Origin of the sequence: Thioalkalivibrio sp. ALE12 (assembly GCF_000381105.1) — a bacterium.
Classification (GTDB): domain Bacteria; phylum Pseudomonadota; class Gammaproteobacteria; order Ectothiorhodospirales; family Ectothiorhodospiraceae; genus Thioalkalivibrio.
In genome coordinates, this window is sequence record NZ_KB905906.1 from 301728 (window position 1) to 357518 (window position 55791).

Below are 55791 nucleotides of genomic sequence, written 5' to 3' on the forward strand. Positions count from 1 at the left end.
TTCACTCACCGCGCCTTGTTCGCACGCAAAAGCGACTCGAGCGCGAGCGTGTACATTCATCAGTGTTTCCCTAGGACGCTCTCTCGCCCCATGGAACCCCGATTTCGCGAAACCGACTTCCTGCGTGGCGTGGCGCAGATTGCCCAGCTCCCGGCCGACACCGGCGTCGAGATCGCCTTTGCCGGGCGCTCCAACGCCGGCAAGTCCAGCGCCCTGAACGCCTTGTGTGGACGCAAGGCGCTCGCGCGGGTCGGCCGTACCCCGGGGCGCACACAGGAGATCAATCTTTTCCGTCTGCCGCCGGCCGAGCACTGGCGGCTGGTCGACCTGCCGGGCTACGGCTACGCGAAGGTCTCGGCCGGCAAGCGCGCGGAATGGGACCAGCTCCTTGGTGGCTACCTGCAAAAACGCCAGTGCCTGATCGGTCTGGTCCTGATCATGGACATCCGCCGGCCGCTGACCGAGCTGGATCGCCAGCTACTGGACTGGGTGCCTCTGGAGCGCTGCCGCTTGCACTGCCTGCTGACCAAGGCGGACAAACTCTCGCGCCAGGAGGCCGACCGCCAGTTGCGCAAGGCGCATGGTGAGCTGGAGGCCATGGGCGTCGAGGCGACGTTGCAGACCTTCTCCTCGCTGAAGAACCAGGGTGTCGATGACCTGCGCGGCCTGCTGGGTGGCTGGCTGGCCGAGCATGATCCGGAGTCGGCTCCCGCGACCGGCTGAGGCCCGTCTCTGCCCGACGGTCGAGCGGATACACGAAACGCAGACAAAAAGAAGCCCCGGCCTTGGGGTGGGACCGGGGCTAATTTCGGCCTCTACAGGGGGGAGAGAGGCCTATTGCCCGCTCAGGGAGAGAAGCGGGCCGCGCTGGGCTAGAGCGCTCAGTAAGTGAGAAAGCACTGCGCGGGCAAAGTTCCTGCCGCGTGCCTCTCGATTGCGAATTTTTTCACAGAATCCATCGTTGCCGTCCGGGGTGTGGCTCAGTTGGCTGTCCCGGTGGCCTCCGCATGGGTTCGCAGGCCCTCCACCAGTTCGGCGGCGGGTGTCCCGTGCGGGTAGATCTGCAGCAAGTCGCCTTCCGGGCCGACCAGGTAGGTGGACGAGCTGTGATCGACCACGTAGCCCATGGCCGAGTCGATCTCGGTGCGTTCGTAGAATACGCCGTAGCGTTCCGTGATCGGCTGCAGCTCTTCGTGGGACCCGGTCGCCGCCTGGATGGCCGGGTGGAAGTGCCCCACATAGGTCTCCAGGCGCTCGCGGTCATCACGTTCCGGGTCGACGCTTACCAGTACCGCCGCGACCTCGCCCTCCAGCTCGGGCGGCAGGCGGTCCAGCGCGGCGCTGATCCAGCCCAGGCTGGTCGGGCAGGCATCCGGGCAGGCGGTGTAGCCGAAGTAGACCCAGACGTATTGCCCTTCCAGGTCCGCCAGCCGGAACCGCTCGCCCGTGGTGGAAACGGGCAGTTCGATCGGCCCGCCGGATACCGCATCGGCCACCGGCAGGCGTTCGTGGTCGGCCCCCTGGGACACGGGGGGTGGTGCCGGGCGGAGCATCACGAAGACGAGCAGGGCGCCAGCCGCCAGCACGGCCAGCGCCCAGAGCAGGCTGCTCAGCGGGATACGCTGCATGTCGGTTCTCCTCAGGGGTTGTCGCTGTGGCTGCGACGGGTGACAAAACGAAACTGGACCCGGGCTGCATCCGCATCGCCCGCGGGCATCACGGTGGCGGCCCAGGTCATGGCCTCGGTGGTGCAGATAGGCAGTGTCGTCTCGCCGACGTAGCGCCCGTCGCCGGTATGTTCCAGCCGCGGGCGCTGGAAGCCCATGTACATCTCCACCCCGGCCAGATCCAGCTCCAGGGCCTCGGGTTCGCCGAGGTTGCCCCGGGCCGCCGGGTCCAGCTCCAGGGTCAGCTCAAGTGGTTGCAGCATCGGCACGGGGCGTGGCGTGATCGCCAGGGCCAGCGTACCGCCCGCCGGATGGTCGGCGCTGCAGGGCCCCGCGTTCAGGTCGCAGTCCTCCGGCTGGACGATGGTGATCCCGCCGGAACCGCCGGTGTCCAGGTAGCGTTCGGCCAGCACCCAGGCGGTCGCCAGCAACAGGACCGCGACCAGCCATGGGGCGAGCCGGTTGAACCCCTTGGCCAGTGAATCCGACATCTAGTGTGCGTCGTCCCAGTTGGCGCCGGTGCCGACATCTACCACCAGCTCCACGTCGAGCTCGGCGGCCCCGCTCATGGCCTGGCGCACGAGCGTGGTCAGGTCCTCCACGGCCGCATCGGCCACCTCGAACACCAGTTCGTCGTGGACCTGCATGATCATGCGTGCCTCGATTTTCGCCGAGGCGAGGTCATCGGCGACCCGTACCATCGCGCGCTTGATGATGTCGGCGGCGGTACCCTGCATCGGGGCGTTGATGGCGACACGCTCGGACTGCTGGCGTCGCGCCCCGTTGCGGCTGTTGATCTCCGGCAGGTACAGGCGGCGGCCGAACAGGGTCTCGACATAGCCGTTCTCGCGCCCGGAGGCGCGCGCGCGTTCCATGTAGTCGTGCACGCCGGGATAGCGATTGAAGTAGCGGTCGATGTACTCGCGCGCCTCGCCCTGCTCGATGCCGAGGTTGCGCGCCAGCCCCCAGGCGGACATGCCGTAGATCAGGCCGAAGTTGATCGCCTTGGCCGCGCGGCGCTGCTCGCCGGAGACCTGCTCCGGGTCCGCCCCGAAGACCTCGGCGGCGGTCGCGCGGTGGATGTCCTGGCCCTCGCCGAAGGCCTTCAGCAGGCCCGCGTCCTGCGACAGGTGGGCCATGATGCGCAGCTCGATCTGCGAGTAGTCCGCCGCCAGCAACTGGTGGCCCTCATCCGCGATGAATGCGCGGCGGATGCGCCGGCCGGCCTCGGTGCGCACCGGGATGTTCTGCAGGTTCGGCTCCGAGGACGACAGCCGCCCGGTGGCTGCCCCCGCCTGGTGGTAGGAGGTGTGCACCCGTCCGGTCTCCGGGTGGATGCGCCGGGGCAGGGTCTCGGTGTAGGTGCTGCGCAGCTTGGACAGGCCGCGGTGCTCGAGGATCAGGCGCGGCAGGGCGTAGTCGTCCGCCATCTGCTCCAGCACGTCCTCGGCGGTGGAGGGCTGGCCCTTGGGCGTGCGCCGCAGCACCGGCAGGCCCAGGCGCTCGAACAGGATCTCCTGGATCTGCTTGGGCGAGCCGAGGTTGAACTCGCCGCCGGCCTCCTCGAAGGCCTCGCGCTCGATGCGCTCCATCTCGGCCAGCAGCTCCTGGCTCTGCTCGCCGAGCAGATCCGGGTCCACCTTTACGCCCACGCGTTCGATATCCGCCAGCACCGGGACCAGCGGCATCTCGATCTCGCGGTAGACGAACGCGGGGCCTTCCGCCTCTTGCAGGCGCGGCTGGAACACCGCATCCAGCTGAAGGCAGATGTCGGCATCCTCGCCGGCGTAATCGGTGGCGATGCCGATATCCACCTCGGCGAACGGGATCTGCTTCGCGCCCTTGCCGGCCACGTCCTCGTAGTGCGTGGTCTGGTAGTCCAGGTGGCGCTCGGCCAGGGAGTCGAGGTCGTGGCGGTTGGCCCCGGCGTCCAGGCAGAACGACTCCAGCAGGGTGTCGTCGACAATGCCGCGCAGGGTGATGCCGTGATTGCCCAGCACGTTGCGGTCGTACTTCAGGTGATGGCCCAGCTTGCCGTGGCGCTCCGACTCCAGCCACGGCTTCAGGCGCTCGAGGGTCTCCGTGCGCGGCAGCTGCGGGTCGGCATCCGGCCCGGTGTGGGCCAGCGGCAGGTAGTAGGCGGTGCCTGGCTCGAAGGCGAAGGACATGCCGACGATCTCGGCGCGCATCGCGTCCAGGCTCGTCGTCTCGGTGTCGAAGGCGACGCGCTCGGCCTTGTCCAGGCGCTCCAGCAGCTCGGCCAGTTCGACCTCCTCGCGCAACGTGCGGTAGTCGGCCTTCGCCAGCGGCGAGCCCGGATTGCCGCTAGCGGCCTCGTCCTCGCCGCCCTCCAGCTCCGCGCGCCAGCGGGTAAAGCCATAGCGGCGCACCATCTCCAGCAGGCGCTCGTGGTCCGGCTCGCGGATGTTGAGGTCGTTGGGGCCGACGTCCAGCTCGACATCGCGCTTGACCGTGATCAGTTCGCGCGAGGTGGGCAGGCGCTCGGCCGCGGCGCGCAGGTTCTCGCCGATCTTGCCGCCGATGCCGTCGGCCTGTTCCAGAATGGTGTCGAGATCGCCGTACTTCGCGATCCACTTGGCCGCGGTCTTGGGGCCGACCTTGTCCACGCCCGGGATGTTGTCGACGCTGTCGCCCATCAGCGCGAGGTAGTCGACGATCTGCTCCGGGGCCACGCCGAATTTCTCCTGCACGCCCTCGGGGTCCAGCGTGACCCCGCTCATGGTGTTGACCAGCGTGATGCGGTCATTCACCAGTTGCGCGAGATCCTTGTCGCCGGTGGAGATCACCACGTCGTGCCCGGCTGCGGCGGCCTGGTCGGCCAGGGTCGCGATCACGTCGTCGGCCTCCACGCCCTCGACGCACAAAAGCGGCAGGCCCATCGCCCGCACCAGTTCGTGCAACGGTTCGATCTGGGCGGCCAGCTCGTCCGGCATCGGCGGGCGGGTGGCCTTGTATTCCGGATAGATGTCGTCGCGGAAGGTCTTGCCCTTGGCGTCGAACACCACCGCCATGTGTTCCGGGCCGTAGTCCGCGCGCAGCTTGCGCAGCATGTTGGCCACACCAATCATCGCCCCGGTCGGGGCGCCATCCGGCGCGGTCAGCGGCGGCAGCGCATGGAAGGCGCGGAACAGGTACGACGAGCCGTCGACCAGGACAAGAGGCGCTTGCGACATGAAGGTGGAATCCGGACAGGGAACGCGCGCCATTCTACAGGCCCGGCCCGGGCCGCGACCATTTGTGCGCGCCCGGGGGCGCCGGTACGCTGAAGCCTTCACCCTTGGGAACCCGCTGCATGAACAACCGCGAACGTGCCGAACACCCGGGCCTGCGCCCGATCGATGACTCCGCCCTGACCCGCGAGAGCTGGAAGATCTTCCAGATCATGGCGGAGTTCGTGGAGGGCTTCGAACGCCTGGCGCATATCAAGCCCTCGGTGAGCATCTTCGGCTCCGCCCGCTTCCCGCCGGAGCATCGCTACTACCAGCTGGGCGAGGCAACCGCGCGGCAGCTCTCGGACGCCGGTTTCGCGGTGGTCAGCGGCGGCGGTCCGGGCATCATGGAGGCGGCCAACAAGGGGGCGTTCGCCGGGCGCTCGCCGAGCATCGGCCTGAATATCCAGTTGCCGCACGAGCAGAGTGCGAACGATTACCAGGACGTGGGCCTGGGGTTTCGTCACTTCTTTTCGCGCAAGGTGATGTTCGTCAAGTACGCCTCGGCCTACGTGGTGCTGCCCGGGGGCTTCGGGACGCTGGACGAACTGGCGGAGATCCTGACCCTGGTGCAGACCGGCAAAACCCGGCGCATCCCGGTCGTGCTGGTGGGCAGCGAATTCTGGAAGGGCCTGCTCGACTGGTTCCGGGATACGCTCGTGGAGCAGGGCACCATTGACGAGGAAGACCTCCAGCTATACTCGCTGGTAGATTCACCGGAAGACGTGGTGGACGTGATCTTCGAGTACTACGAGGCGCGCAGCTTCGAGCCGTCCGCGGAAGAAAAGAAACGACTGATGGAACTGTGATGATGACCTCGATGCGTGCGAGCCTGCCCCTGTCGCTGCTGGCGGCCCTGCTGCTGGTTTCCGGCACGGCGCTGGCGCAGGAAGACCGCGAGTGGGGGGATGCCCCGCCGCCGCCGGAGCTTGAAGAGGGCGCGGATCCGCCGCCCCCGGTGCTGGATGAACGCGCCCGCGAACAGCGCTCGCTCGAGGACGCCGACATCATCATCATCGAGCGCGACGGCGAGACCCGGCGCGAATACCGCATGGGTGGCGAGCTGGTGATGGTCGAGGTCACGCCCGCCGTGGGCCCGACCTACTACCTGATCGACACCACGGGCGACGGCACGCTGGACGGTCGTCGCAACGAGCTGGATCCCAATTTCGTACCCCCCTCCTGGGTGATTTTCCGATGGTAGAGAACGAATCCGAGACCCGGGCCTGCGCCGATTCGACCGGCCTGGCCCTGACCCATGGCCCGAGCGGCCTCGAACTGGATGGCCGGCCGGTGCAGTGTCTGCGCCTGGCAGCCGCCGTGGCCCCGGCGCTCGAATCCGCGCTCGGCGAGGTACCTGGCGGCTGCGGTCGCGTGATCGGCCGGGGTGCGGATCCCGATTCTGGTGAGGTCCTGCTGGTGCTGGAGCGCGGTCAGGCGCCGCAGGGCGCGGTTGCGGCCGAGGGGCCCGGCAGTCTGGAGGCCCTGGGCGAGCGCGCCGCCGACTGGCAGGGGCGTCACACGGCCGGGGCCTTGCCCGGCGGCGAGGGCTACCGGCGCGGGGTGCTGCAGCAGCAGATGCGCGAGCGCGCCGATGCGATGGCGTCCACGCTGGATGCCGAGTCCCGGGCGATCCTGGACGCCGAGCTGCACCACCAGGGGCTCTACCGTTTCGAGGACCTGCCGCTGGCGGGAAGCTACTGGCAGTCCGTGCGCATCTACCCGGAAGGTGCCGGTCTTGCCGATCTGGTGATCCCGCCCGCGCCGGTACCGGCCTTCTGGCAGCTCGCGCGCATCGCCCTGGCGCTCGCCGTGGACGCCTCCGGACAGCCGGATGCCGATCGGTACCGGGCCGTGCTGGCCGGGTTCAATGCCCGGCGGCCACTGACTGCAATCGAACGCGGGGCGGCGCCCACGATGCTCCGCCTGGCTGCGCTGGATGACTGGCTGTCCGCGCTGGAGTCGGGAACGGCCGCGGCGGCCGAGCGGGATCGCCTCGCGACCCTGCAGGCCGATGCGGCGCGGCTGCAGGGCGTCTGGGTTCGCGCGGCCGCCTGATCCCGGCTGGCCCGTGCCGGTGGCGCGGGAGCTTCCGGGCTTGTGGTGGTCCGAACGTACACGGGAGGCAGGGTGGTGGTGCCGCGCCATCCCGCCCAAGGAGGAAGACCCATGTTCCGAACCACGCTCTGGCTGGCCTTGTCGCTGGCTGTCCTTCTCGCCCCGGCGCTTGCGAGTGCCGACGTCTACCGCTGGACCGACGATCAGGGCAATGTCCATTTTGGCGACCGCCCGCCCGAGGGGCGCGCCAGCGAGCCCGTGGACGTGCGCGAGCCCATGCGCGCGGTCCCGCTGGAAGGTGCGCGGGAGATTCTCGAACGGCCCGTGCGGCCCCGCGGTCAGCCGGAGGCGGAGGGTGTGTACACGCGGGTCGCAATTGCCCGTCCGGAGGACGGTTCGGGGGTGCGCGCGAACGACGGCAATGTGAGCGCCGAGCTGGATCTCGAGCCAGCGCTGGATGCCGACGCGGGCCATCGCGTGATCTGGGTGCTGAACGGCGCGGAGGCGGGCGAGAGTCAGTCGCCCACGGCGACCTTCGAGGGGCTGAACCGCGGCGAGCATACGCTGCAGGCCCGGATCGTGGACGCATCCGGCGAGGAGCTGGGGGCGAGCGCGACCATCGAGTTCAACGTGCTGCGGATGGCCATTCCGCGCGAGCAGCAACAGCAGCAGCGGCCGCAGCAATTCCCGCCCGGGGGTGCGCCGCAGGCGCCCAGGGCCCCGCAGGCACCCAGGGCGCCCTAGGGAGACGCTGATTGAATCGCACGTCCGCGTTGGTGCCCCCTGTTTTCCGAGACAAGGCGCGTCGTGCAGCGGGTAGTGGTTCTACCCGCAAGCGGCGCAACGCAGGATCGGGGAACAGGGGGCACCAACCCCGCAAGCTATTGAAAGAAGGGGCTCGGCCGCTTTTGCGTGGGAGCGGCGTTGCGGTTCCCTTGTGCAGAGTGACTGCACGGCAGTCACCGCGCCTTGTTCGCACGCAAAAGCGACTCGAGCGCGAACGCGCGATTCAATCAGCGTCTCCCTGGCCGGTGACGCCGGCTCCGAATTGACAACTTCGATCTCTGCACTTCAATAGTGCACACAACGCCCCATGATGGTGCTATGATTGCACCATCATGGGGCGTTTTGGGTTCTGGGGGGTGGCGATTCGGCTGCGTTTTGTGACCGTGCCCCCGGCTTCGGCGCCCCGCCGGGCGATTCCCGCTTGGCGCGATTCCTGCTTGAGGCCTCTTGATGACCACGCCCGCTTCCAATTCCGGCCCGGCCACCCCGCCCTGGTGGGACGACCTCTCCACGGCCGTGCTGGTGACCGATGCCGAGCTTTGCCTGCTGAGCATGAACAGCGCCGCCGAGGTGCTGCTCGGTCTCAGTCGCGAACGCATCGTCGGGCATGGTCTGGGCCAGTGGCTCAAGCTGGACCGGAATCTGTCCAGCCGCCTGCGCTCGGCGCTGACGCTGGATCAGCCGATCACCCTGCGCGCGCGCCAGATGGAGCCGCTGCGGGCCGAAAGTTTCCTCGCCGACGTGGTCATCACCCCGCTCCATGGCGAGGGCGACAAGCCGGGGCAGTTGCTGTTCGAGCTGAATGCGATCGATCGCCACGAGCGCATCAGCCGCGAGGAGCAGTTGCAGAAGCAGCAGGCGATCACCCGCGCGGTGACCCGGGGGCTGGCCCACGAGATCAAGAACCCGCTAGGGGGGCTACGGGGGGCGGCGCAATTGCTTGCCAGCGAGCTGGACGACTCGGGCCTGAAGGAATACACCCAGATCATCATTCGCGAGGCCGACCGGCTGCGCAGCCTGGTTGATCGCATGCTGGGGCCGAACAACCTGCCGCGACGCGAGCCCGTCAACCTGCACGAGGTGCTGGAGCACGTGCGGGGCCTGGTCAGTGTGCAGCTGCCGCTGGGTCTGAAGATCCGCGGCGACTATGACCCCAGCATCCCGGACGTGCAGGCCGATCGCGACATGCTGGTGCAGGCGATCCTGAATCTGGTGCAGAACGCGGTGCATGCGCTGGAGGACGGGGGCGAGATCACCCTGAGCTCGCGCATCCTGCGCCAGTACACCATCTCCGGCCATCGCCACCGCCTGGTCGCCAAGCTGAGCGTGCGCGACAACGGGCCCGGTATCCCGGAGGAGATCCGCGAACGCATCTTCTTCCCCATGGTGACCGGCCGCGCCGCCGGGACCGGGCTCGGGTTGCCCATTGCCCAGAGCCTGGTCCAGCTGCACGACGGTCTGATCGAATGCCATTCGCGCCCGGGGGCGACCACGTTCGACATCCTGCTGCCCCTTGAACCCCCGAAGGCCCGGGAGGCCAGGAAGTGATGGAGCCCACTGTCTGGATTATTGACGACGACGACTCGATTCGCTGGGTGCTGGAACGCGCCCTCCAGCGTCACGCGATCGCGGTGCGCGGCTTCGAGACCGCGGACGCCGCCTGGGCGGCGCTCGACCGGGACCCGGTGCCGGACACCATCGTCGCCGATATCCGCATGCCGGGACTGAATGGCCTGGACTTCCTCGCGCGCATGCAGACGCGCCCCGATCCGCCGCCGGTGATCATCATGACAGCCTTCTCCGATCTGGAGAGCGCCGTGGGCGCCTACCAGACCGGGGCCTTCGAGTACCTGCCCAAGCCGTTCGATGTGGACGAGGCCGTGGCCCTGGTGCAGCGGGCACTGGAGGCGCGGCGCGCCGGGCAGGACAACGGCACCGCTGGCCCCGAGATCGAGGAGACCCCGATCATCGGCGAGGCCCCGGCGATGCAGGAGATGTTCCGCGCCATCGGCCGCCTGTCGCGCAGCAACATCACCGTGCTGATCAACGGGGAGTCGGGCACCGGCAAGGAACTGGTCGCCCGTGCCCTGCACCAGCACAGCCCGCGCGCCGATCAGCCGCTGATTGCCCTGAATACCGCGGCCATCCCCAAGGATCTGCTGGAGAGTGAACTCTTCGGCCACGAACGTGGTGCGTTTACTGGCGCCAACCAGAGCCGCAAGGGCCGTTTCGAACAGGCCGATGGCGGCACGTTGTTCCTCGACGAGATCGGCGACATGCCGTTCGACCTGCAGACCCGACTGCTGCGCGTGCTGTCCGATGGCACCTTCTACCGCGTGGGTGGCCATACGCCGATCCGGGTGGACGTGCGCATCATCGCCGCGACCCACCAGGACCTAGAGGAACGCGTGCGCGCGGGGCTGTTCCGCGAGGATCTGTTCCACCGTCTGAACGTGATCCGGATCCATGTGCCGTCCCTGCGCGAGCGCCCGGAGGACATCCCGCTGCTGGTGCAGCATTTCATGGCCGAGGTGGCGCAGGAACTGGGGGTCGAAGCCAAGACCATGCGCCCCGAGGTGGTGGCGGAGCTGCAGCGCCTGCCCTGGCCGGGCAACGTGCGTCAGCTGGAGAACACCTGCCGCTGGCTGACCGTGATGGCGTCGGGCCGCGAGGTCCACCTGGACGACCTCCCGGCCGAGCTGCACCAGCCCGCCGAGACCCGGGCCGAGCCGGACGGTGGTCCGGCCGGCGTGGTCGCCGGCCCGCGGGACTGGACGGCCGAACTGGCCCAGGTGGCCCGCCAGCACTGGCAGCGTGGAGACCAGGACCTGCTGGGTTCGGTGCTGCCGCAACTGGAGCGCACGGTGATCCGCGAGGCCCTGAACGCCACCGGCGGCCACCGCCAGCAGGCGGCGGCCCTGCTCGGCTGGGGGCGCAACACCCTCACCCGCAAGATCCACGAACTCGGCCTCGACGACGACTAGGCTGATTTCACCACGAAGCCCACGAAGGCACGAAGAACGGCCAGGTCAAAAGCGGTTCACAGGAAGAAGGGAAGATGGGAAGGGTTTTTGGGTAAAGGCCGCTGGCCCGTGTCCTGGGGCCTGCCCGGCGGGTTGATCAGTCCCGGGGCACCATTCCCGCATTCTTCCGTCCTTCCCATCTTCCTGTTAATGCTCTATCGCTTTTGACCTGGCCGTTCTTCGTGCCTTCGTGTGCTTCGTGGTGAAACAGGCCTTCAGGTGGTGGGGTCCTGCGGGGCGGGCGGGGCGCAGGCGGAGACGGCGCCGTTGAGTTGCAGGGTGCCGGTCAGGTCGCGTACGTGGGTGTAGCCGTGGCGGTCCATGTAGTCGCTGATGCCGTGGAGGATCCTGGGCAGGCACAGCGGGTCGTAGAACAGCCCGGTGCCCACGCCGACGGTGCTGGCCCCGGCGATCAGGAATTCCAGCGCGTCGGTGGCGTTCATCACGCCGCCCTGTCCGATGATCGGCACGTTGTGGGGCGCGGCCACCTGATAGACCTGCTGGACCTTCAGCAGCGCGATCGGCTTGATCGCGGGCCCCGAGAGTCCGCCCTGGTTGTTGCCAATCACTGCGCGCCGGTTCTCGACGTCCACCGCCATGCCCATCAGCGTGTTGATCACCGCAAAAGCATCGGTGCCGGCCTCGATGCAGCGGCGGGCGTTTTCGGCGATGTCGGTCTGGTTGGGCGAAAGCTTGGTGATCAGCGGCTTGGAGGTGACCTTGCGGCAGGCCTCGACCACGCGCGCGGACATGTCCGGGTCGTTGCCGAAGGCGACGCCGCCTTCCTTTACATTGGGGCAGGAGATGTTGATCTCGATGGCGTCGATGGGCGAGTCGTCGAAGCGGCGGGTGACCTCGATGTACTCCTCGATGGTGGAGCCGGAGACATTGGCAAAGAAGCGGGTCTCCTCGAAGTCCAGCTGCGGCAGGGTGTGGTCCACCACGTGGTCCACGCCCGGGTTCTGCAGGCCGATGGCGTTGAGCATGCCGTCCGGGGTCTCGTAGACCCGGTGCGGCGCGTTGCCCAGACGGGCCTGGCCGGTGGTGCCCTTCAGGCAGATCGCACCGGCGTCGCGATTGGAGAAGCCGGCCACGCGGGTGTACTCCTCGCCGAAGCCGACGCAGCCGGACAGCAGCACCAGCGGCGTGTTCAAATGCAGCCCGCAGAACTCCAGGGCCAGCCGCGGATCGGTGCGCGAATCACTCATGCTTCACATCGTCCTCTTTCAACCGGAGATCCCGCCGAACACCGGCAACATCATTCGTCTGGCAGCCAATACCGGCGCTGCGCTGCACCTGATCCATCCGCTCGGCTTCGAGCTGGACAGTGCGCGGGCGCGCCGCGCCGGGCTCGATTATCACGAGCTGGCCCGGGTGCAAGAGTATGACAGCCTCGAACAGTGGCGGGAATCGGTGCGGCCCGACCGGGTCTTCGCCATCACCACGCGCGGCCACGCCCGCTATGATGCGCCGGCCTTCCGCGCTGGCGATGCCCTGTTGTTTGGCCCCGAGACCCGCGGTCTTCCCCACTCGGTGCTCGAAGCCCTGCCTCCCGGGCAGCGCTTGCGCCTGCCCATGCAGCCCGGCAGCCGCAGCCTGAATCTCTCCAACGCAGTCGCCGTGGTCGTCTACGAGGCTTGGCGCCAGCTCGGGTTTTCCGGCGGAGACTAGGAGTCTGTCGGATCTGGGCGATCTGCTGCGCCCCCCGGCAGGGCCTCGCCATTTGCACTACCCTCGGAAGAAAGCCCGCGAGCGGCCCGTCTCCCTGTGACGGCCCTGTCCACATTGATCCGCACGAGGTTCCCGATGGTTTCTGTACTGCGTCCTCTCCTGTTCCTGGCGGCTGCCAGCCTGTTCGTAGCGCCGCTGGCGGCCGATGAACCCACCGGTTCCGACAACTGGTGGTGGGATGACGACTGGTGGGAAGACGGCGTGATGTATTCCGATCTGGAGAACCACGAGGTCACCATTGAACGCATCGAATACCAGCGCGACGGCATCGACATCCCGGCGATGGTGGCAAGACCGGCCGATGGCGAGGCCTATCCGGCGATCCTCTGGACCCACGGCCGGCGCGGCCTGGACGACCTGGCCGAACTGCACGTGAAGCGCCTGGCCGCCCGCGGCTTCGTGGTGCTGGCGCCGGACCTGTACACCGGCCGCTTCATGGAGAGCCACCCGCTGGATCATGACTACGAGCTGGAAGGCGATCTGAACAGCGGGCTGGATGTCCTGCTGGCGCGTGACGACATCGCGGGCGACCGTGCCTGCCTGGTCTCCATCACTCGTGGCGGCTACAAGACCCTGAAGGTCGCCGTCACCTTCGAGCGCCAGGTCGAGGATGTCGCCTGCTGGGCCGGCTACTACCCGCACCTGCAGGACCCGAATCTGGGCGAGCCGCACCAGGTGTACCGCTACGCCAACGAGGTCAATCAGCTCGAGATCCCGATGATGATCCTGATCGGCGACGAGGAGCAGTACCAGCGCCACCGTACCGCGCGCATGGCCGCGGATGGACTGGAGAGCCGCGGCGGTGATGTCACCTGGATCGAATATCCCGGTGTGGGTCGCGGCTTCGACTTCCGCAACGGCAATAACCGCACCTTCGCCGATGACCTCGCCTCGCGCGACGCGATGATTCGGGTCACGCACTTCGTCAATCAGCACCTGCGCGACTGAGTTCTGCCTTGCCCCCTGCCAGGGGGCACAACTGACGCTTATGCAGGTAGGCCCGCCGGGCTGTGCGCCATTAAATAAGTTTCTGATAATACAATTAAACAATTCCGTACACAGGGTGCGGAATTTGCTATCTTCGGGCTTTGTTGCATCGAGATGCCCCGGTCGCTATGCGGCCGGTTCACCGATGGTTCGCACGCAAGTCGCAAAAGGAGGACGAAGATGGCCAAGGTTCTGATCGCCCAGGGTGGAGGCCCGACGGCGGTAATCAATCAATCCATGGTGGGTGCGGTCCTCGAGGCCCGGAAATTCACCGACGTCGAACTGGTCTACGGGGCCTTCCACGGGGTCCGCGGGATCATCGACGAGGAATTCCTGGACCTGACCCAGGAGACCACCCACAACCTGGAGATGGTCGCGCAGACGCCCTCGTCCGCCCTGGGGTCCACGCGCGACAAGCCGGACCTTGACTACTGCAAGGAGATCTTCAAGGTCCTGAAGGCCCACGAGATCACCTACTTCTTCTATATCGGCGGCAACGACTCCTCCGACACGGTCCGCATCGTCAGCGAGGAGGCGCGCAAGGCCAACTATCCGATGCGCTGCGTGCACATCCCGAAGACGATCGACAACGACCTGGTGGAGAACGACCACACGCCGGGTTTCCCGTCGGCGGCACGGTTCGTGGCGCAGGCCTTTATTGGTGCCAACCTCGACAACTACGCCCTGCCGGGGATCTATCTGGCGGTGGTCATGGGGCGTCATGCCGGTTTTCTCACCGCGGCCTCCGCGCTCGGCAAGAAATTCCCGGATGACGGGCCGCACCTGATCTACGTGCCGGAGCGGGTGTTCGAGGTCGACCAGTTCCTGAAGGATGTGAAGGCCACCATGGATCGCCACGGCCGCTGCGTGATTGCTGTGAGCGAAGGCATCCACGATGCCAACGATGAACCCATCGCGACCAAGCTGGCGAAGGATGTCGAGAAGGATGCCCACGGTAACGTCCAGCTCTCCGGTACCGGGGCGCTGGCGGACATGCTGTGTGGCGAGATCCGCGACAAGCTGGGGGTGAAGCGGGTGCGTGGCGACACCTTCGGCTATCTGCAGCGGGCCTTCATTGGCTGCGTGTCGGATGTCGATCAGCGCGAGGCCCGCGAGGTGGGCGAGAAGGCCGTGCAGTTCGCGATGTGGGAAGGTCGCGACGGTTCGGTGGCGATCAAGCGCACCGGCTTTTACTCGGTGGACTACGAGTATGTGCCGCTGGAGGCGGTCGCCGGCAAGACCAAGGTGATGCCGGACGAGTTCATCGATGCCTCGGGCACCGATGTGACCGATGCCTTCCGCATGTACCTGCGGCCCCTGCTGGGTTCCGGTATGCCGGATGCCTACCGGCTGCGGCAGAACAAGGTGACCAAAGTCCTGGGGCGCTAGTCGCGGCCCGCTCGGCAGCAAAGGGGGCTGGCCGGTTGGCTGGTCCCCGAATCGAAAAGGCCCGCCCGGTGCTCCGGGCGGGCCTTTTTACCTCGTGGGAGGCACTTTCCGGGCCTTCCGCGAGATCGTCAGCCCAGAGCCTTGAAGATCTGGTCGCGGATGTCTTCCACCGACCCCGTCCCCTTGATGTGGACGTACTGCGGCGCCGACGGGTCATCGCTGTCCGCCCACTTCGAGTAGAACTCGACCAGCGGCTGGGTCTGGCTGTGATAGGCCTCCAGGCGCTTGCGCACCGTCTCTTCGTTGTCGTCCTCGCGCTGGATCAGGTCCTCGCCGGTGACGTCGTCCTTGCCCTCGACCTTCGGCGGGTTGAACTCGACGTGGTAGGTGCGACCGGAGCCCGGGTGCACCCGCCGCCCGCTCATGCGCCGGATCACCTCTTCGTCCGGGACATCCACCTCCACGACAAAGTCGAGCGGCACGTTCTGTTCCTTCAGGGCCTCGGCCTGCGGGATGGTGCGCGGAAAGCCGTCGAACAGGAAGCCGGTGTCGCAGCAATCGGGCTGCTCCACGCGTTCCTTCACCAGACCCAGGATGATGTCGTCGGAGACCAGGCCGCCTGCATCCATGACCTCCTTGGCCTTCAGACCCAGTGGGGTGCCTGCGTTCACCGCCGCGCGCAGCATGTCGCCGGTAGAGATCTGCGGGATGTTGTACTTCTCGCAGATGTACTGGGCTTGCGTGCCCTTGCCGGCGCCGGGCGCCCCCAACAGAATCAGTCGCATGCTCTCGCTCCTCTGAGGAGTGGGTGGTTGTGCTATGGTCGCGGCAGACACTCCCGAGCCGCGCAAGTTACAGTACAGGCAATGTGGTTGTAGGTACAAGTCCGCCCGCGCCGCCCTGGCATCGCCCCCCTGCAAGGAGTCACTGACCGTCATGCAAGCCGGCCCCCGCGAGATCACCACGCCGTTTCGGCCCATCCCCCTGGACATCCCGGAGGGCATGAAACCCAACGAATTCTTCAACAGCACCGAAAACCTGGCGGACCTGGTCCACAACAACGGGTTGCTGGTGAATCCGGAAAACCTGCTGCTCTATCGCAAGGCGCTGGGGCATAGCAACGAGTTCGACTGTTCCATCATCTACAACACCTCGCAGACCATCCTCGACCCGATGGGGCGCCCGGTGCGGCGCACCCAGGTGCCGGAGCCGGTGCGGCATGTCTGGAACCGGATGAACGGGGTGATCATCGAGTACATGCTGGAGCAGTACCCGGACCCGGCCGAGGCCCTGGTGCTGGCGGGCGAGGCCAGCCTGGACGCGACCTGGCCGCTGACCGCGCCGGGGGTGCCCAGCATCCGCATGCTGCACAACCATTTCATCGTCTTCCCGAAGTCGAAACTGGCCGATGCGCCGCTGGCGGATCCGGGCAACCCCAATCTGACCGATGGCGGTCAGCACAGCCTGTTTCAGGCGTACATGCGCGAGGTCTACCGGGCCTTCTTTACGCGGGCCCTGGACCTGCAGATCCTGCGCCCGGCGTCCGATCACGAGGCGCGCCTCGGGTTGACCGGCTACCCGCATGGGCTGCCGAGCTGGGAGATCCAGGGCGGGGTCGAGGCGCTGAAGGACATCCGCTTCTGGCGCGAATACGACGCCGTCCTGCAGGGCTTCCTGGACTTCTATCGCACCTTCTTCTCGCAGGTCTCCACCCGCAATGCCCCGATGCCCGAGGGCGTGCATTTTCCCGATGCGGTGGAGGAGGTCCTGCTGTTCAACAATGACTTCCTGAAGACCGCCAAGAAGGTACGCGACCGTTGCTTTACCGATGCCAAGTACGCGCATGCCATTCGCTGGCAGCCGGCCTTCAAGCAGCTGATCTACCGCAATGACGAGGGCCGCCTGATCGTGACGATCAGCCAGAACTCGATCGGCAACGCGATCACCGAACTGCTGGGGGTGGTGGTCAACCGGGTGCCGGACGCGGAGGCCTACGAGCGCGTCGAACCGGCTCTGGTCGAGAAGCTGCTGGAGGTGCGTCGCCGCCTGGTAGAGGTCGATCTGGGGGAAGGCATCGCGACGGAGGGCTGGCCTGCCACCTGAGCGGTCTGTTTGAAACAGGGCCCGTAGTGGGGGTGGACGGGGGGCGGCCAGGCCGCCCCCGACCGGGGTCAGGCGACCGACTGGTAGTAGATGTTCTGCGGGTGGTTGGCCTGTGCGAAGAAGAACCAGCGCTCGGCCACCAGTCCCAGGTACTGGATGACAAACGCGGCGATCAGCACATTGACCGGGTCGACCCGGGTGACCAGGGCGATCAGGAGCAGGAGCGCCGGGATCGCGAACGCCCCCAGCAGGAAGATCCACTTCATCCCGCGCAGGAACGTCGCGGACATGTGGTGAAAGAACTCCCGGGTGTTGAACGAACCGCCCATGAAGCCCTGGGACTTCTGCTGGATCTTCGGGTGCTTCACGCCGATCGCGGTCTGCACCGTGGATTTCGACTTGATACGGGCGTTGCGCACCAGCGATGCGATGCGGGTGGCCAGGCCCAGCAGCGTCAGCACGATCGCCACCGTCGCCAGGAACGCGACCAGCGGGACACCGGCCCAGGCCGCATAGGCAGCCGCCAGCGTGAAGCCGTTGGCAGCGCCCAGCACGGTGTAGTTCACCACGGTCAGCGGGGAGTGCCATTCCTGCAGGAACTTGATGCAGGCGTAGATCATCGCGGTCGTGACATACAGAACGATCGCCAGCAGCGCGCCGATGGCACCGAGCACGACGGTCGGCAGGATGGGGACGTCCCCGGCCAGCGTGCCCAGAGGCGGGTTGAACCCGAACGCGTGGGCCGCGCCGTACAGGAAGACCACGCCCATGAACGCCGGGAGCACGATTACCTCGCGCGACAGCCACGAGGTGCGCCACTTGGTGGCGGTGCGCCAGGCGCGTTCCGGGCGCCCCAGGTGGAAGAACGAGGCGACCAGCCCGAGGACCAGAAAGACCAGGGCGAGTGCGGAGCCCAGCGCCAGGAAGTCCGAACCGGGCGGCGGCAGCACGCCCAGAAGACTGAGAGACTCGGCACCGAACAGACCGAGAAACAGGCCCTGGCCGGCGCCGATCAGGGTGGTGAGAAAGATAACCGAGAAGGCTGGATGCATAGTGTCTTCGTCCCTGTTTACCAGCTGGTGACGTCGTCGAGCGAGGGTTCTTCCTGCCCGGGCTTCGGCAGCTGACTGTCGATCTTCAGCGGGTTGTCGGCGCGCTCCACCTCGTCCTCGCGGATGGTCAGCTGAGTCTTGCGTCGTGGCAGGTAGTGATTGGCCGGTTTGGTGCCCCATTCCGGCATCAGCTGATAGCCGCCTGCTTCGCGGATCGCCTTCGAGACGACCGATTCGGGATCATGAATGTCCCCGTAGAGTCGTGCGTTGGTCGGGCAGGCCCGTACGCAGGCCGGCTTGCGATCCCACTCCGGCAGCTCCTCGTTGTAGATGCGGTCCACGCACAGGGTGCACTTGGTCATCACCTTGCTTTCGGTGTCCACCTCGCGCACCCCGTAGGGGCAGGCCCAGGAGCAGTACTTGCAGCCGATGCACTTGTCGTAATCGACCAGCACGATGCCGTCCGACTCGCGCTTGTAGGAGGCCCCCGTCGGGCAGACCGGCACGCAGGGAGGCTCTTCGCAGTGCAGGCAGGACTTGGGAAAGTGGACCGTCTCGGTATTCGGGTATTCACCGACCTCGAAACTCTGCACGCGGTTGAAGAAGGTACCGGTGGGGTCCGCGTCGTAGGGGTTCTGGTCGACCAGCGGGCCGGCATCGCCCGAGGTGTTCCATTCCTTGCAGCTGGTGACGCAGGCGTGGCAGCCCACGCAGACGTTGAGATCGATGACAAGTGCGAGTTGGGTCATTTCTTACCTCCTATTCCCGCAAAGAAGTTCACCACACGGGCCCGCTTGGACTGGCCGGGGTAGGGGTGCAGGGCCTTGAACTGGGGCGATGTCTCCTGCGGCGCCCCTTCTTCGGCCTTGTAGATGCGCACGCGCACGTCGTACCAGGCGGCTTGCCCGGTGACGGGGTCGGAGTTGGAGATCGGGCCTTCATCGCCCGGGAGCTCCTCGGAGATCAGGTGATTCAGCAGGAAACCCTTGCGCGACTCGTTGGCCTCGGGTGTCAGGTTCCAGGCCCCCGCGGCCTTGCCGATCGCGTTCCAGGTCCAGACCGTTCCGGGTTCGACCGCCTCGGAGTACTTGGCCATGCAGCGTACCCGGCCCCACTGGCTTTCCACCCAGATCCAGTCCTCGTCGTTGATCCCGGCGGCGCGCGCGGTGCGCGAATTCACGTAGAGCAGGTTGTGCGCGTGGATCTGTCGCAGCCAGGCGTTCTGGGAGTCCCAGGAGTGGTACATCGCCATGGGACGCTGGGTGATCGCGGCCAGGGGGTAGGTGTGCTTGTTGGTGGTCTGGTACTCCAGCGGGTCGTAGTAGAACGGCAGTGGGTCGAAGAAGGTCTCCACGCGTTTGGCCAGATGCGCCGGGGCCTTGCGCGATGGGCCCTTGCCCTGGGCGGCGGCGCGGAACTTCATCAGCACCTCGGAATAGAGGTGGATCAGGATCGGCTCGCCAAAGCGCGTGATGCGGTTGCGCTGCGACCACTCGAGATAACCCTTGTTCCAGTTGCGCATGTACTGGTAGCTGCGCGGCAGCTCGTACTGGAATACGCAGTTGTTCTGGGCGTACATCTCCCACTGGTTGGGGTTGGGTTCGCCGCGCAGGGATTTCTCCCCGCCCTTGCCGCGCCAGCCGGCCAGGAAGCCGATACCGGAGCCCGGTTCGGTCTCGTAGTTGACGACGAAGTCGGGGTAGTCGCGGAATTTGCGCTCCCCGTTCTCGTTCACGAACGCCGGCAGTTTCAGGCGCGAGCCGAGCTCGATCAGGACTTCCTGGAACGGCTTGCACTCGCCCTTGGGCGGCACCACCGGGATGCGCACCGAGTCCACCGGGCCGTCGAACTCGGAGATCGGGCGGTCCAGCATGGACATCACGTCGTGGCGTTCCAGATAGGTGGTATCCGGAAGGATCAGATCCGCGAACGCGGTCATCTCGGACTGGAACGCGTCCGCGACGACCAGGAACGGGATCTTGTAGTCCCCGTTGTCATCCTTGTCGTTCAGCATCTTGCGGACCTCTTCCGTGTTCATGGTCGAGTTCCACGCCATGTTGGCCATGAAGATCAGCAAGGTGTCGATCGGGTAGGGGTCCCCGCGCCAGGCGTTGGTGATGGCGTTGTGCATCATGCCGTGCACGGCCAGCGGGTATTCCCAGGAGAAGGCCTTGTCGAGGCGTACCGGCTCGCCCTTGTCGTCCACGAACAGGTCGTCCGGGTCCGCGGGCCAGCCGAGCACCATGCCGTCCAGCGGCTTGCCCGGCTGCACGCCCTCCGGCCCCTTGGGCGTGCGGGCGCAGGGTGGAATCGGACGCGGGAACGGCGCCTTGTGGCGGAAGCCGCCGGGGCGGTCGATGGTGCCCAGCAGCGACATCAGAATCGACAGCGAACGGATGGTGTGGAAGCCGTTGGAGTGCGCGGCCAGTCCGCGCATCGCATGGAACGACACCGGGTTCCCGGTGACGGATTCGTGTTCCACGCCCCAGGAGTCGGTCCAGGCAATGGGGAGTTCGATGCGCTGGTCGCGCGCGGTAACGCCCATTTCGTGGGCCAGCCGGCGAATGTCCTCGGCATCGATCCCGGTGATCCGGGCGGCCCATTCCGGCGTGTATTCGGCGACCCGGTCCTGCAGCAGCTGGAAGGCGGGCTTGGCCGGGGTGCCGTCATCCAGGGTGAACTCGCCGAGCAGGAAGGGATCGGCATCCGGCGTGTGGGTCGGCACCGCGCGTCCGGTCTTGCGGTCCCACCACAGTTGGTTCTGCGCGTCGTAGCAGCCCTCCTCGGGCGGATCCTCGGTGCGCAGGAACATGCCGAAGTCGTCTTGCTCCTCGTTCATGTTCACCAGCTGGCCGGCATTGCTGTAGCGGACCAGGAAGTCGCGGTCGTACAGGCCCTTGTTGATGATCTCGTGGATCAGTGCCAGCAGCAGGGCACCGTCGGTCCCGGGGCGGATCGGCACCCATTCGTCGGCGATGGCCGAGTAGCCGGTGCGCACCGGGTTGATGGAGATGAAGCGCCCGCCCTGGCGCTTGAACTTGGAGATCGCCACCTTCAGCGGGTTGGAGTGGTGGTCCTCCGCGGTGCCGATCATCACGAACAGCTTCGAGCGTTCCAGGTCGGGGCCGCCAAACTCCCAGAACGAGCCGCCGATGGTGTAGATCATGCCGGCGGCCATGTTCACCGAGCAGAAGCCGCCGTGGGCCGCGTAGTTGGGGGTGCCGAACTGCTTGGCGAACAGCCCGGTCAGGGCCTGCATCTGGTCGCGCCCGGTAAACAGGGCAAAGCGTTTCGGGTCGGTCTCGCGGATGTGCCCGAGGCGTTCGGCGAGGATCTCGAAGGTCTCTTCCCAGGAGATCGGCTCGAACTCGCCATCCCCGCGCTCGGCGCCGGCCTTGCGCCGCAGGGGCTGGGTCAGCCGCGCGGGCGAGTGCTGTTTCATGATCCCGGAGGCGCCCTTGGCGCAGATCACGCCTTCGTTGATCGGGTGCTCCGGGTTGCCATCGATGTAGCGCACCTCCCCGTCGCGCAGGTGCACCCGGATGCCGCAGCGGCAGGCGCACATGTAACAGGTGGTGTTCTTGATTTCCTGCGACGGGGTCTGTGCCATAAATCGTCAACGCCTTGTAAGTTAGACAATCGCGATATACTGCAATACCCCTTACTTCGATCGGGGTTACCCCCACTATGCAGTTCCGGGGTATCCACCACAAGGGAGTCAAAGATGGATTCTTCGCGCCCGTTCGGATGCCCCGAATCGGGCCCGGACGCAGGGCGGGGCGCGGCAGTGTTATCGTTCCGGCACCGGAATTTCACAACAGAGGCCTGCCAACCCATGAAGGTATGCATTGTTTCCGACAGTCACGACCGCGGCCCGATGCTGGCCCGCGCGATCGAGGCCGGCATTGCCGAGGGCGCCGAGGCGGTCATCCACTGTGGTGACGTGATCGGCGGCAACACGCTGCGGGCGTCACTGAAGCTGGGTGTGCCGATCCACGCGGTGCACGGCAACAACCTGGGGGACCCGGTCGCGATCTCGCGCATCGCGCACCAGTCCGATGGCCTCCTGCACTACTACGGGCTGGACGCCACCATCACCCTCGGTGGCCGGCGCATCTTCGTCACGCACTACCCCCATTACGCCCATGCGATGGCCTGCACCGGGGACTATGACCTCGTCTGCTGTGGCCACAGCCACGAGACCGAGATCCGCCAGCAGCCGCACGTGAAGGATGGCGCCACCTGGCTCGTGAATCCGGGCACCGTGGCCGGGCTTGGGGCGCCGCGGGCGACCTGGGCGCTGGGCGATCTCGAGACCATGGACTTCGCGATCCGGGCGACACCCGAGGAGAGCGCGGCCTGATCCGACTCGGTCATACGGCCCGCATTCGGCAGCGGGGTGGCGTTTCGGCGCGGGATGATCGACCCGCTTGTCAGCGCCTTCGTCTCAGGGCATCGTCTAGGAGAGGGCGCGTCATTCGTGTCCCTCTGGATTCCACCGTGGATGGAGAAACGCGATGACCGCAGAATTCCCGCACAAGCCCCTTCCGTCGCAAAAGGCGGCCCCCGGAATCGGGCTCCAGCAGGTGTCGGAGGAAGACCCCCAGGTCACCCTGGCTTCCTCGGCGCTGTGCGTAATGACCGATTTCCGCCGGGTGCCGGTTGCGACGATCGGTCCCGAGGCGACGCTCAACCAGGCGACCGAGCAGATGATCGCCCGGGGTGTCCGGCTGCTGATCGTAGTGGACTCGGAGCGCGTGCTGGGTCTGATCACGGCCCGCGACACTCAGGGGGAGCGCCCGGTCCAGATGGTGAACGAGCGCGGCATGCGGTACGACGACCTTCGGGTGCGTGACCTGATGGTGCCGCTGGATGACGTGGACCTGCTGGACATGCAGCGCGTGATGCAGGCGGACGTGGCGGATATCGTCGCCACGCTGAAGGACTGGGGGCGCCAGCATGCGCTGGTCGGTCAGCGGGATCCCCAGACGGGTGAGACTCGCATAAGGGGGATATTCTCGGCGACCCAGATCGGGCGTCAGCTGGGGATTCAGGTGCAGACCTTCGACGTCGCCCGCACCTTCGCGCAGATCCAGGCGACCTTGTCCAAGACCTATTAGCCGGAGCCGACATCCGGCCACCCGCGCGAGTGTGCGGGTGGTCGGATGCCTGAACCGCGTTTCTGCTACCGGTTCAGCCCCTGGTAGTACTCCATCAGGATCTTGGCCACTTCCGGGCGGGAGAACTCGACCGGCGGTGCCTCGCCTCGGCCCAGCATCTCGCGAACCTTGGTGCCGGACAGGAGCACGAAATCCTCCTTCGTGTGGTCGGGTGCATCGCACATCATCACCACCCGGTCTAGCTTCTTCGAGTAGGCCGTGTGGTCGGCCCGGAAGATCTCGATCTCCAGCGCGCCCGCGGGTACCTCGGTGTCGAAGATCGTCTGGGCATCGAACGGCCCGTAGTAGTCCCCCACCCCGGCGTGATCACGCCCGATGATGAAGTGGGTCGCGCCCATGTTCTGGCGGAACAGCGCATGGAGCACGGCCTCGCGCGGACCGGCATAGAGCATGTCGAAGCCGTATCCGGTGATCATCACCGTGTTCGGCGGGAAGTAGAGCTCGGCCATCTTGCGAATGGCGGCGTCGCGCACCGGGGCCGGGATGTCGCCGGGCTTGAGCTTGCCCAGCAGCATGTGGATCACCACGCCGTCCGCATCCAGTTGCTCCATGGCCATGCGGCACAGCTCTTCGTGGGCGCGGTGCATCGGGTTGCGGGTCTGAAACGCGACCACCCGGTTCCAGCCGCGTTCCGCGATCTCGTTGCGGATCTCGACGGCGGTGCGGAAGGTGTCGGGGAAATCATCCTGGAAGTACGAGAAGTGGAGCACCTGGATGGGCCCCGATACGCAGACGCGGCCCACGCTGTTGAAGGCGGCGACCCCGGGGTGTTCCATGTCGGTCGTGCCGTAGACCTTTTCGGTCATGGTCGCCATCTGCTCGGGCGTGAATTCCTCGATCGCCTCGACCTCCTGGATGGCGAGGACCGGGTTCCCCTCCATGTTCGGGTCGCGCAGGGCAATCCGCTTGGCCCCGCGAATGGCGTCCGCATCCTCCAGCAGGTTGACCACGGGCACCGGGAAAAACAGGCCGCTGGTGGTTCGCATGTTCTCCGCGCAGCTCATGGCGTCGGCGACATTCATGAACCCGGTCAGCGGCGTGAAATAGCCGCCGCCCATCATGACGGCGTTGCCGGCGGCGCCGGAGCTGATGACCACGGAGGGCAGGGTCTCGGCCTCCTGCAGCAGGGCGTGGTGTTGATCGGGGTCGTAGACGAACAGGGGCTTCAGGGTGTCTGCACCGTGCGGTTTGATCATGGGGCTTTCTCTCCTGCCGACGCTGGATGTGAACTGCATGGATGGGGTGGTCTGTGCCACACGTAAGTCGTGTTCGGGGCGCATGCGCCCACCCGGTTGACGGGGCGGGCGCGCTGCTGGTCGACCCCGAACGTAGCACAAGATAGTCCATAAAGGTTCGGGTTTCTTGACCGCCCCCGCAGCCGCACATCCGGATCTGTCCGCCCGTCAGGGCCGTCAGCCCTGCCCCGGGAGCGCCTCGATCAGCGGCCGTTCTCCCTTTGTCTCACCCGGCCCGGGCGTTCGTTCCGGTGCCATCGCTGGCGCCCCGGACCCGCGTGCTGCGGGCAGCGGGCGGTGTGCCGCCCCTGGCCGGTCTGGCGGCTTGCGATGGCGTCGACCCGGGCCGCTAGATAAGCGTTTCCATAAATAAGCATATGACCTCATTCATCGGGCTTATGCGCGGGGAAGCAAGTTTGATTTGAAGCAAAAGATCGAGTTGGCACAGACTCGGTGTGCCCATTGGACACTCTGAGGAGGCCTGACGCCGTGATCACTAGCAATCCCTTTGCCGAACTGGCTGCGTTTATTCCACCAGCCGCAATGCAGGCGTATGTCGTGCTCATGGTCATTCTGGTGGCCGCCGGCACGATCCTCGACATGATGCACAAGAGGAGTGCCCAGTACTTCTTCGAGAACGCCAAGAAAGCCGAGAAGAACGCGACCCGCAGCGTGAGCGGCGGCGAAAAATTCTCCCAGGCCATGCAGACCCTGGGGAAAGAGGTCATCACCTCCGGTGAATTCAAGAACCCGAAACGACGCGCGTCCCATCTGTTCACCATGTGGGGCTTTATCCTGTTCGTGGTCTCCTCCGCGGTCCTGATCTTTGGCTACGCCAGCGAGCCCGCCGCGGGCGTGTGGCCGGTCCTGTGGCATCTGGGCGCCCTGTCGCTGGCCTTCGGCGGCTACTGGTTCTGGTTCTTCATTCGCGTCGACGTCTACTCCGAGGGTCGTCGCTGGTACCAGCTGGTCCGGGCCGATCTGTTCATCGTGTCGCTGCTGGCGATGTCGACCTTCGCCATCCTGTGGTCGCTGACCCAGGGCACCGGCGCCCTCGGGTGGCTGTTCTTCGCGCTCTTCCTCGCGGCGACCACGACCCTGTTCGCGACCGTCTACTGGTCCAAGTTCGCGCACATGTTCTTCAAGCCTGCCGCGGCCTACCAGAAGCGCATTACCCGTGCCGATGGCTCCGCCGAGAACCTCCCGACCCTCACGCGCGACGATCCCGAGCAGCAGCAGCGCCATTCCATGGAACTGCTGCGCGATGCGCCGATGGAGATGGGGAAGGGTATCCAGCGTGAAGCGCCGCACCACTACTAGCCATTAACCCGAACACCAGCATCGATCGAGGACAACCATGCCAACTTTCGTATACATGACCCGTTGCGATGGCTGTGGGTACTGCGTGGACATCTGCCCGTCAGACATCATGCATATCGACGAAACCACCCGTCGCGCCTACAACATCGAGCCCAACATGTGCTGGGAATGCTTTTCCTGCGTGAAGGCCTGCCCGCACCATGCGATTGACGTGCGCGGCTACGCGGACTTCGCGCCACTGGGGCACAGCGTGCGCGTCGATCGCGACGAAGAGCGCGGCACCATTGCCTGGAAGATCAAGTTCCGCGACGGTCGGGAGAAGGACTTCCTGTCGCCGATTACCACCAAGCCCTGGGGCAAGCACATCCCGCAGCTGGCAGACGTCCCCGCACCCGACAAGTCCATGCGCGACAGCCAGCTGTTGTTCAACGAGCCCAAGTACATCCGGATGGATGAGGGGGATCTGCACACGCTTGAGGCCGCCGGTCTCAAACTGAAAGAAGGGGTGTACTACTGATGGCCTACAAGACAATCGTCGAAGACAACATCGACATCCTGGTCTGTGGCGCCGGGCTCGGCGGCACGGGTGCCGCCTGGGAGGCTCGCTTCTGGGGTCAGGACAAGAAGGTCGTGATTGCCGAAAAGGCCAACATCGACCGTTCCGGCGCGGTGGCCCAGGGCCTGTACGCGATCAACTGCTACATGGGCACCCGCTGGGGCGAGAACAACCCCGAGGACCATGTGCGCTACGCCCGTATCGACCTGATGGGCATGGTGCGCGAGGACCTGCTGTTCGACATGGCGCGCCACGTGGACTCCACCGTGCACCAGTTCGAGGAGTGGGGCCTGCCCCTGATGCGCGACCCGAAGACGGGCGCCTATCAGCGAGAAGGTCGCTGGCAGATCATGATCCACGGCGAGTCCTACAAGCCGATCGTGGCCGAGGCCGCCAAGAAGTCCGCGGACACGATCTACAACCGGATCTGCGTGACCCATCTGCTGATGGACGAGTCCAAGGAGAACCGGGTCGCCGGCGCCGTGGGCTTCAATGTGCGCACCGGCAACTACCACGTCTTCAAGTCGAAGTCGGTGATCGTGGCCGCCGGTGGCGCCTCGATGATCTTCAAGCCGCGTTCGGTCGGTGAAGGTGCGGGTCGCGTCTGGTATGCCCCGTGGTCTTCCGGCTCGGCCTATGGCCTGCTGATCAACGCCGGTGCCAAGATGACCCAGATGGAGAACCGCATCGTGCTGGCCCGCTTCAAGGATGGCTACGGTCCGGTGGGTGCGTACTTCCTGCATCTGAAGACCCGTACGCAGAACTGCAACGGGGAAGAGTACGAATCCAAGTGGTGGCCGCAGCTGCAGGAGATGGTCGGCAAGGAATACCTGGATCCGGAGGTCTCTCACCGGACGCATCGCCCGATCCCGACCTGCCTGCGCAACCATGCGTTCCTGAACGAGGTGAACGCGGGCCGTGGCCCGATCCACATGGTCACCATGGAGGCCTTCCAGGACCCGCACCTTGAAGAGGTGGGCTGGGAAAACTTCCTGGGCATGACCGTCGGCCAGGCCGTCCTGTGGGCCGCCACCGACGTGGACCCCAAGAACGAGAACCCCGAGCTGACCACCTCGGAGCCCTACGTGATGGGCTCGCACGCCACGGGTTGTGGCGCCTGGTGCTCTGGTCCGGAGGATGTTTCCCCGCCCGAGTACTTCTGGGGCTACAACCGCATGACCAGTGTCGAGGGCCTGTTCGGTGCCGGCGATGCCGTGGGCGGTACGCCGCACGCGTTCTCCTCCGGTTCCTTCACCGAGGGCCGTCTGGCCGCGAAGGCCGCCTGCAAGTACATCGACGATGGCAAGGCCGACGGCATCCGTGTCTCCGATTCGCAGATCAACAAGCTGAAAGAGGAGATCTATAAGCCGCTGGAGCACTACAAGGTCTACAGCAACGAGGTCGTGGCCGGTTCGGTCAATCCGAACTTCATCAACCCGCGCCAGGGTCTTGACCGCCTGCAGAAGCTGATGGATGAATACTGTGGCGGCGTAACGGTCAGCTACATGACCAACGAGAAGCTGCTCAATATCGGCCTGAAGAAGATGCACATCCTCGAAGAGGACCTCGAGAAGCTGGCGGCGGAGGACATCCATGAGCTGCTGCGTGCCTGGGAACTGAAGCACCGCGTGCGCACCGCCGAGAGCGTCTTCCACCACACCCTGTTCCGCAAGGAAACCCGCTGGCCGGGCTACTACTACCGCGGCGACTACATGAAGCTCGACGACAAGAACTGGCACCACCTGACGGTTTCGCGTCGTGACCCGAAGACGGGCGAGTACACCATGGAGAAGGCGCCCTGCTACCACCTGGTCGACAAGGACGAGGCGCCGGCCAAGGAGGCCGAGAAGGAGGAAGCCTAGGGTACCGCGGTGGCGGGGCCGCAGCCGGCCCCGCCACCATGCTCGGCAGCCGCGATGACCCACGCGTTCGCGCGTCGGTCATCCCTTTCAACCGCCACACCTGAGGGTTTTCACTATGACCAGTGCAGCTGAAGCACAGACGTTGCCGGAGACCTCGATGAACATCATCGAGCACTCCGACCAGGAGATCCTCGAGATTGCCCACCCCATCTGGAGCGATCTGATCAAGCACTCCAACAAGGGGCAGTACGGCAAGTTCGTCCGCCGGTTCTCCTACCACCTGCTGTTTGGCCTCAACGAGGTCGAGGTGGGCAAGCAGTTCGCCCAGAGCGAGTTGACCCGCAATCTCAGCGAGGACTGGGACTTCCTGGGCATTATTCGCCGTGGCGAGCACGTCACCGTCCTGTATCGCGTGCGTAGCACGAAGAAGGAGGGCGAGTGGCTGGGCCGGATGGTCCTCGGCTACGAGGAAGGCGAGGTACGCATCTTTGGTGCGTCCATTTTCTGACAACGCGGGACTGTTCATGACCGAAGTAATCAAGGACAACAAGTACGTCGAGCTGAACTACCAGGTGATCGACCAGAAAACCGGCCAGGTGCTGACCGAGGTCGAGTTCCCGCTGGGTTATGTCCACGGCGTCAACGAGGTCCTGTCGCCCCAGGTCATGGGCGAACTGGAAGGCCGCGCCCAGGGCGAAACCATCGAAGTGCCGATCGACTGCAACGCCCTCTATGGCCCGCGCGACGAGTCGCTCGTGATCACGGACGCGATCGAAAACGTGCCGGAGGAGTACCGCGAGGTGGGGACCGCCATCCTGATGGAGAACGACCGCGGCCAGACCAAGAGCTTCTTGGTGACACGGCTCGACGACAAAACCATCACTATCGACGGCAACAATCCACTGTGCGGCCGTCAGGTAATCTTCAAGCTGAACATCCTGCTGGTACGCGATGCCACCGACGAGGAAATCGCACACGGTGGCAAGGTGGAGTCGGGCCCGGAGATCGACAGCGGGCGCGCGGTCCCTATCGAGTGATGGAGCAGGCGTTCGGCGCGTGAGTATGTCGGGGCAGGGCGACGCCAGTTCTCCGCCCCTCTTTTTTCATCGAAGCGAGGTGAATGCACCATGAGTCAGCAATCCGACAAGAAGCACCCGGAAGTGCCGGACGGCAAGTCACGCTTTCTGGTAACCCGGCAGATGAAGCCCAACGAAAAGGGCTTCGTCGGCTACGAGACCATCTGGGAACCCTTCCAGAAGGAAGCCGAGTACCAGACCCCCAAACGTCCGTGACGCGGCCAGCCGCCGAACCCCCCGGATTTGGCGGCTGTTTTTATCCAGCCGGTCCACAGGGCGGCACCTCGCCGATGGTGATGGGGCGATGGTGATCGGCCGGTCAACGGGCGTTCGCCGGATCACGAAAGTTGATTGACCGGGCTCGCGGCTAGCCTTCTATCAATCCTGCGGCACGGAAGCCGAGGTCTCAGCAAAGGAATGCGTTCATGAAGCGTGCATCTCTCGCGGGCGTCCTGCCTGCCTTCGCCCTGGCGCTTGCCACGGGCTGCAGTTCTTCCTATCCCGATCAGGCCGAGTTCGACTTTGGCGAGCTGCCCATCGCCGATCAGGCCCAGGCGCGCGGGCTTCTCGAGGAGGTCGAGGCCGGCTGGTCGCTGACCGTATCCGTCGAGGCCGCCGTAGCCGACCTGGAGCCGGCCGCGGTCCACCTTGAGGCGCTCTCCGAACAGCTGGCCGCAGAGACGGTCTCCGATCTGACCCTGATGGTGGAAGGCGAGCCGGCCGACCAGTTGCAGGCGGCCTATGCCACCTTCACCGACAAGCGCCGCGCCGTCCATGACAACTTCGAGCGCGAGCAGGCAGAAGCGCGCGCGGAACTGGAACAGGCGCGCGAGGAGCTGGCGGCCGAACGCAGCGAGCTGGAGGAGAACCTCGCGGCCATCGACGCCTTCGTCGAAGAGGAGCGCGAGGCGGTGGAAGCGGTCGAGGCCGAGATCGAGGCCCTGGAAGCGAAGCAGGCCGAGATTGCCGACTCCGTCCTCGCCGCACTGAACGAGGCCATCATGGAGCACGAGCTGCCGGTGCGCCCGGTGGCGCGGTTCGACGGCTATTCGTGGCGCTCCTGGGAGGTGGACGCCAGTCGCTCCTGCCCCAGTGCCGACAGCCCTTTACAGATCGATGCGCGTGCTACCCACGGGGTGTGCGTGATGGTGTCCGGCCGCCCGTATCGCGGCGGCGAAGCCGTGAACGCGCAACTGGACCCGATCCTGGCCTCCGGTCTGCTCGACTACTACGAACTGGACGAAACGATTGGCGTGACGGGCGGGTTCCGGCGGCGCGCACCCGAGGGCACCCTGCGGGCCGACCTGGCCGATGCCCGCAAGGTCCTGGACGATCGTTTGATCGTGGCGGAAAACCGCTTTGGTACCCGGCGCGACCTCGGCCGCGAGGAGACCCTCCTGAACCGCCGCGCCACGTCGCTGGATCGTCAGCAGCAGCAACTGGAAAACCAGAGCGTGCGCAGCTTCGAGTATTCGGACGAGCGCTCGGCGCTGCGGTCCGCCGAACAGGCCTACGGTCAGGCGTTGCTGGCGCAGACGGTGGCGGCGCATGTGCAGCCGGTGGGCGACATGACCGCCGATCACGTATTTCCGCTCGGGTCGCGCGATAGTACCGCCATCCTCGTCATCCAGACCCGCGAGCGCGGCCTGCGCAGGGGCATGGATACGGTCCTCACGCTGTTCCGGCTGGAGCTCGACGATACCTATGCCGACTATGACCGTGTGCCGATACACGGCGAGCGCGACAACATGGCCTTTGCCCGCTTCCGCGGCGAGGCGACCCGGGACGAGGCAAACCGGCGCGTCTATCTGGCCCTGGCGCGCGAGCTGACCCGCTAGCTTCGTGTCGGTGAATCCGCGTTTCCCCGGGTCCAGACTCGGGCACGACCTGTTACCTGCAATAACTCAGGAGGAGTGCAATGATGATCAAGAAAGGACTGGCTGCGGCGGGCGTCGCGTTTGTACTGGCGGGGTGTTCTGGTGGTGGCCCGTCGACCGCCGACATCGAGGCGGTGATGGCCCAGATGGTCGCGGCCAGCGGCCTCGGCGCACAGGGCGTCTCGGTCGATATCCACAGCAGCGACTGCAGCGAGGTGGACGGGGGCGTCTTTGACTGTCAGGTGGATGCCACGGTGTCCGCTGGCGGGTACTCGGAGGATCTCACCGATCGCCTTCGGCTGGTCGAGGGTTCCAGTGGCTGGGAACCCGCCTTCTAAGCGCGCCCGACGAAAGGCCTCCCACAAAACTAAAAGCCCCGCCGGGGCGTAGTCCGGCGGGGCTCGTAAAACGGGGACGGCGGTCCTGGCCGCCGGCCCCGGTGTTGCCCGGTCAGAAGTCGTAACGCATCCCGATCGAGAGGGCGGTAGCGGTCTCGCCACCCACACCCGGCTGGCTGACGCTCTTGGCGGCATTCCACGGCGCCAGGGCCGAGTTGTCGTCGTTGTCGACCATTGCGATGTTGCCGTAGAAGCGCAGGTCGCTGTCGAGGCGGTATTCCAGGCCCAGGGCGTACATCGTTGCGTCAGCATCCGCCAGATCGGAATCCAGCTGGAAGACGTGACCGTTCAGGTACATGCTCGGGGTCAGGCGGAACTGGCCGCCGAGGCCGTAGATATCCGCATCGTCACCACTGGTGGTTTCCGAGTTCTGGTAGAAGGCGCCCATGCGAAAGGCCGGGGTGATGCGATAGCCGACGGCCAGGCGCCAGGCATCCGGGTTCACATCGCCATCTTCCTGCTTCTCGTAGGCCAGAGCGCCGGTCAGGTCGCCCATACTCAGGTTCAGAGATGTGGAGTAGGCCTTGTTCGGGGCCCCGTCGGCGGTGGTGGCGCCGTCCGTCTCGTTCGAGTACTGGATGTTCCAGGTTAGGCCGCCGAAGCTCGGGGTCTGGTAGTGGATGCTGTTGTTGAAACGCTCGTCGAAGCGGCCGGTCTGCGCGGCGGAACGGGTCAGGTTGCGCATGTCGCCGATCTGGTCGCCAAAGAAGTTGGCCGGGCCGCGGGCGCGCTTGAACGGGGTGTCGAACTTGCCGATACGCAGCATGCCCCACTCGGAGCCCTTCAGGCCCACAAAGGTGTCGCGGGTCGCGAAGTTTGTGCCGTTGGTGTCGAAGTCGATCTGTTGTTCGATCTGGAACATCCCGACCAGCTGCTCGCGGAACTCGCGCTCGCCCTTGAAGCCCAGACGGCTGGAATTGCTCGAGACATTGAACTCGTTGTAGTCGGCGCCGTCGTCGAGGACATCGGCGGACAGGTGGGCGCGGCCGTACAGCGTCCAGTCGGCAGTGGCCAGGGCCGGTACGACCAGACCGGCCGCAATCAGGCTGGTCAGCAGTTGCTTGCGATTCATGGGTTTCTCCCCTATTGGAATGTGCAGGTTGGCGAGACGCGAAGCCGTCCCGACAGGGCGCAAGCATGGGGAGGGCGAGTGACGTGTCCGTTACGGGGCGGTGAAGATCGCGTTAAAACGCGACACTGTTGCGCAAATGAAACACCTGGGCCGGGAACCTGCCAGCGAGGGGCGAGTCCTCTGAAGAGCGGGCAGGCTCGACGCCCGCCATGATGCAGTACCGAATGGGAGGGACCGAGGTGGTGCGACGGCCGGATCCGACGTTCTCTGGACGCGTACGCTGGCCGCTATTCGCCGGTCTTCTGGTGGCGGCCACGGCACAGGCCGACGACGAAGCACTGGTCCTGGATCCCGTCGAAGTCACCGTCACCGCACCCAGGCTGGCCACGCCGCTGGCGGACCTGCCGGCCGCGGTATCGCGCGTGGACGAGCGCCAGGCGACCGAGGGGCGGCAGGGCCTGCAGCTGGACGAGGCGCTCAATCGTGTGCCGGGGCTGTTCGCCCAGAACCGCTACAACTTTGCGCAGGACGCGCGCATCTCCATCCGCGGCTTCGGCTCGCGGGCGCCGTTCGGGGTGCGCGGGCTACGCATCCTGCAGGACGGCATCCCCGAGACCACCCCCGACGGCCAGTCACAGGTGGACGCGATCGACCTGCTGAACCTGCGCGACATCGAGGTGCTGCGCGGACCCAGCGCCGCGCTGTACGGCAATGCCTCCGGAGGCGTGATCTCGGCGCGCACCCGCGACGGCCGCGACCCGCGTGGCTTTGGTGGCGGGGTGCTGCTGGGCAGCTACGGTTATCGCCGCGCCGAGGCCATCGCCGAACAGGACCACGGGACCCATCGCTACTCCCTGACCGCCCACGATTTCGCGATCGACGGCCACCGCGACCAGTCCACCGCCGAGAAGCGCTACCTGCGCCTGCACACCGCCTCGGAGCTGGAGGCCGGCACGCTGAACTTCCACCTGCGCTACCTCGATGCCCCACGCACCGACGACCCCGGCGGACTCACCCGCGAGGAGATGCGTCAGAACCGCCGCGCGGCAGCCCCGCTAGCCATGGCCCTCGACAGCACACAGGAGGCCGAGCAGCTGACCACGGGATTGCAGTGGGAACAGTCGCTCGGCCTCGGCGAGCTGCGCCTGGGCGGGTTCTGGACCCAACGCGATTACGCGCAGCAACTGCCATTCCCCGGCGACTCACGGGTGGCCTACGAGCGCGATTTCTACGGACTCAACGCCCAGTACGAGCAGGACATCGGCCCGACCCGGGTACTGACCGGGATCGACCTGGAAGAGCAGCGTGACGACCGCACCCGGCGCTGTACGTCGGGGACTTTCGCACCTGGGCTGGACTGTGACGAAGACGAAGTCGTTGGGGATCTGGCCCTAGACCAGCTAGAGCGCGCCCGCTCGCGAGGAGTGTTTATACAAACCGACACCGCGCTGGGGTCCAACTGGAACATGGTGGTCGGCGCCCGTCATGACCGTATCAGGATGTCGATCCGGGACGACTTCTTCGACCAACTCGACGACCCGGACAGCGCTACAGACGACTCCGGGCGCCGCAGCTTCCGGGAAACGAGCGGGATGGCGGGGTTGATCTGGCACTTCCAGCCGGAGTACCGGGCCTTCGTGAATGTGGCCACCAACTTCGAGACGCCGACCTTCACCGAATTCGCCAACCCCGATGGCGGTGGCTTTGATCCCGACGTAGAGCCGCAGCGGGCGCGCAGCATCGAGGTCGGAATCCGCCGCGAGAGCCAGCATCTTTCGTGGGAGGCATCGGCCTACGCGACTCGGGTGCGTGACGAGCTTTCCCCTTATCAGATAGAGGGGCAAGGCGACCGTACGTTCTATACCAACGCGGGGCGCACTGCCCGCGATGGGCTGGAACTTGCGGTGGAGTGGCATGCGGCGCCTCAGTGGACCCTCAGCGGGGCATATTCCCTGAGCGATTTCCGATTTCGCGAGTTCGACGATGTGGAAGGGGTGCGTCACGATGGCAACCGCCTGCCCGGGCTGCCGCGCGAGCAGCTGTTCCTGGAGGCCGACTGGCGCCAGGGGCCCTTCTTTTTTACCGTCGATGCGCTGTACACGGGCGCGCGCTATGTGAACGACGCCAATGACGAACGCGTGGGCGGACAGACCACGCTGAACCTGCGCGCGGGCCGCCACTGGCAGGATGGCAACGCCCATGTCGAGGCCTTCGTGGCCGCGAACAACCTGCTGGACGCGGACAGCGTCGACAACATCCGCATTAATGCCAACCAGGGACGCTACTACGAGCCGGCCCCGGGCCTGACCCTGATGGCGGGGATGCGCATGACCTTCGGGCGCTAACGCGCGCCACCATGCCGGACCCTGAGCCGTCATTGCGAGGAGGCGAAGCCGACGAAGCAATCTCTCTCCGAATACACCGCGTTGCCAGAGTTCGGAGATTACTCGCTGCGCTCGCCCTTCGGGCCGGCCTGCGGCCGTTCAACGCGCTTCGCGCCTTTGTGCCACGTCGGCTTCGCCTCCTCGCAATGACGGTGCCGTGAAGATGGACCGTAGCCGCTACGTCGCACGCTGCACTGAGCGCCGCGCGAACCGCATCAAGGAAGGGTGTCCGACTAATCGCGCCGCCCGGGCCCCTCCCGGGGTTCTTTCGGCTCGATCTCGTCGAGCCGGCCCTGTTCGATCTTGCGCAGGGTCTCGGGGTCGGTGGGGTCGTCGTCCTCCCAGTCGTGCCGGCGGTAGACCGGGAGCGGGTCGCGGCGATAGAGGAACCAGCCGCAGACCGCACCGACAACCGCACCGAACAGGTGCGCCTCGAACGAGACTCTGGGGCCGCTGGGGAAGACGCCCCAGATCATGCTGCCGTAGAGAAACAGGATGATGATGGCCACCGCGATGGACAGCGCATCGCGGCGGCGAATCCCGATCACCACGGCGAAGAACATCAGCCCGTGGGTCAGGCCCGAGGCGCCAATGTGCAGCCCCTCGCGCGCGAACAGCCAGACGCCCAGTCCGCCCATCAGCCAGATCAGCGGGACCGCAACGCGGGTGGCGCGCGGAAAGCCGTAGAGCGTGAGCATGCCGAGCACCCACAGGGTCGGCACATTGGCGAGCAGGTGGCCCCAGGAGCCGTGGATCAGCGGCGAGGTGATGATACCCAGCGCCCCGACCGCGTCGCGCGGCAGGATGCCCAGCCGCGACCAGTCCCCGCCGACCAGGTCGTGCAGGGCATGGATCACGATCAGGAGGGCGGCCCCCAGCATGGGCCAGAGCAGCGCGCGCCGAATCCGCTCGCGCTCGGCCCGGGGGTCGGCCGGGGGTGCCGGCCGGCGAAGGTTCATCATCCGCCTAGCCTGCCACGCCTGGACAAGAGGTCCAATCTCTCCAATCCCCCGGCGTCGTTACGGGCACCGTCATTGCGAGGCCCCGCAGGGGCCGCGGCAACCTCCTGAAGCTTGCGCAGTGTCGGGGTCCGAGGGTTTCGGAGGGGGATTGCTTCGTCGCTGCACTCCTCGCAATGACGGTGGCGGTGCTAGTGCCCGCCCGGCCCCAGGTCGGCGCCCTTGTCGTGCTGCGCGAGCTTGTCGTGCAGTTCACCACTTTCACCTCGCGGGGCCTTCACCTCGACCTCCATGCCGTTGCGGCGGAACTTGCCGACGACCTTGTCGATGGCGGCCACCGCCGAGCTGTCCCACAGCGAGGCGCGGGTCAGGTCGATCTCGATGTGATGGATGCCCTCGCGGTAGTCGAAGCTGTCGATGAACTTGTCCACGGCGACGAAGAACAGCTGGCCGCGCACGGTGTAGATCCGGGTCCGGCCGTCCTCGGAGAGCGCACTGGTGACTTCGACCGCCTTGACCATCTTGCGCGCGAAGAAGATCGCCGAGAGCAGCACGCCGGCGAACACGCCCAGCGACAGGTCGTGGGTGATCACGGTGGTGCCAACGGTCACGATCAGCACGGTGGCGTCGGTGCGCGGCAGCTTGTGCAGGGTGGTCAGCGAGCCCCAGTCGAAGGTGGCGATGGAGACCATGATCATCACCGCGACCAGCGCGGCCATTGGGATGATCGAGACCAGGTCGCCGAGGAACACGATGAACAGCAGCAGGAAGATCCCCGCCGACAAGGTCGACAGACGACCGAGACCCCCGGACTTGATGTTGATCACCGACTGGCCAATCATCGCGCAGCCCGCCATGCCGCCGAAAAAGCCGGTGACGACATTGGCGATGCCCTGGCCCTGGGCCTCGCGGTTCTTGCCAGAGGGCGTGTCGGTCAGATCGTCGAGGATGGAGGCGGTCAGCAGCGACTCCAGCAGGCCGACGATCGCCAGCGCGAACGCGGTCGGGAAGATGATCTGCAGCGTCTCCCAGTTCAGCGGGATGTCGGGGAACAGGAACACCGGCAGGCCGTCCGGAAGCTCGCCCATGTCGCCGACCTCCAGCGTCGGCAGCCCCATGAAATAGACCACGACGCTGAGCACCACGATCGCGACGAGCGGCGGCGGCAGCAGCTTCGGATAGCCCGGGATCATCGGCAGGCCATAGAGGATGATCAGGCCGGCCGTGACCAGCGCCCACATGGTGGTGTCGCCATCCACCAGGTAGGGCACCTGGGACAGGAAGATCAGGATCGCCAGCGCATTCACGAAGCCGACCAGCACCGTGCGCGGGATGAACATCATGTAGCGCGCGAGCTTGGCCCAGGCGAACAGGATCTGGATGATGCCGGTCAGGATGGTCGCGGCCAGCAGGTACTGCAGTCCGTGCTCGGCGATGAGTGTCACCATCAGCAGGGCCATGGCCCCGGTCGCGGCCGAGATCATTCCGGGGCGCCCTCCGGCGAAGGCGATCACTACCGCCATGGTGAAGGACGCGTACAAGCCCACGCTCGGGTCCACGCCGGCGATGATGGAGAATGCGATCGCCTCGGGGATCAGCGCCAGCGCGACCACGATCCCGGCAATCAGGTCGCCGCGCACATTGAACAACCAGATCTTGCGCTGGCGGGACAGGAAGTCTTGTAGGGTCTGCTGCACGATATGGTCCCCAATACCGATGCGCGCCGAAGCCGACATGCGTCGGGATCAACGGGTGAACGAACAGGTACCAGAGACTTGTGCGAAGTAGCCGGGCCCGGTTGCCACCAGTGGATGGCGCGGTTGCAAGCGGTTCAATGCCGGTACAGACTGAAACCGCCAGGAAAGGCGGCAAAGTCTAGCACTTCATAAGCCCGTCCCGAAGTTTGCCGTCCCGCTCAAGCCTTTGCCGGGGCTCTTCCATGCGTTCAATTGGGGATCTTCATGCTGCAGCGCGTCATCATCGCCGTCGACTTCTCGCCCGCCTCTGCCGCGGCCCTGGCCGTTGCACGCCAGCACTGCCCGGGGGCGAAGAAGCGGCTGCTCTATGTGATGAAGCCGTCGGACGTGGCAGAGCCCAGTTCCGCTGGTGCGTTCAGTGGTGCGGGGTCGTCGCCCCTGAATGCAAAGGAAATGCGCCATTCGGCGGAAGAAAAAATCCGGTCGCAGTTGCAGGAGTGGGCGGAGGCAGATGACGAGGTCGCCATCGCCGTGGGCAGTGCGCCGGAGGAGATCTCCCGTCATGCCGAGGAGTGGGGCGCGGATATGATCGTGATGGGGACCCGCGGGCGCAGTCAGATCGCCAACATGCTCTCCGGTTCCGCGACCGAGTGGCTGGTGCGCAACGCCCGCCTGCCGGTGCTGGTCGTGCACGATGTGCCGCTGTCCGACTCCATGAAGGAAAAGCTGCCGCCGGAAGGCGCCGTCGACTGAGCCGGCTCGCTGTTCGCCGACACGTAGAAGGCCCGCTTTCCAGCGGGCCTTCCTTGTTCCTGTGGAATGCTCGCGCGGTGTCGAGGCCCCAGGCATGTAGGAGGCCAGCCCTCTGGCCGATGGGACGCTTGTCACACCCCATCGGCCAGAAGGCTGGCCTCCTACGGGATCGGGGCCAGCCCCGCCGTGACGCTAGCCGCCGGTCATGGACATGAAGCGCATCACCTTTTCCGGGCGCTCGGAGAATTCGTGGCGTTCCGGTTTCAGTTTGATGGCCTGGACCACCAGATCCTCCAGTTCGGAATCGGTGCAGCCCTCGCGCAGGTAGGGGCGCAGGTTCAGGCTGTGGTCGTTGCCCAGGCAGGTGTAGATGGTGCCGTCCACCGACAGGCGCACGCGGTTGCAGGTATCGCAGAAGTGCTGCGAGATCGGCGTAATGAAGCCGATGCGCACCGGCGTATCGGGGATCTGCATGTAGCGCGCCGGGCCGCCGCCGGGCATCACGCCGGGTACCAGGTTGTAGCGCTGCTCCAGACGGGCGCGCACGTCCTGCAGGTTCACGTAGTGACCCTCTTTCGCCTCGCGGCCGGTGTCGCCCATCGGCATGGTCTCGATGAAGCGCAGGGTGAAGCCGTGCTCGATGCAGAAGTCGACCATGTCCTCGACTTCCGGCTCGTTGATCCCGCCCATTACCACCATGTTGATCTTGATCGGGTCGAGCCCGGCGGCCTTGGAGGCCATTAGCCCGTCCAGCACCTTGTCCAGCTTGCCGCCGGTGATCTCCTTGAAGACCTCGGGCTTGAGCGAGTCCAGGCTGACGTTGATGCGAGCGACCCCGGCATCCTTCAGTTCCTGGGCATGGCGCGCCATGCGCGTGGCATTGGTGGATAGCGAGATGTCGTCGATGCCAGGCAGGGCGTTCAGGCGTGCGGCCAGGTCCGGGAGGTTCTTGCGTACCAGCGGCTCGCCGCCGGTCAGGCGCACGCGGCGGGTGCCCAGACGTCCGAAGGCCCCCATGACGCGCTCGATCTCCTCGAAGCTGAGCCAGTGGTCCGGCTCCTCGAAGTCGCGAAAGCCCTTGGGCATGCAGTAGAAGCAGCGCAGGTCGCAGCGGTCGGTGACCGAGAGGCGGACATATTCGATGCGGCGGCCAAAGGCATCCACCAGTGCGTTCTCGTCCTTGAGGGGCTGTTCCATGGGGTACTCCGTCCTGCCGATGGGGGCGATATGTTTCATCACACACATCGTAGACCACTTCTCCGGGAACGCAACAACAATGCCTCAGAATCGTTGCGGCAATAAACAAAATCTCTCACAGATAATTTCGACTTATTCCAAGATAAGAACTTTTCGTTGGCCAAAAGCCCGGCTTATGGCCAATATGGCCCATGAATAAGCAAACCGTAATCTATGGGGTCGTCTGAATGAGCGCGTTGCCCGAGTTCGAGAACCACAGCGAGCAGGAGATCAAGTACACCACCTGCTACATGTGTGCCTGCCGCTGCGGCATCAAGGTTACCGTCCAGAACAACAAGGTCCGCTATATCCAGGGCAATCGGCATCACCCGATCAACAAGGGGGTGCTGTGTGCCAAGGGTAACGCGGGGATCATGAAGCAGCAGTCCCCGGCGCGCCTGCACCAGCCGATGCGCCGCAAGCCCGGCACCGAGCGCGGCGCCGGCGAGTTCGAGCCGATCTCCTGGGACGAGGCGCTGGACATGCTGTCCACGCGGCTGCAGAAGATCCGCGAGACCGACCCGCGCAAGCTGGCGTTCTTCACCGGCCGCGACCAGATGCAGGCCCTGACCGGTCTGTGGGCGACCCAGTTCGGCACCTACAACTGGGCGGCCCACGGCGGCTTCTGCTCGGTGAACATGGCCACCGGCGGTCTGTATACCACCGGCTTCGCCTTCTGGGAATTCGGCGACCCCGACTGGGACCGCACCAAGTACCACATGCTCTGGGGCGTGGCGGAAGACCATGCCTCCAACCCGATCAAGATCGGTCTGGAGAAGCTCAAGCGCCGCGGCGGCAAGTTTGTCGCGATCAACCCGGTGCGCACCGGCTACCAGGCGATCGCCGACGAGTGGGTGGGCATCAAGCCCGGTACCGACGGCCTGTTCGCGCTGTCGATGCTGCACGTGCTGCTGAAGAACGACCAGTTCGACTGGGACTTCCTGGTGCGCTACACCAACGCCACCCAGTTGGTGGTGCAGACCCCGGGGCAGAAGGGCGATGGCCTGATCCTGCGTGACGAGGCCGGCAACCCGCTGGTCTGGGAGCTGGAGCAGGAGGCGTTCGTCGACGGCACCCAGGTCGACATCAAGCCGGCGTTGTTCGGCGAGTACACCGCGCCCGACGGCCGCCCGGTCAAGACCGTGATGACCCTGCTGGCCGAGCGTTACCTGAGCGACGAGTATTCCCCGGAGAACACCGCCGAGGTCACCGGCGTCCCGGCCAGCCAGACCGAGCGCCTGGCACTGGAGATGGCCCACGTCGCGTTCAAGGAGACGATCGAACTCGACATCGAGTGGACCGACTCCTGGGGCCGCAAGCACGACAAGGTGTTCGGTCGCCCGGTGTCCATGCACGCGATGCGCGGCATCTCCGCGCACTCCAACGGCTTCCAGACCTGCCGCGCGATCCATCTGCTGCAGATCATGCTGGGCTCGGTGGACTGCCCCGGTGGTCACCTGGCCAAGCCGCCGTATCCCAAGCACGTCCCGCCGGGCATCAAGCCGGCCAAGGAATGCGCGCCGAACACCCCGCTGAAGAGCCCGCCGCTCGGTTTCCCGACCGCGCCGGAGGACCTGGTCATCGATGACGACGGCAATCCGCTGCGCATCGACAAGGCCTTCTCCTGGGATGCGCCGATCTCCAACCATGGTCTGATGCACATGGTGGTGACCAATGCGGTCAACGGCGACCCCTACCCGATCGACACGCTCATCTTCTTCATGGCGAACATGTCCTGGAACTCCTCCATGAACACCGCCGAAGTGATGGACATGCTGCGGGCGAAGGACGACAGCGGCGAGTACAAGATCCCGTTTCTGGTGGTCTCGGATGCGTTCCACTCGGAGACGGTCAACTTCGCCGACCTGGTGCTGCCGGATACCACCTATCTGGAGCGCTACGACACGATCTCCATGCTGGACCGCCCGATCTCCGAGCCGGCCGCGGCGGCGGACTCCATCCGCCACCCGATCCTCGAGGTCGACCGCAATGTGCGTCCCTGGCAGGAGGTCATGGTCGAGCTGGCCGGGCGTCTGAAGTTCCCGGCGTTCACCAAGGACGACGGCAGCCGCAAGTTCGCGGACTACAAGGACTTCATCGTCAACTTCGAGAAGGAGCCGGGCATCGGCTTCCTGTCCGGCTACCGCGGCAAGGACGGCAAGACCCACCTGCGCGGCGAGCCGAACCCGAAGCAGTGGGAGGCGTACATCGAGAACCAGGGGTTCTTCGTGCATCACCTGGCGCCGAACCAGCAGTTCTACCGCTACGCCAACAAGGAGTACCTGGAGCTGGCCAAGCACGCCGGCTGGGTGGGCAAGACCGACCCGATCACCATCGAGCTCTACTCCGAGACCCAGCAGCGCTTCAAGCTGGCCGGTCAGGGCCTGTATGACGGCCCGCAGCCGACCAAGCAGGAGCACAAGGATCGCCTGACCCAGTTCTTCGATCCGCTGCCGATCTGGCACAAGCCGCTGGAACAGACCCGGATCGACGAGGAGGAGTATCCCTTCTACGCGGTCAACCAGCGTCCGATGTTCATGTACCACTCCTGGGATTCGCAGAACGCCTGGCTGCGCCAGATCTGCGCCCAGAACTACCTGTACATGAACCGCGGCAAGGCGGAGTCCATGGGCATCGCCGACATGTCCTGGGTGTGGCTCGAGTCGCACAACGGCAAGATCCGCGTGCAGGTCAAGCTGATCGAGGGCTGCGAGCCGAGCACCGTCTGGACCTGGAACGCCATCGGCAAGCAGAAGGGCGCCTGGGGCCTGAAGCCGGACGCGAACGAGTCCAACAAGGGCTTCCTGATGAACCACCTGATCAGCGAGCTGCTGCCGAAGAAGGGCGACCCGGTGGACAACATCACCAACTCCGACCCGGTCACCGGCCAGGCCGCGTGGTACGACCTGAAGGTCAAGATCACCCCGGCCGACCCGGAAGAGGCCAGCACCTGGCCCGACTTCGACACGATCAAGCCGGCGCCCGGCATGTCCGAGGCCCCGGACCAGCTCCGCTACGCGGCGCACAAGCCGGTGCACCTGAACCGTTCCATCCGCGACGTGCTGACGCGCGGCTCGCTGGACGACGAACAGTAGGCATCACGGATCCGGGCCATGCCGCCGGCCGAAGCCGGCGGCCCGAGAGAATTTGAGGAGTACCTGAAATGCGACTTGGACTCGTAATCGACATGGATACCTGCGTGGGCTGTCACGCCTGCGCGGTGGCCTGCAAGCAGTGGAACACCAGCGGTACCACCGGCGCGCTGACCGACTATCGCCCCTATGGCGAGGACCCCAGCGGCGTGTGGTTCAACCGTATTCGCCACTACGAAGTCGGCGATTATCCCAACAACAAGACCGTGAACATCCCGATGTCCTGCATGCACTGCCAGCATGCTGACTGCGTGAACGTCTGCCCGACCGGCGCCTCCTACAAGCGCCCGGAAGACGGCATCGTGCTGGTCGACCAGGACAAGTGCATGGGCTGCAACTACTGCGCCTGGGCCTGCCCCTACGGCGCCCGCGAGCTGGACCGCGAAGACGGCGTGATGAAGAAGTGCACGCTGTGCGTGGACCGCATCTACGACGAGCAGCTGCCGCCGGAAGAGCGCCAGCCCGCCTGCGTGATCACCTGCCCGGCGCACGCCCGGTTCTTCGGTGACTTCGACGATCAGGACTCCGAGGTCAGCCGCCTGGTGCGCGAGCGCGGCGGCGTGAAGCAGATGCCGGAGCTGGGCTACAAGCCGGTCAACACCTATCTGCCCCCGCGTATCACCCGCCCGATCCCCACCGACGATGTGCGCGCCAACAAGCTCGTCACCTCGGTGAAGGACTGGGTCAACAAGATGGTCGCGCGCTAGGCGCGGCCCGAACGGGAGAATTCATATGCATCCGGCATTTTCCGTCATCCTGTTTACCGTCATCTCGGGTGCGGGCTACGGCCTGTTCATCCTGCTGGCGGCCTTCCATCTCGCGGGTATCGGCCCGGCCATGAGCCACGGCGAGCTGCTGGCGCACGGCCTGGTGTCGCTGGGCATGATCACCCTGGGGCTGATGCTCTCCACCGGCCACCTGGCGAACAAGAAGAACGCCTGGCGTTCCTTCATGCGCTTCAAGACCTCCTGGCTGTCGCGCGAGGCCGTGTTCGCGGTGCTGTTCTATCCCTTCGCCGGTATCTACGGCCTGGGTGTGCTGCTGCAGGGTTCGGCCATCGGGCCGCTGCCCGCCATGGCCGGCGCGATCGCGGCCGTGCTGGCCGTGATCACCCTGTTCTCCACCGGCATGATCTACGGCTGCCTGAAGACCATCCGCCAGTGGAACACGGCGCTGACCCCGGCGAATTACATCATGCTGGGCATCGCGACCGGCACCACGCTGTTCGCCGCCATCGCCGCGGTGTTCGGCAATGCCACCACGCTGCATGCGGGCGTGGCCATCGTCGCGCTGCTGGCCGCCGCGTTGCTCAAGGGGATCTACTACTTCTGGATCTCGCGCGTGAACGGTCCGACCATCAACACCGCGACCACCTTCAACCGGGCGACGGTGCGTCTGCTGGATACCGGCCACACCGCCGGTACGTTCCTGACTGACGAGTTCGGTTACGACCCGCGCAAGGACACCATCGACAACATCAAGATGGGCGTCTTCCTGCTCGGCTTCATCGCCCCGGTGCTGGTCTTCGGTTCGATCCTCTCCGGTGCGCCGGCCGGTATCGCCTGGCTGGCGGCGGTCTCGAGCCTGGTCGGGATCGGCATGGAGCGCTGGCTGTTCTTCGCCGAGGCCAAGCACGTCGTGCGCCTGTACCACGGTGCCCAGACCTGCACCGACTCCCTGGCCGAGCCGAGCCGTGTCGGCCCGGAAGTGGCCGCGGATACTCGCCGTGGCGACGCGCCGCGCGCCGAACTGGGCGATACGCCCGGGGGCTCCGGCTCCTGAGTCGGACGCAACCACACGGGTTACCCGGGCGCTCCGGGTAACCCGCATCAAAGGCCAGGGCAGCGGTCATCTGCAGCCCTGGCCTTTTCTGTTTCGAGGGGGCAGCCCCGCCCCGAGCGGGGTCCGTCCTGCCCTACCGGCCCTTGTCGTTCTCGTGCATCCCGTGAATGATGAAGTACCCCACGTACGCGAAGAAGGCCACGATGCCCACCAGCGTCACGATCGTCAGGATTCCGATGGGCGACTGAAACATGATTTCCATCAGCATGATCTTTCCTCCGGTTGGGTCCATGCACCTTCGACGCTAGCCCCCGGAATCGGCCTCCGATTTGATCCAGATCATGCCGGGCGACGATTCGGGATGCACGGGACGTCGCTGTGGCGGGTGTGGGGCGAGCGGAGGCCGGTGGGGCTTCGGTGCGTATCCCGCAAGCAGGCGAGAATGCCAGGGCTGCTGCGCGGGTCTCGGCTCGAACGGTAGGTTGGCAGGGTTGGGTTCGGGGGTGTTCAGGCGTCGCGCCCGAGAGGGTGAGCCGGGGTTTCGCGAAGCATGGCTTCGCGCCGGCGAACGCCCCAAGGCTGCCGCCGAGGGGCTGGACTGGCTGCGCCGAAGGTCCTTCGGGCCGGGACAGGCCGTGGCTGTGCTGCGCTCAGCCCGCGTTGCGGGCCTAGGCTCGAACGGAGGCATGGGGCCGGGTTCCGGGGTGTTCGTGCTTCGCGCCCGAGAGGATGGCTTCGCCGCCTTTGGCGGCTCGGTCCTTCGGACCGGTGCAGCCGGTGGCTGCACCGCGATGTCGGCCCGCGTTGCGGGCCTCGATTCGAACGGAGGTTCGAATCGGGCCCTCAGACACCCCATTACTTAGAAAGGGGCCACGAGGGCCCCTTTCTAAGTAATGGCGCGCCCGAGAGGATTCGAACCTCTGACCTCTGCCTCCGGAGGGCAGCGCTCTATCCAGCTGAGCTACGGGCGCAAGGGCTGCAATGATACGGGCGGGGCCGCGGGTGCGTCCAGCCATATTTGACCGCGCCGCTGGGTTTGTGGTCGCGCCTGGCATGATGCCCTATACTCTGCGCCCGATTTGCGCGTACCGCGCGAGCGCTTTTTGACAGGGCACACCACAAGGCCACGCATGGCCAGGATCTCGGAGGGAGAGAAGTGGGAAATCAACCGATCAAGATGGACACCGGGAACAAGGTGTTGCTTTTTATCGCATCCCTGGCCCTGCTGGCCACGGTGCTGTTTCTGGTGTCGCACCTTGCGAGCTGGATTGGGGGCATGATGGGCTCCCAGGCGGAGGCCGTGAGTGAGGAGCGTATTGCCGAGCGCATCGCGCCGATCGGCCGGGTGGTCTCTGGCGAGGTGGATTCCGCCGAGGAAGCCGCGGACCTCAGCCCGGGCGACATCTACGCCAACGTCTGCGCCGCCTGCCATGACTCGGGCGCCTCCGGTGCCCCGCTCAAGGACGACACGGACGAGTGGAACAACCGCCTGAACGACAAGGGTCTGGAGACCCTGTTCGAAAACTCGATCAACGGCATCGGCGCCATGCCGGCGCGCGGTGGCGACTCCAGCCTGACCGACGAGCAGATGCACGAGGCCGTGGCCTACATGCTCGACCAGGCGGGCGTCGATCACGACTACGAAGGTAGCGGTAACGGCGATGGCAACGGCAACGGCGACACCGCCGCGGACGCCGCCGCTGAAGGCGAGGAGCCGGTGGCCACCACCGACGCGGGCGAAGCGGCCGCCGAGGAAGAGGCCGAAGCCGTGGCCGCCATTGCGGTCGACGAGGGTGATGCCGAGCGCGGTCAGTCGCGTTACAACACCTGCGTGGCCTGCCATGGCGCGCAGGGTCAGGGCACCCCGGTGTTCCCGAAGCTGGCCGGCCGGGATGCCGACTACATCGCCGACAAGCTGGTGCGCTACCGCGCCGGCGAGACCGTTGGTGACCAGACGGCCCTGATGGCGCCGAACGCCGCGAACCTGTCGGATCAGGACATCGCCGATCTGGCCGTCTACGTGGCGACCTTCGAAGACTGACCGTCGCGCAGTACGTTGCGTAAAAAGGCCTCGCCCGGGAGACCGGGCGGGGCCTTTTGTTTGTGAGACGACGCTTCCCCGCCTATTGGGTGCGCCAGTGATCCAGGGCGCGGTAGCTCAGGGCCTCGGTCAGATGCCGGGTGGCAATCGCTTCCGCGCCGTCCAGGTCGGCGATGCTGCGCGCCACGCGCAGGATGCGGTGATAGGCCCGTGCCGAGAGACGGAAGCGCTCGGCCGCCTTGTCCAGTAGCTCGCGGTCGGTGGACGCAAGGGCGGCGTGTTGGTCGAGTCCCGCGCCATCCAGAGTGCTGTTGAGCCCCTCCTGGCGCGCCTGCTGCCGGTCGCGCGCCCGGGTCACGCGCGTCGCGACCGCAGCGGACGTCTCGGTGGGCTCGGTCGCGCCAGCCAGGTCGGCCGGCGGGATCCGGGGCACCTCGATGGCGAGGTCGATCCGGTCCAGCAGGGGGGCGGACAGGCGCTTGCGGTGCCGGGCCCGCTGCTCCGGGGTACATTCGCAGCGTTCGGCCAGGTCGCAGTCGAAACCCTGCGGGCAGGGGTTCATCGCCCCCACCAGCTGGAAGCGGGCCGGGAACTCGGCCTGGCGCGCGGCGCGCGAGATGTGGATTACGCCGGTTTCCAGCGGCTCGCGCAGCACGTCCAGCACCGAGCGGTCGAACTCCGTCAGTTCGTCCAGAAACAGCACGCCCTGGTGCGCCAGCGAGATCTCCCCGGGGCGCGGGGTGCTCCCGCCGCCCACCAGGGCCACGCCCGATGCGGTGTGATGGGGGGAGCGGAACGGGCGGGCCCGCCAGTCACCCCGCAGGTGGGTGCTGCCGCGCAGGCTGTGGATGGCCGCGGTCTCCAGTGCCTCCGCCTCCTCCATGGGCGGCAGGATGCCGGGAATGCGGGCGGCGAGCATCGATTTGCCGCTCCCGGGCGGGCCGACCATCAGCAGGTGGTGCCCGCCGGCCGCGGCGATCTCCAGGGCGCGCCGTGCCTGGTGCTGGCCGCGTACGTCCGCGAGGTCCGGGTGGCTCGGCGGTTCCGGCTCGGGCGGCCGGGCGGGTGCCAGGGCGTCGCGCCCGGCCAGCGCCGCGCATACCGCGGTCAGGTGTGACCCGGTGAGGACTCGCGCACGGCTCGCCAGTGCCGCCTCGGCGCCGTCCTCCGGGTTGACCACCAGGGCGCGGTCGGCATCCGCGGCGGCGAGTCCGGCCGCCAGTGTGCCGCCCACCGGCCGCAACTGGCCGTCCAGCCCCAGTTCGCCGAGGAATTCGTGTGCCGCCAGGGCTTCGGCCGGGATCTGCTGGCTGGCGGCGAGGATGCCGAGCGCGATCCCGAGATCGAAGCGGCCGCCGTCCTTGGGCAGGTCCGCGGGGGCCAGGTTGACGGTGATGCGCCGCCGCGGAAATTCGAAGCCGCTGGTCTGGATCGCCGCGCGCACGCGATCACGGCTCTCGCGCACCGCGGCCTCCGGCAGGCCGACGATCTGGAAGGCCGGGAGGCCATTGGCCAGGTGGGTCTCGATGGTCACCAGCGGGGCATGAATGCCATCGATGGCGCGGGCGTAGGCGATGGTGACGGGCATCCGTGCCCCTCCGTTCGGCCGCCAGGGGTCCGTCCCCGGCGGGTGGTTTCAGTGGTGGCTACTGCCCCGGGGTGTCGTCCGGCCGCCCCTCCAGCGCGGCTACGCGGGCCTCCAGTTCGGCGAGGCGTTCGCGGGTGCGCTCCAGCAGGGCGACCTGGATGTCGAAGTCCTCGCGGGTGACCAGGTCCATGCGCTCGAAGCCGCTTTGCAGCGATGAGCGGACCTGGCGCTGCACGTCTTCCTGCATATGGCGCACGGACTCCGGGAGGCTTTCGGTGATCCGGCGAGCCAGGTCGTCGAAGCGTTTGGAATCGATCATCGGGTGGTCTCCTGACGCGTGTTCTTGGTTCTGGCCAGTGTAGCGCGGCTGACCCCGGGTACGGCTACTGCGACGCGGAGCGGCCGCCATCCACCGGGATAACCTGGCCGGTAATGTAGGGCGCATCCAGCAGCAGGAACCGCACGGTGCGGGCGATATCCTCCGGGCTGCCCTCGCGCTTGAGGGCGGTGCGCTCGATCATGGCCTCGTGGGTGCCGGTATTCTGCGCATCCTCCGGCGCCAGGATCGCGCCGGGCGCAACCCCGTTGACCCGCACGCCGGGCCCCAGTTCGCGGGCAAAGGCCTGGGTCAGGGCCCAGAGCCCGGCCTTGGCCGCCGAATATACCGGGTAGCCCTTGAGCGGGCGCAGCGCGTGGATATCCACGATATTGACGACCGCGCCCCGCGCCCGCTGCAGCGCCGGGTTGCAGGCCTGGGTGAGGAAGGTCGGCGCCTTCAGGTTGGAGCCGATCAGGTCGTCCCAGGCGGATTCGCGGATCTCGCCCACGGGGGTTGGATAGAACGTCGAGGCGTTGTTGACGAGAAAGTCCAGCCGCCCCCAAGCCGCCTCGGCGTCGCGGGCGAGGACTTCGATGGCCTGGGGGTCGAGCAGGTCGGCCTGCAGGGTGCGGGCGCTGTCGGGGCGCACCGCGTTCAGATCGGCGGCGAGCGCGTCGGCCTCGTCACGCGAGCCGCGGTAATGGATTAGCACCCGCAACCCGGCCGCGTGCAGGTGCCGGGCAATGGTGGCGCCGACGCGCCGTGCGGCCCCGGTGATCAGCACCACGCCCGCCGGGTCGGGTGTCCTGCTCAAATTGTCGGTGGGTGCCTGCGCCACGTCCATCCCCGGGTTGGTACCATGCGTCGCCATGTTGCCGCCGAAACCTAGCACAAACGCCGCCGACGATCCGGTCGCCCGGGAGATCGCCGCGCGTCTGCGCATTCACCTGCAACAGAGTATTGCGGCGGGCCAGGGGTTCCTTCCGTTCGTCGATTACATGCAGGCGGCCCTGTATGCGCCGGGCCTGGGCTATTACGTGAACGGGGCCCACAAGCTGGGCGAGGGCGGGGACTTCGTCACCGCGCCGGAGCTCTCGCCGCTGTTCGGCGAGACCCTGGCGACCTGGCTGGCCCCGGTGCTGCGCGATGACCTCGACGGCGCCGGCACGCTGCTGGAATTCGGTGCCGGCAGTGGCCGCCTGGCGGGGGACGTGATCACCACCCTGCGCGAGCTCGGGGTGGCCTGGGGGCGGTACTGGATCATCGAGGTGAGCCCGGACCTGCGCGCCCGGCAGCAGGCCCACCTGCAGGCCCAGCTGGAGCCGGCGGAATACGCGCGTGTGGCCTGGCTCGATGCCCTCCCCGAGGCCCCCTTGCGTGGGGTGGTGCTGGCCAACGAGGTGCTGGATGCCCTGCCGGTGGAGCTGTTCCGCTGGCGCGAGGGGCGCGTGTGGCAGGTCGGCGTCACTACCGAGGCGGACGGGGCGCTGACCCTGGCCGAACGCGAGGCCCCGCCAGCCCTGGCCGAACCCGTGACGCGGCTGGCGGCCGACTATGGCCCCTGGCCCGAGGGCTACCTGTCCGAGTGGCGGCCGGCGCAGGCGGCGTGGGTGCGTGCGCTCGCCGAGGGGCTGGAGCAGGGGGTGGCCGTGATCGTGGATTACGGCTTCCCGCGGGCCGCCTATTACGCCCCGGAACGGCACCAGGGGACCCTGGTCGGCTACTACCGCCAGCAGATGATCCAGGACCCTCTGGCCCATCCGGGGCTGATGGACCTGACCGCCAGTGTCGACTTCACCGCTGTGGCCGAGGCGGCGGATGCCGCGGGCCTCGATGTGCTGACCTACGCCGGGCAGGGCGAATTCCTCCTGGGGGCGGGGCTGCCGCAGCGTTTCGAGGCCCGCGTCGGTAGCGGCGAGGATGCCCGCCTGACCATGCAGGCGGCGCAGGCCGTGCGCATGCTGACCCTGCCGGGCGAGATGGGCGAGCGCTTCCAGGTTATGGCTCTCGGTCGCGGCTGCGCGCATCTGCCGCTGGGGGGTATCCCCGATCGCCGGGGGCGCCTGTGAACCCCGGTCCTGGCGCAATGGCGCGGTCGTTCCGGGGATGCTTGGTGGCATCGACGAAACCCGGCATGCTGGCGCCATGAAGGTACTGGGTATCGAAACCTCCTGTGACGAGACGGGCGTGGCGCTGATCGACAGCGACCGTGGCCTGCTCGCGCACCGGCTGTACAGCCAGACGGATCTGCACGCAATCTACGGCGGCGTGGTGCCGGAACTGGCCTCGCGTGACCACATCCGGCGGCTCCTGCCGCTGGTGCGCGCGGTGCTGGAGGAGGCGGGCGTGGACGGGCCGGACCTGGATGCGGTGGCCTACACCGGCGGGCCGGGACTGCTGGGGGCGCTACTGACCGGTGCCTCGGTGGCTCGCTCCCTGGCCTGGGGCTGGGGTATCCCGGCGCTGGCGGTGCATCACCTGGAGGGCCACCTGCTGGCGCCGTTCCTGGAGGATACCGGGCTCGACTTCCCGTTCCTGGTGCTGCAGGTCTCCGGGGGGCATACCCAGCTGATCCATGCCCGGGCCCTGGGCGACTACGACCTGATCGGCGAGAGCATCGACGATGCTGCCGGCGAGGCCTTCGACAAGACCGCCAAGCTGCTGGGGCTGGGGTATCCGGGTGGCCCGGCGCTGGCGCGCCTGGCGGAACAGGGCGCGCCGGATGCCCTGCGGCTGCCGCGCCCCATGCTGGATCGCCCGGGGCTGGACATGAGCTTCTCCGGCCTGAAGACCGCCGTCCTGACCGCGCTGAAGAAGCAAAGTTACCGCCCGGAGGATGTCGCCCGCGCCTTCGAGGAGGCCGTGACCGACACTCTGGTCGAAAAGACCCGGCGCGGTCTGGAGCAGACCGGGGCCCCGGCGCTGGTGGTGGCCGGTGGCGTGGCCGCCAACACCACGCTGCGCGCGGGGCTGCAGGCCATGGCGCAACGCCAGGGGGTGCCGGTGTATTTCCCGCGCCCGGAGTTCTGCACCGACAACGGGGCGATGATCGCGCTGGCCGGGCTGCGGCGGCTGCAGGCCGGTGGCGTAGGGGATGCCGGGGCCCCGGTTGTCGCCGCGCGGGCCCGCTGGCCCCTGGCCGAACTGGAGGCGCCGGTTCCGGCCGGACCGGGCTGAAGCCCTGCCCGGCCCGTGCTCGGCGGGCCGTCAGTCTCCGGGGGCCGGGGCCTTGTTCTTCTGGCCGATCCGCGATTCCTCGCCGCGCATCAGACGGCGGATATTGCTGTCGTGGCGGATGAACAGGATTACGCTCATCAGCGCGACCGCGGCGCTGATCCAGTGATCCATGCCCAGCAGGATCGTGTACACCGGGGCCATGCCGGCCGCGACCAGGGCCGCCAGCGACGAATATCGCCAGATCGCGGCGACCACGAGCCAGGTGAGCAGCACCAGTCCGCCGGCCGCCGGGCTGATTGCGAGGATCACGCCAAGCGCGGTGGCCACACCCTTGCCGCCCTGGAGGCGGTAGTACACGGGGAACACGTGACCGAGGAAGGCGGCCAGGCCGATCAGGCCGATCGCCCAGCCGGGGAAGAGCTCCAGCTGGAGCGCGATGAACACCGGCAGCCAGCCCTTGCCGACATCCCCGATGAGCGTGATGATGGCCGCCTTCTTGCCGCCCGAGCGCAGGACATTCGTGGCGCCGGGGTTCTTCGACCCGGTGGTGCGCGGGTCCGGCAGACGCAGCAGCTTGCTGACCAGAATGGCCGTGGAAAGCGATCCCAGCAGATACGCGATGATGATGCCGATTGTAATAGCCATGAGCGGTGAGCCTGTCTGCGCGGATGGGCATGAGATTGCGAGCGCACATGATACGCAAGCCGGTGGCCGGCGTTCAGCGCGCTGAGATGGGGGGCGTGACCCGTCCGGTCCATGACCCGACGCTGGTGCTGTTGCACGGCTGGGGCTTTTCCGGCGCGGTCTGGGCGCCCCTGCGGGCCAAGCTGCCGGCCGGCACGCGGGTACTGGCGCCGGATCTGCCCGGTCATGGGGCCGCGGGCGACGGCTGGCGGCTGGCGGATGCGGAGGGCGCCGCCGCGGCCCTGATCGCCGCGCTGCCCGCGGACGTCGAGTACCCGGTCTGGGCTGGCTGGTCCCTGGGCGGCCTGGTGGCGCTCGCGGCGGCGCGCCAGTGGACGGGCCCGCAGGGGCTTGTGCTGATTGGGGCGACGCCGCGCTTCATCCGTAATGATGACTGGCCGGCCGCCCTGCCGCTGGCCGAGCTGGAGGACTTCCGCGCCGCCCTCGGAGGCGACCGCCGCCGACTCAATCGGCGTCTGGCGATGCTCTGTGCTCGCGGCAGTCCCGATGCGGCCTCGCTCGCGCGTGCGCTGGCGGATCGGATGCAGGCGGCCCCGGCCTCCCCGGATGGGCTGGCTGCGGGTCTGGACCTGCTACAGGACGCCGACCTGCGCGCCGCCTGGGCCGAGGTGCAGGCGCCGGTGGCGTGCTGGCTGGAGCCGGAGGACGCGCTGGTGCCGGCCGCGGTGGAGGCGGGAATGACGAGCTTGCGCCCCGATGGCCGGATCGGTCGCGGGGCGGGCGGTCATGCGGACTGGTGGGCGCGACCGCAGCGGCTGGCCGGATTTGTTTCCGAGTTTCTGGATCACTGCAGTGCAGGGGAGTCCGCATGACCCGACCCGACAGCTTCGATCTCGACAAGGCGCGGGTGCGCGAGGCCTTTGCACGGGCCGCTGCCACCTACGAGGAGCATGCGGTCCTGCAGCGCGAGGTGCAGGAGCGGATGCTGGAGCGTCTGGACTGGATCCGGATGGAGCCGGAACGCATCGTTGACCTGGGCTGCGGCATCGGCGAGGCCCTGGATCACCTGAGCCGCCGCTACCGCGGGGCGCGCCTGGCCGGCGTGGACTTCGCCCCGGAGATGGTTGCGCGGGCGCGGCGGCGCGGGCGCTGGCTGCGGCGGCCGCAGGTGGTCTGCGGTGACCTTGAGGCCCTGCCGCTGGCCGAGCGGTCCTTTGATCTGGCGGTTTCCAGCTCGGCCCTGCAGTGGTGCAGCGACCTCGACCAGGCCTTCGCCGAGGTGCGGCGTATCCTGCGCCCGGGCGGGCTGTGGCTGTTTACCACCTTCGGCCCGGACACCCTGCGCGAGCTGCGCGCCGCCTTCGCGACCGTGGATGGCGGCGCCGGGGCACATGTCAACGCCTTCATGGACATGCACGACATCGGCGATGCCCTGGTGCGATCCGGCTTTGCCGATCCGGTGATGGACCAGGAGGCCCTGACCCTGACCTACCCGGATCTGACCGGCCTGATCCGCGACCTGCGCGGGGTCGGGGTGCGCAACGCCCTGGCGGGGCGTTCGTCGGGTCTGTTTGGCCCCCGGCGTCTGGTGGCCGTCGCCGAGGCCTATGCCCGCGACTTCGGCGTGGAGGGTCGTCTGCCCGCGACCTGGGAGGTGGTCTATGGTCATGCCTGGGTGCCGGATGCGCCGCCCCCGTCGCGGCCAGACGGGCGCGTGATCCCGGTTCAGCCGGTTCGTTGATCTGGATCAACGAAAATGCCGCCCGCGTCCCTCGCGGGCGATCCACCGGAAGATGTATTCTCTTGGACAGGAAAAGTTCCGCCCGTCCCGCTCAATATCCGAGTTACACAGGCGGTATTGGTTTTTTGTGGGCCCGGAATGGGGTAGAGTTCACGCCCCCGAACCATCGGGACATCCGTGTTCCCCGCAGCAAGGTGGAAAAGTCATGTCACAAGCAGCCACTACGGCGGGTGCCGCACCCGCAGCGTCAGTCGCGACTTCCGAGCAGTACAACTACGCGATTATCAAGCGGTTTGCCATTGCCGCCGTCCTCTGGGGCGTGTTCGGGATGGCCGCCGGTGTCTGGATCGCCTCGCAGCTGGCGTTCCCGTTCCTGAACTTCGATATCGCGCAGATCACCTTCGGGCGCTTCCGTCCGGTCCACACCACGGCCGTGATCTTCGGTTTCGGGGGTAACGCGCTGTTCGCCACGTCCTACTACGTGGTGCAGCGGACCTGTCAGACCCGGCTGTGGAGTGACTCCATGGCGAGCTTCACCTTCTACGGGTGGAACCTGGCGCTGGTCCTCGGCGTGATCACCTACATGATGGGGATCACCCAGGGCCGCGAATACGCCGAGTTCAACTGGCAGATCGACATCATCATCCTGGTGGTCTGGGTCGCCTACTTCATGATCTACCTGATGACCCTGCTGCGTCGTAACCAGCCGCATATCTACGTAGCGAACTGGTTCTTCATGGCCTTTATCCTGGCCACCGCGCTGCTGCACATCTTCAACAACATCCAGGTCCCGGTCGGCCTGTTCCACCCGCATTCCTACTCCATCTTCTCCGGGGTGCAGGATGCGATGACCCAGTGGTGGTACGGCCATAACGCGGTGGGCTTCTTCCTGACGGCCGCGTTCCTCGGGATGATGTACTACTTCGTGCCGAAGCAGGCCGGTCGCCCGATCTACTCGTACAAGCTGTCCATCATCCATTTCTGGGCGCTGGTCTTCCTGTACATGTGGGTGGGCGCGCACCACCTGCACTGGACCGCCCTTCCGGACTGGGTCTCGACCCTGGCGGCGACCTTCTCCATCCTGCTGCTGCTGCCCTCCTGGGGCGGCATGATCAACGGCATCATGACCCTGTCGGGCGCCTGGGATAAGCTGCGCACCGACCCGATCATGCTGTTCCTGATCACCGCGCTGGCGTTCTACGGCATGTCGACCTTCGAGGGCCCGATGATGTCCCTGAAGAGCGTGAACGCGCTGTCGCACTACACCGACTGGACCGTGGGCCACGTGCACTCCGGCGCCCTCGGCTGGGTGGCGATGATCTCCTTCGGCTCGCTGTATCACCTGATCCCGCGGCTGTGGAACGTCAACCTGTACAGCCTGAAGCTGGTGTATGTGCACTTCTTCCTGGCGACCATCGGGATCGTGCTGTACATCACCGCGATGTGGGTGGCCGGTATCGGTCAGGGCCTGATGCTGCGCGCCTTTGACCAGTACGGGAACCTGGCCTACACCTTCACCGAGTCGGTGGTGTTCCTGCACAAGCCGTACGTGGTGCGTGCCATTGGTGGCGGGTTCTTCCTGGCCGGCATGCTGATCATGGCGTTCAACATCGCGATGACCGTTCGCTCGGGCATCAAGGCCGAGGCCCGCGAGGCCCAGGCCGCGTCCGCCGAAGCCCGCACGGCCTGATTAGGGAGAGACTAGATCCATGAAG

Annotated in this window: 51 protein-coding genes and 1 tRNA gene (1 of these 52 cut by a window edge); 33 read left to right on the forward strand and 19 right to left on the reverse strand. The window is 66.5% G+C overall.

The genetic code is table 11. The features are described from left to right. The first annotated feature begins 90 nt into the window (after nucleotides 1-90). Entirely contained in the window at nucleotides 91-723 is a 633-nt protein-coding gene (gene yihA, locus F614_RS0104745) for a ribosome biogenesis GTP-binding protein YihA/YsxC (RefSeq protein WP_018867703.1), read from the forward strand. A gap of 257 nt (nucleotides 724-980) precedes the next feature. Here yihA and F614_RS0104750 read toward each other — a convergent pair whose 3' ends face one another. Genes F614_RS0104750 through polA form a run of 3 tightly spaced genes read right to left on the reverse strand, consistent with a single transcriptional unit; the run spans nucleotide 981 to nucleotide 4861 of the window. After that, nucleotides 981-1628, reverse strand: a complete 648-nt coding sequence (locus F614_RS0104750) for an SCO family protein (protein ID WP_018867704.1) — start codon at nucleotides 1626-1628, stop codon at nucleotides 981-983. Nucleotides 1629-1639: 11 nt separating this feature from the next. Next, the gene (locus F614_RS0104755) at nucleotides 1640-2158 is read right to left on the reverse strand and encodes a hypothetical protein (protein ID WP_018867705.1); all 519 of its coding nucleotides are present in this window, start codon (nucleotides 2156-2158) and stop codon (nucleotides 1640-1642) included. Continuing rightward, on the reverse strand, nucleotides 2159-4861 hold the full coding sequence (polA, locus tag F614_RS0104760; protein WP_019558384.1) for a DNA polymerase I: 2703 nt from the start codon (nucleotides 4859-4861) through the stop codon (nucleotides 2159-2161). Between the two features lie 119 nt (nucleotides 4862-4980). Between polA and F614_RS0104765 the strand changes: the two genes are divergently transcribed. From F614_RS0104765 to ntrC, 6 genes are all read left to right on the forward strand, one after another. Further along, nucleotides 4981-5706 (forward strand): TIGR00730 family Rossman fold protein, encoded by a 726-nt coding sequence (locus F614_RS0104765; RefSeq protein ID WP_018867707.1) that lies wholly within the window; start codon nucleotides 4981-4983, stop codon nucleotides 5704-5706. Continuing rightward, the gene (locus F614_RS0104770; RefSeq protein ID WP_018875917.1) at nucleotides 5706-6101 is read left to right on the forward strand and encodes a DUF2782 domain-containing protein; all 396 of its coding nucleotides are present in this window, start codon (nucleotides 5706-5708) and stop codon (nucleotides 6099-6101) included. The genes F614_RS0104765 and F614_RS0104770 overlap by 1 nt, the downstream gene beginning before the upstream one ends. Continuing rightward, a complete protein-coding gene (locus F614_RS0104775; RefSeq protein ID WP_019558385.1) occupies nucleotides 6095-6955 on the forward strand; it encodes a hypothetical protein in 861 nt (286 codons plus the stop codon). The genes F614_RS0104770 and F614_RS0104775 overlap by 7 nt, the downstream gene beginning before the upstream one ends. A 111-nt stretch (nucleotides 6956-7066) precedes the next feature. Further along, entirely contained in the window at nucleotides 7067-7699 is a 633-nt protein-coding gene (locus tag F614_RS0104780; RefSeq protein ID WP_019558386.1) for a DUF4124 domain-containing protein, read from the forward strand. 492 nt (nucleotides 7700-8191) lie between these two features. Then, a complete protein-coding gene (glnL, locus tag F614_RS0104785) occupies nucleotides 8192-9289 on the forward strand; it encodes a nitrogen regulation protein NR(II) (protein ID WP_018867711.1) in 1098 nt (365 codons plus the stop codon). Continuing rightward, on the forward strand, nucleotides 9289-10725 hold the full coding sequence (gene ntrC, locus F614_RS0104790; RefSeq protein WP_018877182.1) for a nitrogen regulation protein NR(I): 1437 nt from the start codon (nucleotides 9289-9291) through the stop codon (nucleotides 10723-10725). Before glnL ends, ntrC begins: the two co-directional genes overlap by 1 nt. A 254-nt stretch (nucleotides 10726-10979) precedes the next feature. Here the strand turns inward: ntrC and F614_RS0104795 are convergent, their stop codons facing one another. After that, on the reverse strand, nucleotides 10980-11972 hold the full coding sequence (locus F614_RS0104795; protein WP_018877183.1) for a dihydroorotate dehydrogenase: 993 nt from the start codon (nucleotides 11970-11972) through the stop codon (nucleotides 10980-10982). On the opposite strand from F614_RS0104795, the gene F614_RS0104800 reads away from it, so the two are divergent. The 3 genes from F614_RS0104800 (at nucleotide 11971) to F614_RS0104810 (ending at nucleotide 14871) form a co-directional block, all read left to right on the forward strand. Next, the gene (locus F614_RS0104800) at nucleotides 11971-12435 is read left to right on the forward strand and encodes a tRNA (cytidine(34)-2'-O)-methyltransferase (RefSeq protein WP_018867714.1); all 465 of its coding nucleotides are present in this window, start codon (nucleotides 11971-11973) and stop codon (nucleotides 12433-12435) included. The two genes, F614_RS0104795 and F614_RS0104800, sit on opposite strands and share 2 nt — an antisense overlap. Nucleotides 12436-12570: 135 nt before the next feature. Beyond that, complete coding sequence (locus tag F614_RS0104805) at nucleotides 12571-13443, forward strand: dienelactone hydrolase family protein (protein ID WP_018867715.1); 873 nt, start codon at nucleotides 12571-12573, stop codon at nucleotides 13441-13443. Between the two features lie 219 nt (nucleotides 13444-13662). Further along, nucleotides 13663-14871 (forward strand): 6-phosphofructokinase, encoded by a 1209-nt coding sequence (locus F614_RS0104810; RefSeq protein WP_018867716.1) that lies wholly within the window; start codon nucleotides 13663-13665, stop codon nucleotides 14869-14871. Between the two features lie 128 nt (nucleotides 14872-14999). Here F614_RS0104810 and adk read toward each other — a convergent pair whose 3' ends face one another. After that, a complete protein-coding gene (gene adk / locus F614_RS0104815; protein ID WP_019558387.1) occupies nucleotides 15000-15656 on the reverse strand; it encodes an adenylate kinase in 657 nt (218 codons plus the stop codon). A gap of 151 nt (nucleotides 15657-15807) precedes the next feature. Here adk and F614_RS0104820 point away from each other — a divergent pair, with 151 nt between their 5' ends. After that, nucleotides 15808-16974 carry a hypothetical protein gene (locus F614_RS0104820; protein ID WP_019558388.1) on the forward strand — a complete coding sequence of 389 codons (1167 nt, stop codon included), beginning with the start codon at nucleotides 15808-15810 and terminating at the stop codon, nucleotides 16972-16974. Between the two features lie 68 nt (nucleotides 16975-17042). On the opposite strand, the gene F614_RS0104825 is transcribed toward F614_RS0104820, so the two are convergent. The 3 genes from F614_RS0104825 to F614_RS0104835 are packed head-to-tail and all read right to left on the reverse strand — an operon-like array spanning nucleotide 17043 to nucleotide 21636. Beyond that, nucleotides 17043-18026: a DmsC/YnfH family molybdoenzyme membrane anchor subunit gene (locus F614_RS0104825; RefSeq protein WP_018867719.1), complete on the reverse strand. Its 984-nt coding sequence runs from the start codon at nucleotides 18024-18026 to the stop codon at nucleotides 17043-17045. Nucleotides 18027-18043: 17 nt separating this feature from the next. Continuing rightward, nucleotides 18044-18775 carry a 4Fe-4S dicluster domain-containing protein gene (locus tag F614_RS0104830; protein ID WP_018867720.1) on the reverse strand — a complete coding sequence of 244 codons (732 nt, stop codon included), beginning with the start codon at nucleotides 18773-18775 and terminating at the stop codon, nucleotides 18044-18046. Further along, nucleotides 18772-21636, reverse strand: coding sequence for a molybdopterin oxidoreductase family protein (locus tag F614_RS0104835; protein ID WP_018867721.1), 2865 nt, complete (start codon nucleotides 21634-21636; stop codon nucleotides 18772-18774). Before F614_RS0104835 ends, F614_RS0104830 begins: the two co-directional genes overlap by 4 nt. 225 nt (nucleotides 21637-21861) lie before the next feature. On the opposite strand from F614_RS0104835, the gene F614_RS0104840 reads away from it, so the two are divergent. Both F614_RS0104840 and F614_RS0104845 read left to right on the forward strand, forming a co-directional pair. Next, nucleotides 21862-22389, forward strand: a complete 528-nt coding sequence (locus tag F614_RS0104840; protein ID WP_018867722.1) for a metallophosphoesterase family protein — start codon at nucleotides 21862-21864, stop codon at nucleotides 22387-22389. 154 nt (nucleotides 22390-22543) lie between these two features. Continuing rightward, nucleotides 22544-23146: a CBS domain-containing protein gene (locus F614_RS0104845; protein ID WP_018867723.1), complete on the forward strand. Its 603-nt coding sequence runs from the start codon at nucleotides 22544-22546 to the stop codon at nucleotides 23144-23146. A 65-nt stretch (nucleotides 23147-23211) separates the two neighbouring features. Here F614_RS0104845 and sat read toward each other — a convergent pair whose 3' ends face one another. After that, nucleotides 23212-24402 (reverse strand): sulfate adenylyltransferase, encoded by a 1191-nt coding sequence (sat, locus tag F614_RS0104850; protein WP_018867724.1) that lies wholly within the window; start codon nucleotides 24400-24402, stop codon nucleotides 23212-23214. A gap of 582 nt (nucleotides 24403-24984) precedes the next feature. Here sat and F614_RS0104855 point away from each other — a divergent pair. The 8 genes from F614_RS0104855 to F614_RS0104890 all read left to right on the forward strand — a co-directional run bounded on the left by F614_RS0104855 (nucleotide 24985) and on the right by F614_RS0104890 (nucleotide 31470). After that, nucleotides 24985-25761 carry a hypothetical protein gene (locus tag F614_RS0104855; protein ID WP_018867725.1) on the forward strand — a complete coding sequence of 259 codons (777 nt, stop codon included), beginning with the start codon at nucleotides 24985-24987 and terminating at the stop codon, nucleotides 25759-25761. Between the two features lie 37 nt (nucleotides 25762-25798). Next, entirely contained in the window at nucleotides 25799-26278 is a 480-nt protein-coding gene (gene aprB, locus F614_RS0104860; RefSeq protein ID WP_038028264.1) for an adenylyl-sulfate reductase subunit beta, read from the forward strand. Then, nucleotides 26278-28179, forward strand: coding sequence for an adenylyl-sulfate reductase subunit alpha (aprA, locus tag F614_RS0104865; protein WP_018867727.1), 1902 nt, complete (start codon nucleotides 26278-26280; stop codon nucleotides 28177-28179). The genes aprB and aprA overlap by 1 nt, the downstream gene beginning before the upstream one ends. Nucleotides 28180-28336: 157 nt before the next feature. Beyond that, nucleotides 28337-28687: a hypothetical protein gene (locus F614_RS0104870; protein ID WP_019558389.1), complete on the forward strand. Its 351-nt coding sequence runs from the start codon at nucleotides 28337-28339 to the stop codon at nucleotides 28685-28687. A gap of 16 nt (nucleotides 28688-28703) precedes the next feature. Further along, complete coding sequence (locus tag F614_RS0104875) at nucleotides 28704-29216, forward strand: peptidylprolyl isomerase (RefSeq protein ID WP_018867729.1); 513 nt, start codon at nucleotides 28704-28706, stop codon at nucleotides 29214-29216. A gap of 90 nt (nucleotides 29217-29306) precedes the next feature. Next, nucleotides 29307-29471 (forward strand): hypothetical protein, encoded by a 165-nt coding sequence (locus F614_RS14890; RefSeq protein ID WP_017942944.1) that lies wholly within the window; start codon nucleotides 29307-29309, stop codon nucleotides 29469-29471. 209 nt (nucleotides 29472-29680) lie between these two features. Then, nucleotides 29681-31093 (forward strand): hypothetical protein, encoded by a 1413-nt coding sequence (locus F614_RS0104885; RefSeq protein WP_018867730.1) that lies wholly within the window; start codon nucleotides 29681-29683, stop codon nucleotides 31091-31093. Nucleotides 31094-31173: 80 nt separating this feature from the next. Continuing rightward, a complete protein-coding gene (locus tag F614_RS0104890) occupies nucleotides 31174-31470 on the forward strand; it encodes a hypothetical protein (protein WP_018867731.1) in 297 nt (98 codons plus the stop codon). Nucleotides 31471-31582: 112 nt separating this feature from the next. Here F614_RS0104890 and F614_RS0104895 read toward each other — a convergent pair whose 3' ends face one another. After that, complete coding sequence (locus tag F614_RS0104895; RefSeq protein WP_018867732.1) at nucleotides 31583-32602, reverse strand: porin; 1020 nt, start codon at nucleotides 32600-32602, stop codon at nucleotides 31583-31585. Between the two features lie 224 nt (nucleotides 32603-32826). Here F614_RS0104895 and F614_RS0104900 point away from each other — a divergent pair, with 224 nt between their 5' ends. Continuing rightward, nucleotides 32827-34947, forward strand: coding sequence for a TonB-dependent receptor (locus F614_RS0104900; RefSeq protein WP_019558390.1), 2121 nt, complete (start codon nucleotides 32827-32829; stop codon nucleotides 34945-34947). A gap of 272 nt (nucleotides 34948-35219) precedes the next feature. On the opposite strand, the gene F614_RS0104905 is transcribed toward F614_RS0104900, so the two are convergent. After that, nucleotides 35220-35948 (reverse strand): rhomboid family intramembrane serine protease, encoded by a 729-nt coding sequence (locus F614_RS0104905; protein WP_019558391.1) that lies wholly within the window; start codon nucleotides 35946-35948, stop codon nucleotides 35220-35222. A gap of 188 nt (nucleotides 35949-36136) precedes the next feature. Beyond that, a complete protein-coding gene (locus tag F614_RS0104910; RefSeq protein WP_026329806.1) occupies nucleotides 36137-37642 on the reverse strand; it encodes a SulP family inorganic anion transporter in 1506 nt (501 codons plus the stop codon). A 264-nt stretch (nucleotides 37643-37906) separates the two neighbouring features. Here F614_RS0104910 and F614_RS0104915 point away from each other — a divergent pair, with 264 nt between their 5' ends. Next, nucleotides 37907-38395, forward strand: coding sequence for a universal stress protein (locus F614_RS0104915; protein WP_026280819.1), 489 nt, complete (start codon nucleotides 37907-37909; stop codon nucleotides 38393-38395). 192 nt (nucleotides 38396-38587) lie between these two features. Here the strand turns inward: F614_RS0104915 and moaA are convergent, their stop codons facing one another. Next, nucleotides 38588-39592: a GTP 3',8-cyclase MoaA gene (moaA, locus tag F614_RS0104920; protein ID WP_019558393.1), complete on the reverse strand. Its 1005-nt coding sequence runs from the start codon at nucleotides 39590-39592 to the stop codon at nucleotides 38588-38590. A gap of 227 nt (nucleotides 39593-39819) precedes the next feature. On the opposite strand from moaA, the gene F614_RS0104925 reads away from it, so the two are divergent. The 3 genes from F614_RS0104925 to F614_RS0104935 all read left to right on the forward strand — a co-directional run bounded on the left by F614_RS0104925 (nucleotide 39820) and on the right by F614_RS0104935 (nucleotide 44565). After that, nucleotides 39820-42726 carry a molybdopterin oxidoreductase family protein gene (locus tag F614_RS0104925; RefSeq protein ID WP_019558394.1) on the forward strand — a complete coding sequence of 969 codons (2907 nt, stop codon included), beginning with the start codon at nucleotides 39820-39822 and terminating at the stop codon, nucleotides 42724-42726. A gap of 68 nt (nucleotides 42727-42794) precedes the next feature. Next, nucleotides 42795-43490 carry a 4Fe-4S dicluster domain-containing protein gene (locus F614_RS0104930; protein ID WP_026279312.1) on the forward strand — a complete coding sequence of 232 codons (696 nt, stop codon included), beginning with the start codon at nucleotides 42795-42797 and terminating at the stop codon, nucleotides 43488-43490. Nucleotides 43491-43515: 25 nt separating this feature from the next. After that, complete coding sequence (locus tag F614_RS0104935; protein WP_018877199.1) at nucleotides 43516-44565, forward strand: DmsC/YnfH family molybdoenzyme membrane anchor subunit; 1050 nt, start codon at nucleotides 43516-43518, stop codon at nucleotides 44563-44565. A gap of 133 nt (nucleotides 44566-44698) precedes the next feature. On the opposite strand, the gene F614_RS15045 is transcribed toward F614_RS0104935, so the two are convergent. Both F614_RS15045 and F614_RS0104945 read right to left on the reverse strand, forming a co-directional pair. Then, the gene (locus F614_RS15045; RefSeq protein ID WP_018867741.1) at nucleotides 44699-44833 is read right to left on the reverse strand and encodes a hypothetical protein; all 135 of its coding nucleotides are present in this window, start codon (nucleotides 44831-44833) and stop codon (nucleotides 44699-44701) included. A gap of 626 nt (nucleotides 44834-45459) precedes the next feature. Then, a tRNA-Arg gene (locus tag F614_RS0104945) sits at nucleotides 45460-45536 on the reverse strand. A gap of 185 nt (nucleotides 45537-45721) precedes the next feature. On the opposite strand from F614_RS0104945, the gene F614_RS0104950 reads away from it, so the two are divergent. After that, nucleotides 45722-46606, forward strand: a complete 885-nt coding sequence (locus tag F614_RS0104950; RefSeq protein WP_018877200.1) for a c-type cytochrome — start codon at nucleotides 45722-45724, stop codon at nucleotides 46604-46606. An 82-nt stretch (nucleotides 46607-46688) separates the two neighbouring features. Here F614_RS0104950 and F614_RS0104955 read toward each other — a convergent pair whose 3' ends face one another. From F614_RS0104955 to F614_RS0104965, 3 genes are all read right to left on the reverse strand, one after another. Next, nucleotides 46689-48194: a YifB family Mg chelatase-like AAA ATPase gene (locus F614_RS0104955; RefSeq protein ID WP_018877201.1), complete on the reverse strand. Its 1506-nt coding sequence runs from the start codon at nucleotides 48192-48194 to the stop codon at nucleotides 46689-46691. 58 nt (nucleotides 48195-48252) lie between these two features. Beyond that, entirely contained in the window at nucleotides 48253-48513 is a 261-nt protein-coding gene (locus F614_RS0104960; RefSeq protein ID WP_018867744.1) for an accessory factor UbiK family protein, read from the reverse strand. A gap of 64 nt (nucleotides 48514-48577) precedes the next feature. Further along, nucleotides 48578-49300: a pteridine reductase gene (locus F614_RS0104965; protein ID WP_019558395.1), complete on the reverse strand. Its 723-nt coding sequence runs from the start codon at nucleotides 49298-49300 to the stop codon at nucleotides 48578-48580. Nucleotides 49301-49382: 82 nt separating this feature from the next. Here F614_RS0104965 and F614_RS0104970 point away from each other — a divergent pair, with 82 nt between their 5' ends. Both F614_RS0104970 and tsaD read left to right on the forward strand, forming a co-directional pair. Beyond that, nucleotides 49383-50582 (forward strand): class I SAM-dependent methyltransferase, encoded by a 1200-nt coding sequence (locus F614_RS0104970; RefSeq protein WP_018867746.1) that lies wholly within the window; start codon nucleotides 49383-49385, stop codon nucleotides 50580-50582. Between the two features lie 76 nt (nucleotides 50583-50658). Continuing rightward, nucleotides 50659-51690 carry a tRNA (adenosine(37)-N6)-threonylcarbamoyltransferase complex transferase subunit TsaD gene (tsaD, locus tag F614_RS0104975; protein WP_026279313.1) on the forward strand — a complete coding sequence of 344 codons (1032 nt, stop codon included), beginning with the start codon at nucleotides 50659-50661 and terminating at the stop codon, nucleotides 51688-51690. Between the two features lie 30 nt (nucleotides 51691-51720). Here tsaD and plsY read toward each other — a convergent pair whose 3' ends face one another. After that, a complete protein-coding gene (plsY, locus tag F614_RS0104980; protein WP_019558396.1) occupies nucleotides 51721-52335 on the reverse strand; it encodes a glycerol-3-phosphate 1-O-acyltransferase PlsY in 615 nt (204 codons plus the stop codon). Between the two features lie 47 nt (nucleotides 52336-52382). On the opposite strand from plsY, the gene F614_RS0104985 reads away from it, so the two are divergent. The 4 genes from F614_RS0104985 to ccoO all read left to right on the forward strand — a co-directional run. Then, nucleotides 52383-53207 carry an alpha/beta fold hydrolase gene (locus F614_RS0104985; RefSeq protein ID WP_019558397.1) on the forward strand — a complete coding sequence of 275 codons (825 nt, stop codon included), beginning with the start codon at nucleotides 52383-52385 and terminating at the stop codon, nucleotides 53205-53207. Then, on the forward strand, nucleotides 53204-54076 hold the full coding sequence (bioC, locus tag F614_RS0104990) for a malonyl-ACP O-methyltransferase BioC (protein ID WP_018875943.1): 873 nt from the start codon (nucleotides 53204-53206) through the stop codon (nucleotides 54074-54076). Before F614_RS0104985 ends, bioC begins: the two co-directional genes overlap by 4 nt. Before the next feature lie 205 nt (nucleotides 54077-54281). Further along, nucleotides 54282-55766 carry a cytochrome-c oxidase, cbb3-type subunit I gene (ccoN, locus tag F614_RS0104995; protein WP_028485053.1) on the forward strand — a complete coding sequence of 495 codons (1485 nt, stop codon included), beginning with the start codon at nucleotides 54282-54284 and terminating at the stop codon, nucleotides 55764-55766. 19 nt (nucleotides 55767-55785) lie between these two features. Continuing rightward, a protein-coding gene (gene ccoO / locus F614_RS0105000; protein WP_018877206.1) for a cytochrome-c oxidase, cbb3-type subunit II crosses the window boundary here: on the forward strand, nucleotides 55786-55791 show its beginning. 729 nt of this gene lie beyond the right edge of the window; 6 of the gene's 735 nt are visible here — the first part of the coding sequence; the start codon lies at nucleotides 55786-55788; the stop codon falls past the right edge of the window.

What these genes read in the sequence shown, in the direction of transcription:
- F614_RS0104810 (WP_018867716.1), top strand. Translation starts at nt 13,663, where the DNA reads ATGGCCAAGGTTCTGATCGCCCAGGGTGGAGGCCCGACGGCGGTAATC.
- F614_RS0104900 (WP_019558390.1), top strand. Translation starts at nt 32,827, where the DNA reads ATGGGAGGGACCGAGGTGGTGCGACGGCCGGATCCGACGTTCTCTGGA.
- aprA (WP_018867727.1), top strand. Translation starts at nt 26,278, where the DNA reads ATGGCCTACAAGACAATCGTCGAAGACAACATCGACATCCTGGTCTGT.
- F614_RS0104750 (WP_018867704.1), bottom strand. Translation starts at nt 1,628, where the DNA reads ATGCAGCGTATCCCGCTGAGCAGCCTGCTCTGGGCGCTGGCCGTGCTG.
- F614_RS0104795 (WP_018877183.1), bottom strand. Translation starts at nt 11,972, where the DNA reads ATGAGTGATTCGCGCACCGATCCGCGGCTGGCCCTGGAGTTCTGCGGG.
- F614_RS0104960 (WP_018867744.1), bottom strand. Translation starts at nt 48,513, where the DNA reads ATGATCGATTCCAAACGCTTCGACGACCTGGCTCGCCGGATCACCGAA.
- ccoN (WP_028485053.1), top strand. Translation starts at nt 54,282, where the DNA reads ATGTCACAAGCAGCCACTACGGCGGGTGCCGCACCCGCAGCGTCAGTC.
- F614_RS15045 (WP_018867741.1), bottom strand. Translation starts at nt 44,833, where the DNA reads ATGCTGATGGAAATCATGTTTCAGTCGCCCATCGGAATCCTGACGATC.
- sat (WP_018867724.1), bottom strand. Translation starts at nt 24,402, where the DNA reads ATGATCAAACCGCACGGTGCAGACACCCTGAAGCCCCTGTTCGTCTAC.
- ntrC (WP_018877182.1), top strand. Translation starts at nt 9,289, where the DNA reads ATGGAGCCCACTGTCTGGATTATTGACGACGACGACTCGATTCGCTGG.
- F614_RS0104770 (WP_018875917.1), top strand. Translation starts at nt 5,706, where the DNA reads ATGATGACCTCGATGCGTGCGAGCCTGCCCCTGTCGCTGCTGGCGGCC.
- F614_RS0104890 (WP_018867731.1), top strand. Translation starts at nt 31,174, where the DNA reads ATGATGATCAAGAAAGGACTGGCTGCGGCGGGCGTCGCGTTTGTACTG.
- F614_RS0104845 (WP_018867723.1), top strand. Translation starts at nt 22,544, where the DNA reads ATGACCGCAGAATTCCCGCACAAGCCCCTTCCGTCGCAAAAGGCGGCC.
- F614_RS14890 (WP_017942944.1), top strand. Translation starts at nt 29,307, where the DNA reads ATGAGTCAGCAATCCGACAAGAAGCACCCGGAAGTGCCGGACGGCAAG.
- F614_RS0104970 (WP_018867746.1), top strand. Translation starts at nt 49,383, where the DNA reads ATGTTGCCGCCGAAACCTAGCACAAACGCCGCCGACGATCCGGTCGCC.
- bioC (WP_018875943.1), top strand. Translation starts at nt 53,204, where the DNA reads ATGACCCGACCCGACAGCTTCGATCTCGACAAGGCGCGGGTGCGCGAG.
- plsY (WP_019558396.1), bottom strand. Translation starts at nt 52,335, where the DNA reads ATGGCTATTACAATCGGCATCATCATCGCGTATCTGCTGGGATCGCTT.
- moaA (WP_019558393.1), bottom strand. Translation starts at nt 39,592, where the DNA reads ATGGAACAGCCCCTCAAGGACGAGAACGCACTGGTGGATGCCTTTGGC.
- glnL (WP_018867711.1), top strand. Translation starts at nt 8,192, where the DNA reads ATGACCACGCCCGCTTCCAATTCCGGCCCGGCCACCCCGCCCTGGTGG.
- aprB (WP_038028264.1), top strand. Translation starts at nt 25,799, where the DNA reads ATGCCAACTTTCGTATACATGACCCGTTGCGATGGCTGTGGGTACTGC.
- F614_RS0104870 (WP_019558389.1), top strand. Translation starts at nt 28,337, where the DNA reads ATGAACATCATCGAGCACTCCGACCAGGAGATCCTCGAGATTGCCCAC.
- F614_RS0104895 (WP_018867732.1), bottom strand. Translation starts at nt 32,602, where the DNA reads ATGAATCGCAAGCAACTGCTGACCAGCCTGATTGCGGCCGGTCTGGTC.
- yihA (WP_018867703.1), top strand. Translation starts at nt 91, where the DNA reads ATGGAACCCCGATTTCGCGAAACCGACTTCCTGCGTGGCGTGGCGCAG.
- polA (WP_019558384.1), bottom strand. Translation starts at nt 4,861, where the DNA reads ATGTCGCAAGCGCCTCTTGTCCTGGTCGACGGCTCGTCGTACCTGTTC.
- adk (WP_019558387.1), bottom strand. Translation starts at nt 15,656, where the DNA reads ATGCGACTGATTCTGTTGGGGGCGCCCGGCGCCGGCAAGGGCACGCAA.
- F614_RS0104835 (WP_018867721.1), bottom strand. Translation starts at nt 21,636, where the DNA reads ATGGCACAGACCCCGTCGCAGGAAATCAAGAACACCACCTGTTACATG.
- F614_RS0104775 (WP_019558385.1), top strand. Translation starts at nt 6,095, where the DNA reads ATGGTAGAGAACGAATCCGAGACCCGGGCCTGCGCCGATTCGACCGGC.
- F614_RS0104955 (WP_018877201.1), bottom strand. Translation starts at nt 48,194, where the DNA reads ATGCCCGTCACCATCGCCTACGCCCGCGCCATCGATGGCATTCATGCC.
- F614_RS0104915 (WP_026280819.1), top strand. Translation starts at nt 37,907, where the DNA reads ATGCTGCAGCGCGTCATCATCGCCGTCGACTTCTCGCCCGCCTCTGCC.
- F614_RS0104985 (WP_019558397.1), top strand. Translation starts at nt 52,383, where the DNA reads ATGATACGCAAGCCGGTGGCCGGCGTTCAGCGCGCTGAGATGGGGGGC.
- F614_RS0104930 (WP_026279312.1), top strand. Translation starts at nt 42,795, where the DNA reads ATGCGACTTGGACTCGTAATCGACATGGATACCTGCGTGGGCTGTCAC.
- F614_RS0104905 (WP_019558391.1), bottom strand. Translation starts at nt 35,948, where the DNA reads ATGATGAACCTTCGCCGGCCGGCACCCCCGGCCGACCCCCGGGCCGAG.
- F614_RS0104925 (WP_019558394.1), top strand. Translation starts at nt 39,820, where the DNA reads ATGAGCGCGTTGCCCGAGTTCGAGAACCACAGCGAGCAGGAGATCAAG.
- F614_RS0104780 (WP_019558386.1), top strand. Translation starts at nt 7,067, where the DNA reads ATGTTCCGAACCACGCTCTGGCTGGCCTTGTCGCTGGCTGTCCTTCTC.
- F614_RS0104875 (WP_018867729.1), top strand. Translation starts at nt 28,704, where the DNA reads ATGACCGAAGTAATCAAGGACAACAAGTACGTCGAGCTGAACTACCAG.
- F614_RS0104765 (WP_018867707.1), top strand. Translation starts at nt 4,981, where the DNA reads ATGAACAACCGCGAACGTGCCGAACACCCGGGCCTGCGCCCGATCGAT.
- F614_RS0104830 (WP_018867720.1), bottom strand. Translation starts at nt 18,775, where the DNA reads ATGACCCAACTCGCACTTGTCATCGATCTCAACGTCTGCGTGGGCTGC.
- F614_RS0104800 (WP_018867714.1), top strand. Translation starts at nt 11,971, where the DNA reads ATGCTTCACATCGTCCTCTTTCAACCGGAGATCCCGCCGAACACCGGC.
- F614_RS0104885 (WP_018867730.1), top strand. Translation starts at nt 29,681, where the DNA reads ATGAAGCGTGCATCTCTCGCGGGCGTCCTGCCTGCCTTCGCCCTGGCG.
- F614_RS0104825 (WP_018867719.1), bottom strand. Translation starts at nt 18,026, where the DNA reads ATGCATCCAGCCTTCTCGGTTATCTTTCTCACCACCCTGATCGGCGCC.
- F614_RS0104820 (WP_019558388.1), top strand. Translation starts at nt 15,808, where the DNA reads ATGCAAGCCGGCCCCCGCGAGATCACCACGCCGTTTCGGCCCATCCCC.
- F614_RS0104935 (WP_018877199.1), top strand. Translation starts at nt 43,516, where the DNA reads ATGCATCCGGCATTTTCCGTCATCCTGTTTACCGTCATCTCGGGTGCG.
- tsaD (WP_026279313.1), top strand. Translation starts at nt 50,659, where the DNA reads ATGAAGGTACTGGGTATCGAAACCTCCTGTGACGAGACGGGCGTGGCG.
- F614_RS0104805 (WP_018867715.1), top strand. Translation starts at nt 12,571, where the DNA reads ATGGTTTCTGTACTGCGTCCTCTCCTGTTCCTGGCGGCTGCCAGCCTG.
- F614_RS0104755 (WP_018867705.1), bottom strand. Translation starts at nt 2,158, where the DNA reads ATGTCGGATTCACTGGCCAAGGGGTTCAACCGGCTCGCCCCATGGCTG.
- F614_RS0104840 (WP_018867722.1), top strand. Translation starts at nt 21,862, where the DNA reads ATGAAGGTATGCATTGTTTCCGACAGTCACGACCGCGGCCCGATGCTG.
- F614_RS0104855 (WP_018867725.1), top strand. Translation starts at nt 24,985, where the DNA reads ATGCAGGCGTATGTCGTGCTCATGGTCATTCTGGTGGCCGCCGGCACG.